This window comes from Maribacter ulvicola (genome assembly GCF_900155985.1).
Lineage (GTDB): Bacteria > Bacteroidota > Bacteroidia > Flavobacteriales > Flavobacteriaceae > Maribacter > Maribacter ulvicola.
On the sequence record NZ_FTMA01000010.1, the window covers coordinates 57,672 to 115,342 of the forward strand.

Consider the following 57,671-nt stretch of genomic DNA (forward strand, 5'->3'; position numbering starts at 1 on the left):
GGTAGTATTAATAAACAAACTTAAATTACTCACGCCTATTTTATTTAAAACATCCTTGGATAGGTCGTAAGAGACATTCAAGTTTTTCATTCTTAAAAAATCAGCATCATTTAAGAAAAACGTTGATTCTCGTTGTTGCCAACCACTATCACCACCAAATACAGGAAATGAAGCATTTTCATTTTCTGGTGTCCAGGAATCATTCCAGTGTGTCCATGAAGATTGCCCAATTCCACTTAAAGTAAACCTACCCGACTGAGGAATAAATCTTTGGTAATTTGCAAAACCCTGAGCAAATGCCTGAACACGAAAGTTTTTATATTTTATGCTAAAACGTATTCCGTAATTAATGGGCGCAGAAGAATGTGACCCCTTAATATATTCTAGATCATTACCATCCACTATGCCGTCTGGGGTATTTTGATTGGGATCTTCTGTCCTATTTCCTCTAACATCTCTCATTAGTAGTTCTCCTATTTTTGGAGCTCTACCAAATTGGGTAAACCCTGTTGCAATAAGTGCATCTAACTGCTCTTGATTTCTTATGATTCCATCAGAAACATAAGTTCTAATTCTATCTAATCTATTCCCTTTTCTAATAAAACGTGGTAGCGTAGATTCTGGATCATCTATCTCTGCATAGATAGCTTTTGAATATCCCATATTAAACCCTGCTTCAACATCAAAATCTTTATTTATTCTAGTATTATACGATGTCAACACTTCAAACCCAGAAATATCTATCCCTCCATAATTTTCAGGATTTAGTGACAGTCCTGACGATTCTGGAATAAATAATTGCCTAGAACCAAAAAGGTCTCGTTTTTTGTTTTTAAATATATCTATAGACGTTGCTAATTTATTTTTTAACGTTTTAAAGTCGAGTCCAAAATTATAGGAAGTTTGCTTCTCCCATGTAATAAATGGTTGAGGTTGAGCTCCAATATTCACGGAACTAGATGCAATATCCTCTCCAAAAACTGCACCTGTTCCTAAATTATATTTTTGTACATATGGGAAACCTACACCTACATTGTCATTACCCGTTTGACCAATGGAATACCTTATTTTAAAGAAATCTAAAAAACCTAAGTTATTTTTAAAAAAGTTTTCTTGAGATACTATCCACCCTAGTGAAACAGAGGGAAAAAAACCAAAACGACGCCCTTCTGCAAATCTTACAGAACCATCATACCTGAAGGTAGAAGAAAGCAAATACTTCTCTTTATAGCTATAATTTAATCCACCAATTACAGACTGCCTACCGTCTTCACCTTTACTCCCAAATGCCCTTTCATCATCTGAAGCAGTAGCATTTAATGTTGGTACCAGCTCTGTAGGCACTTGACGTCCTGTAGCGCCAAACCCTTTATATTTACTTTCAAACTGTTCATAAATAGCAAATAAACTTAAATCATGGTTGCCAAAAGTATTACTATAATTTAACTGTAAATTAAACTGATTACTGTCTACTTCATTTGTTGACTCATAAACACTATTAGAATCAGCACCAGAATCGTTACGTACTCTTGTTCCTACAATTTCATCCGTCAATAAAAACCTATTATTGGGATCTGTAGCAAAAGTATAATCTACTAAAGGTTTTCTAAAAAGAAAATCCTGATCACGCTTAATATTACTATTATAAGACATACCGGCGGACAACCCTTCTATGGCTGTAATGTTATAGTCTATTTTTAAACGCGTATTTAAGATTTTGTTATCTCTAGTTTGATACCCCGCCCCATTATTAATTAGATTTCCTGCGTTCCATCCATTGTAGTTAGCAACATATAAACCATTCTTTGTTGATGGTCCCCAATATCCTGATCTAGCCACAGTTCTATAAAAATCACCATAATCCTCGTCACCATAATTATAACTCCAATAAAAACCATAATCATCATTTCTAGACGTATTTATATTCATAGAGACATTTAAGTTATCTGTAACATCAACACCCACTTTGGCTCTAAAATTTGTGCGATCATACGTTAAATTATCAAATGCTGCTGATTCATCTATTTTAGACCCTGATAGGAAATAGCTTACGCGATCAGTACTTCCTGAAATAGATGCCGTGTAACGCTTTAATATTGGTGTTTTTTCAAAATCCTTTAGAAAACCTTCATTCGATGAAGCTTTTAAATAATCTAGTTCTGAAGTTGTAATATATCCTGCGTCTGACGGGTCTACTTTATTCCACCTTAAACCTGAATTGGTCAATAAGGCATGATTATAAGCTGAATTAAATTCTGGAACTTTAGTTGGTTCTGTGGTGCCTATAGTACTCGTGAAATTAATTTTAGGCTTTCCTTTTCCGGTTTTAGTCGTCACCAAAATTACACCGTTTGAGGCTCTGGCTCCGTAGGCAGAAGTAGAAGCTGCATCCTTCAATACAGATATTGATTGTACTTCATTCACATCTAAAGCATCAAACTGCTCTTTATTTAATACAATTCCATCTATAACATATAATGGGGCCGTACCGCCACCAAAAGCCCCTGTTGTGGCACCTCTAACATTTATGTTTGCCGACCTACCCGGTCTGCCCCCTGAGGAACTTATATTTACACCTGCTAAGCGACCTGCAATAGCTCCTCCTAATGTTGTTGCGGGAATTTCATTAAGTTCTTCTGTTTTTATTGTAGCTACAGAACCTGTTATTTTTTTCTTAATGATTGAATTATATCCAACAACGACTACCTCTTCTAAAGAATTTATGTCTTCTTGCAAGGTTACATTAATTATATTGACTATACCTACTTCTATATCTGAGGTTTTTAATCCTAAATAAGAAAATCGAAGTATATCCCCATTAGTTGCCGTTATGCTATAATTTCCATCAAAATCTGACTGAACACCTCTATTTGTACCTACGACCAGTACATTTACCCCTGGTAGCGGTGCACCTGCATCATCTGTTATTGTTCCGGTAATTGTTTGTTGCACTGTCTTCATGGTCCTATGATTAGTTGAGGTGGGGGTACCTCTCATGGAAAATGATGTAAATGCAAGAAGAACAAGGCTGAACACCTTTAAGCTAGCAATACAAACCGCATTGTGCCATTCTAAGTTTTTTAATTTCATTTTTTTGGTTTTGGTTGTTATTATATTCTATTAATAAAGGCATCTGTTTTTGTAAACCTTGAATCAATTATTCTGACTAAACCCTATACATTAAAAAAGTAGCCCTCAGTTTACTTTATAAGTAGTGTAGTTTTTTGGAATCGTTGATCAGACTAGAATACTATGTTTAGAATACCCACCGCTATGTTAACATAAAGTTAAGTTTGAATCGACCTATAGGGGTTAATGAGACAAACAACTCCTCAGAGAATAGTCTTAATGAGCATTAGGACATGGAATAACATCAATGAAATCAATACTATGGCGACTTTTGCAGTCCATTAGTAGCATACTAGGTTTTATGACCACAAGTTTTAGAAAGAAATGAAATATACTTAACAAAACTCTTTTTAAAATTAAAAAACAGGTCTAACCATACATCGTCAGACCTGCTTAAATTATACTTTCCCTAAACTCTAGAGCGGTTGATTAATGCTCTTTTTTTTGATATTGGCTAGGGGTCATTCCTGCTAAGTTTTTGAAAATTCTATTAAAAGCAGATTTGGAATTAAAACCACAGTCCCCACCTATAGAAGAAATGGTATGATTTTGATATCTTGGGTCTTTAAGTCTCCTTTTAACTTCTTCTACTCTAAAATGATTTATGTAATCATAGAAGTTCTTACCTATATAATCATTAAGCAACACAGATAAATGGTTAGTACTTACACCTATTTTCTTTGCCAAATGTCCCAGTCCTAATTCTGAATTTAAATAAATTTTGTCCTCTTCCATCAAAAGATTCAATTCTTTTATTTTTTCTTTATTTTCAGCCTCTACCTTAGGATCAACTTGTTTGTGCAACTTTTTTAACTTGGGAACATCTTTATACATTAAACGATTATTTCTAAATCTTTTAAAATATACAATCGCTAAAGCTAGGGTTATAAATAATAAAACACCGATAACTACTTTAATCTTATTGGTATTCATGAAATTGGTCCTTACGACTATATCTAAATAAATAGGATCCTCGTTCCAAATACCATCATTATTAGAAGCTTTCAAATAAAAGCGATAATTTCCTGGCTTTAAATTAGAATACCTTGTACTAGGATTTTTACCTGTAGCATACCTCCAGTCTTTATCAAAACCTATCAACTTAAAAGCATATTGATTTCGAAGTGGTGATGCAAAGGACAAAGAAGCAAATTCAATTTCAAATCTATTATCATCTTCTGGCAATGTTACTATAGAACCAGAATAAAGGGGTGCTTCTAAAATTGCAGTATCATCATACAAATGTCCAGCTTCAACAACCTTACCGTCAATCAATAAATCTAAAAAAATAGGTTTAGGTGGTATTTTATTTAGTGTAAAATCATCAGGATTAAAATAATTTACACCGGCCGTACCTCCAAAAAAAAGAGTACCGTCTTTAGTTTTCCATTTTGCATTCTTTCTAAACTTTCCTTTTAAAACCCCGTCATAGGTAGAATAATTGGTAAAGGTTTCTGTAGCAATATTAAATTCTGAAAAGCCAGTATTTGTAGCAATCCATAAATCTCCTTCATCATCTTCTAATATGGCATTTATTTCGTTATCGGACAAGCCATCTGTTTCAGTGTAATTCTGAAAATAATACCCCCCCTTAATATCTTTATTTCCGTCTTCTTTCAAAAGGTTTAACCCGGCAGCAGAGGTACCAAACCAAACACGTTGTTTAGCATCCTCATAGATAACAAAAACCTCGTCATTACTAATTGATCCAAAATCAGAAGGATCGTGTTTAAACCTAAGAAAACGCTTACTGGATCCATTTTCTTTCAATAATGCCAATCCTCCTTCATTTGTACCGATCCATATTCTATTCTTGCTGTCTTCAAACACTGATTGAATATCATTTGAAGGCAATGAGTTGGTATTTAATTTAGAGTAACTAAAATTTTCAAATGTATTTTCTTCATCATTTTGTTCATCCAATAACGACAATCCTCTTCCTGTACCAAACCACATTCTTCCCAAATGATCTTCTAATATACTACGTACCGATGAAGAGGCTATACTTGTTTCTTGGTTTTCTTCTTGTAGAAAATGAGTGAAAACCTTCTCTCCTTTTTTTATAACAAAAAGGCCATTGCTCATGGTCGCTATCCATAGCCTCTCTTTTGAATCTCGATACACGCTTGTGATATAATCTGAATTAAGGCTCTGAGAACCATTCTTACCCATATCTATATGGGTGATTTTTGGATCGGAGTATCCTTCTTCAAATTTAACATGATCAATACCCTCTCGGGTTCCAATCCAAAAGATATTATTAATATCCTGAAATAAGGTCTGTACAAAATTACTTCGCAAGCTGTTTTTATTACCAGGCAGGTGAATTAAACTTTTGAATCTATGCCGCGTAAAGTCATAAAAGTCCAATCCTTCTTGGGTACCTACCCAAACGATACCTTCATTATCTACATAAACATCATAAACATCATTACTACTTATAGACTGATGGCTCTCAGGGTTAGATTGATAAGACTTAAATTCACCTGTTGTTCTTGAGTACTTTAGCAGACCGTCACCATAGCTACCAAAGAAAATATCTCCGTCATTATTTTGAGACATGCTGTTTAATGATTTGGCACGATAAATTTCAATAAACCTATCTCTCTCTGATTGGTACCTATAAATTACCGATCCAATAGTAATCCACACTTCACCATAGGTATTGGTTAAAATTTCATCTAACCCATAAGAATCAAATGCACCTAAGCCATAAGTTTTTATAATAAGCGAATTTTCAAAATCATAAAGCAACAATCCTTTATCTGTTCCTATCCAATAAGTGTTGTCATAACCTTTTGCTATAGCGGCTATTTTATAATCTTCCAATACTTGGGTAATTTCTAAAGAAAGGTTATCAATTATAAAATTTTTCTTCTCCGTAGAGACCCAAACAAGATTTGAACCATCACAGTATAGCTGTTGTATACTATTAGTACCTATAAGCTCAAAAATATCTGGTGTCTGAACAACCTCAAGTGTAGCCGTATTAATTACGCTTAGCCCTGTGACAGTACCCACCCATAATTTATCTTTAGAAGTAGCAAGAGTGTATATTTTATCCCCAATAATAGACGTTTCATCGTCTGGTAAATTTTTAAATATTTTGAATCTATAACCATCATAACGGCTTAGTCCGTTCTGTGTTCCAAACCAGAGAAAACCTTTGTCATCTTTAACGATTTTCCTAACTTCATTATGTGAAAGCCCATCGACAGTGGTTAAATGCTGAAAATGGTATTCTTGAGACCAACAAATAGGTGGTGCCAATAAAACAATAATTAGGGAAACATAAATTTTTAGCATTTTCATATAAACAATTGTAAAAACAATATACAATTTGTATTACATTTTCAAAATAACAGATGCTTAAATATCATCTAATTAATTACTCCTAATTAAAATGGGCTCACCTTTAAAAACTATCAGCGATAACAAATTAGGTGGTCATAAATTCATTAAAAGTCTGCCCTTTTGATTCCTCGTTAAAATTGAGAAACCTACTCCTTGAACAAAATTACAGTTAGCTGTATTCTTAGAAATGAATTTAGACCAGGAACCATTGTAGTTATTAACCTGAACACCGTTCATAGTACAAACATATGGTTCTTTACTTTCACTACCAATAGTAAAATTAACACCAACGGTACCGCTTACCGCATGAAATATTCTCAAAACCTTACGATGATAAAAAGCCTGCCAGACAGGTGTTTTAAAGAGCAAAGGAAAGAGCATATACAGCCTATCTTGCGCATTTTGGATTAGTTCATAATACTCAGTAAAATAAATAAGAGAGGCTTAAAAGCTAGTAAGGTTATGCGCTTATTGATAATCATCTACAACCTGCCTGTATAAGTGACTAATAATTAATAAATAAGATAAAAAAAAAAAAAAAACTCTTACCCTTGTTGCATTTGTATAGAAAGTACTAATCAACATTTATTAGGTGCTTTGGTAAAACATCATATATTAATCGTCAACTTTTAAAGTGGTACGGAAAAACCCAGTATAAAGAGGATGTTATGTGTTCGTTAATTGAGCAATCAGTGGCTTCGGCAGTATTTATTGCTATTGTTCTTCCATTTTATTTAATTCAAAACTAAATTAACTCCAATTCATTTTTTGAAGTCTAATAGCATTTAATATAGCTAAAAATGCTACTCCTACATCAGCAAAAACAGCTTCCCACATTGTAGCGAGACCACCAGCACCTAAAATCAAGACAATTGCTTTTACGCCAAAGGCTAAGCCAATATTCTGCCAAACTATTTTTCTAGTAGAACGTCCTATTTTTATTGCTCTTACCACTTTAGAGGGTTGATCCGTTTGAATAATAATATCAGCAGTTTCAATTGCTACATCGCTTCCTAAACCACCCATGGCAATACCAATATCACTTGCAGCCAAAACTGGAGCATCATTAATACCATCACCTATAAAAGCTACTTTATTTTTAGGATTTTTCTTTAAAATTTCCACTTCATTCAACTTATCTTCCGGCAATAAACCACCTTTAGCATTTGCAATACCTAGTTCTTTAGCAACTTGTTGAGTAATGGAATCTTTATCACCAGAAAGCATCATAATATTTTTAACGCCTACTTTATGTAAATTTGTAATTGTTTCTTTTGCATCTTCCTTTAATTCATCTGCTATGACTACATAGCCTGCAAATTGATTATCTATTGCAACTAATACTATTGATTCTACAATAGATTCGGTTTCTGTTGGAACATCTATAGTATTCGCAGTCATCAAGGCTTTATTTCCTATTAAAACTGGTTTACCATTTACAGTACCTCTTAATCCTTTTCCTGCAATTTCAGAAACGTCTTGAGCTTCAAAATCTTCTCCTTCTGATTTATACTCTAAAATTGCTTTTGCAATTGGATGTGTTGATTGCTCTTCCATCGATATTACGTATTGCATAAACTCGGCTTCTTTCCACCCTATTGCTTTCACTTCTTTAATTTTAAATACACCTTTGGTAACGGTTCCTGTTTTGTCCATTACTAAAGTATTTATTTTGGTCATTGCATCTAAAAATGAAGCTCCTTTGAATAATATTCCGTTTTTTGAAGCTGCTCCCAATCCTCCGAAATATCCTAATGGAATTGATATCACTAACGCACAAGGGCAAGATATTACCAAGAAAATCAATGCTCTATACAACCAATCTCTAAACACATAATCCTCTACAAAAAAGTAAGGTAGGAAAGTAACTCCAATAGCTAAAAACACAACAATTGGGGTATATATCCGCGCAAACTGTCTAATAAATAATTCTGTTTTAGATTTACGCGCTGTTGCATTCTGAACCAAGTCTAATATTCTTGCAATAGAACTGTCTTCAAACCTACTGGTTACCTCTACTTGAATGACATTTTCTAAATTGATACTGCCTGCGTAAACCTTGGTTTCTTTTAGAATGTAATCTGGTTTACTCTCCCCTGTTAACGCTGCGGTATTCAAAGATGCTTTTTCGGATAACAAAATACCATCTAAAGGAATTTTTTCACCTACACGAATTTGAATCTTTTCACCAATGTTTACGTCTTCTGGTGTCACACTTTTATAATCACCCTCTCGAAATACATGAGCTTCTTTGGGTCTAACATCTAACAAGGCTTTTATATTGCCTTTTGCACGCTTAACAGCAGCATCTTGAAATAATTCACCTACTGCATAAAATAGCATTACTGCAACACCTTCAGGGTATTCGCCTATAACAAATGCTCCAATTGTTGCAATAGACATTAAAAAAAACTCTGTAAAAACATCTCCTGTTTTAATACTATGCCAACCCTCTTTTACCACAGGGATTCCTACAGGCAAATATGCAATGCTGTACCAAGTTATACGAATGCCATCTTTAAAGAATAAAACATCAAAAAAATCTAAACCTATACCTATAATGAGCATTACAAAACTGATTACTGCAGGTAGATATGTTTTAAATGCTGTTCCATTACCGTGATTGTGACCACCATTGTGCTTATGTTTTTCTTTAGATCCTGTATGTAATTCCCTTAAATTAACTTTCTTTTTTTTCATTTTATATCTAATGATTTTTCAACATTATTTGGAATGGGCATACCTATTAATGATAGCACACTTGCACCATCTGTATTACCAGGAGGAAAATAATTTATTATATACATCATACCTCCTATAAATCATCTAATGAATTGAATCAGCACTACTTTAGACTCTTTTGTATACATGTAATAATCCCCATTGACCAATGTAAATATTTAGATGCTATAGGTTAAAACCACCTTATTTTCGCCCCACGTTCTAAATGATACCACCCTATTTTATACAATAAACTAATTAGATCACAACTTATAGTCCTAGCTTGTTCCTATTGTTGTTTGTAAACTTAAAATGAATCTAAACTTCAACATAAAATTCTTATTTTCAACTATTTAAATTTTATATAATTTAATATTACGTGTAACGGAAGTACTTTTTTACCTATTACACTTATCGCAAACTCCCTTAACAACTAAGTTTACATTTTCGGAAACAAATCCATCCGGTACTTTCATTTGGGGAATTTTATGTTCTTTTAAACAAATGGTTTCGTTACAGTTATTACAATGAAAATGTAAATGCAAATCGTTATTTAAATCATAATTAGACCCCTTGTCACATAACGCATATTTTGTATTACCTGTACCATCATCTATTTGATGAACAATATCATTTTCCTCAAAAGTTTTTATTGTTCTATATAACGTAGTCCTATCCGCCTTTTCAAAGGCATTTTCAATATCACTTAAAGTTACGGCTACATTTCTTGCTGCAAGAAACTTATAAATTAATAAACGCATTGCAGTAACCCGAATTTTTTTGGACTCTAATACTTGTGCTATTATTTCCATAATTAATGTGCGTGCTCTGCTTCCCCTTTTTTCATTTCTGCGTTAAGGTAATACGCATTATTATATGCGAATTGTGTTTTATTATCAATGCTATCAGTAAATTGAACCGAGATCCATTGACTATCTTTAGAACCTAATAAAACTTCAATTGGCTTAAAACTCCAATCGTTATTTCCTTTTACTACAGAAAATACATAAAACCTATCGCCTTCTTTAATAATAGCACTTTCTGGTAATGCTTTTGCTTCATTATTTTCCACTTGTATTTTACCTTTTATATACATTCCTGGAATTAAGTTGCCTTTTTTATTCTCTATTTCTGCGTGAACGTGAACTGCTTTAGGGGTATCTTCAAAGGTTTTACCAACAGAATAGATTTCAGCGGTAAGTTCTGTATCTGGTATTGATTGTACTATAAAATTTACTTTTTGACCTTTCTGTACTTTATAAACATCTTTTTCAAAGACCATTAAATCTGCGTGTACGTGATGTGTGTTCACTATTTCAAATAATTCGGTTTGGGGTTCTACATATTGGCCTGTTTTAACTTCAACCTTTTGCACAAAGCCCTCTATTGGGCTGCGCAATGCAATACGTTGTGCTATGGTACCGTTACGAACTGAAACTGTATTAATATTCAATAATTGCAATTGTGCTTCTAAACCATTTACCATTGCTTTTGACACTTGATATTCTGCTTCTACCTTTTGAAAATTAGCACCGGAACCTACACCTGCTTCGTATAACTTTTGTTGTCGTTCATAATTCTTTTTCAAAAAATTACTATTGCTATAAGCGTTTAAGTAATTGGTTTGTGCTTGTATAATATTTGGATGCGATAGATAAGCGACTACCTGACCTTTATTGACTTTATCACCTTCAATAACTTCAATTGAAACAACATTAGCACCAATAACGGTAGTTATTGCCGCTTCGTTTTGTGGCGGCACTTCTAACGTTCCATTTGCTTCTACATAACCACTCATATTGCGCAATGTCAACGTATCTATTTTCATTTTTAACGCATCAAATTGTTGCTGAGAAAGCATTACCTCTTCACTTTCATTCTGTGTTTCATTAATTTCTGTTTTCTGTTCTTTATTATGAGAATGATTATCCTTGTTTCCGCAAGCTGATACAAAAGTGACCAACACCATTACGGTAAGAATTTTATATATATTATTTTTCATTGTTTTATTGATTAAAATATTGTAATTGAAATGTGCTTTCTAAATAATTTACTAATGCTGTTTGTGCATCCAATTGAGATTGAATGGCTTCTTTTATCAACTGCGTAAATGCAGTATAATCTATTTCACCTTCTTTGTATGCCAACAATGCGCCTGTTTTTTGTTCTTTTGTTAATGGTAAAACTTGTTCTTTGTAGAACTCCCAAGATGTTTTCCATTTCCTATAATTTTCTTTAGCCTGAACGAACCTTGATTGTACTTCCTGTCTTTTGAACGCTTTATTGGTTTCTGCTTTTTGTTTATCAATTCTGGCGCTTTTAATTTGTGCCTTGTTAGCACCTGATAAAAACGGAATGGAAACTCCTGCTTGATAGGTGTAAAACCCTGAATTGCCATTTACTTTTTGTAAACCACCTTGAAGATTAAACTTTGGCAAATTATCTGCTTTTGCAGCTTTGTATTTGAATTCAGCTTCATTTACCATATTCTGTGATATACTGTACAATGGGTGGACTTCAACATTAAACGTTTTCATATCTATATCTACGGTTGCATCAAATTCATTTGAAACCGTATAAATAGCATCAGAAACCAACCATAAATTGAATTGCTGTATGGCAATTAAGTAATCACTATAGGCTTGGGTCTTTTTATTCTGAATTTGAAAAGCTTGATTTTTAGCAGCCGAGTATTCTAACTTGGAAATAGCTTCTACTTCATAATTTATAGTTACCGCTTGTTCAAATTTGGAATAAATGGAATCTAGTTCTTTATATAAATCATAGTTCCTTTTCATTTGATAACACTTAGACCAAGCCTTTTTTACTTCCAATTCTAATTCTAATTCCGAAAGTTGAAACGCTTTCTGTGCCAATTGAATACGTTGTTCTTGTAACTTCTTTTTAGAACCTATACCAAATACATCAATATTAGATTGACTCATACCAATGGTGGTATAAATGCCACTACCATTATCAATTTCTTCACCACCTGTAAAAACCTGTGTTGTTCCAAAGTCATAGACAGTCGCTTTTAATTGTTCTTGTTTCGTAATTTCCAATTGCTGTTGTTTGAGTATAGGATAATTACTTTTTGAGAGTTTTATAGCTTCCTGTAATGAAATTTCGGGAATGGTATCGTTTATCTCTTGTGCATTACTTTGTGTTGTAAAACCGAATAGCAAAAGAAATACTACTGTTGCCGTAACCAACTTTTTATTCGGTTTAAAACTAAATGATTTGTTTTCTACCCAATGGTATAAAATAGGTAATACAAATAATGTTAGCAAAGTAGATGTTAACAGCCCCCCAATCACTACAGTTGCCAAAGGTCGTTGCACTTCTGCACCTGCTGATGATGAAATAGCCATTGGTAAAAAACCTAATACATCTGTAAAAGCGGTTAGCATAATAGGTCTAATTCTGCGTTTAGTGCCATCTATTATTCTATCTTTTAAATTGGTTACCCCTTCGTCTTTTAATTCATTTAGTCCGCTTATCATTACCAACCCATTAAGAACCGCTACACCAAACAACACAATAAAACCAACACCTGCCGAAATACTAAATGGCATATCACGCAACCACAAGGCCACTACACCCCCAATGGTTGCCATTGGGATAGCTATATAAATCATTAAGGTTTGTGGTAAAGATTTTAATGCAAAGTATATAAGAACAAATATGAGCAGCAATGCAATAGGCACAACAGTTTGTAGACGGTTGCTGGCACGCTCTAAATTCTCGAATGCACCGCCATAGCGAATAAAATAACCCGAAGGTAACTCCAGTTGTGCATCTAATTTTGATTTAATTTCTGCAACCAATGATTTTACATCACGCCCCCTAACATTGACACCTACATAGGTTCTTCTGTTGGTATTGTCTCTACTAATTTGCATAGGACCTGCTTTGTAGCTTACCTCTGCAATTTCACGTAAGGGAATTTGAGCACCTGAAGGTAAATTGATATATAGATTTTGAAGATCTGAAATATCCTTTCGGTTTTGGGCATTTAAACGCACTACAAGATCAAAGCGTTTCTCTCCTTCAAAAATGACCCCTGCCGTACCCCCTGCAAATGCAGCTTGTACGGTTCTGTTTAGCGCATTTATTTGAAGTCCATATTGTGACAGTTTATTTCTATTGTAATTAATGGTCATTTGTGGCAAACCTGTGGTGGCTTCTGCTTTCATATCGCCAATGCCTTCTGTACCTGCTATAATTTTAGATATTTCTTCAGCTTTTTGAGATAGAATGTCAATATCTTCACCATAGAGTTTTATGGCTATATCTTCACGTACACCTTCAAGCAACTCATTAAAACGCATTTCAATAGGCTGGGTAAATTCATAATTAACGCCAGGAACCATTTCAACCGCTTCTTTCATTGCCTCTATCAATTCATCTTTTGTCTCTGCCGTAGCCCATTCACTTTTAGGTTTAAGAATCACAAATACATCGGCTATATCCATTGGCATAGGGTCCGTTGGAATTTCGGCAACACCAATACGACTCACAATTTTATCGACCTCTGGAAATTTAGCTTTTACTATTTGCTCTATTTTAGTAGTAGTTTCAATAGTTTCTGTAAGTGAGCTACCCGGTTTTAAGATGGCATGAAATGCAATATCACCTTCATCTAATTGCGGAATGAACTCACCACCCATTCGTGAAAACATTAATACCGTTATCCCAAACAGCACAATTGCAATACCAATTACCCACTTTCCTTTTTGTAATGCGTTTACCAATAAGGGTTCATATCTTTCTTCACACCAATTCACCAATTTATCTCCATAGGATTTTTTATCGTTCTTTGGTGCCCTTAAGAATAAAGCTGACATCATTGGCACATAGGTTAAGCAAAGTACCATGGCACCAATCATGGCAAAAATAAAAGTCAAGGCCATTGGCTTAAACATCTTTCCTTCAATACCTTCTAAAGCCAAAATGGGTAGAAAAACGATAAGGATTATTAACTGACCAAAAAAAGCAGCGTTCATCATCTTTTTTGAAGCATTAGAAGTTACTTTATCCCTTTCCTTGGACGTAAGCTGTTTTCTTTTCAAAACTTGCGACATAATAAGAAAGACAGTGCTTTCTACAATAATTACAGCACCATCTACAATGATTCCGAAATCTATAGCGCCTAAACTCATTAAGTTAACCCATACATCAAAAACATTCATTAAAATAAAAGCGAATAATAAGGATAATGGAATAGTAGAAGCTACTATTAACCCTCCGCGCCAGTTGCCTAACAAAAAGACCAATACAAAGATGACGATCAATGCACCTTCAATAAGATTGGTGGTTACTGTAGAGGTCGTTTCCCCAATTAACTTGCTTCGATCTAATAATGGCTCAATAATAACACCTTCTGGTAATGACTTTTCAATTTGGGTCATTCGCTCTTTTACGTTTGCAATAACATCATTGGAATTTGCTCCTTTTAACATCATTACCAAACCACCTACAACTTCACCTTCTCCATCTTGAGTTAATGCACCATAACGAATTGCCGAACCGAATTGTACCGTAGCAATATCTCCAATAGTTACGGGAACGTTATTAAGATTTTTGACTGTGATTTTCTTAATATCCTCTAAACTTCGTGCCAAACCTTCACCACGAATAAAATTGGCTTGATGGTTTTTTTCAATATATGCGCCACCTGTATTCTGATTATTAGCCTCCAGTGCATTAAACACATCTGTAATGGTAAGGCCAATAGCGTTTAAATCGTTAGGATCAACAGCTACTTCATATTGTTTTATTTTACCGCCAATAGCATTCACTTCTACCACACCCGGAACCATTGCCATTTGGCGTTGTACAATCCAATCTTGCATTGTACGTAAATCTGCAATGCTATATATAGCTTTAAACTCTGGCGCTACTTTTAAGGTGTATTGGTATATCTCCCCTAAACCTGAAGAGATAGGTCCCATTGCAGGCTCGCCAAATCCACTTGGAATTTGCTCTTTTACCTCGTTTAGCTTTTCCGCTACTAATTGTCGAGGTAGATAGGTACCCATATCATCGTCAAATACTATAGTTACGACAGATAAACCAAAACGGGAAATTGATCTTATTTCCTTCACATTGGGAAGATTACTCATTGCTACCTCAATAGGATAGGTTATAATCTGCTCAATATCTTCAGTACCTAAATTGGGGGATTGTGTTATAACCTGTACTTGGTTATTGGTAATGTCCGGAACAGCATCTATTGGTACTTTGGTCATACTCCAAATACCTGCTCCAATTATGGTAAGCGTAAGCAAACCAATAATAAATTTGTTATTGATTGAAAAATCAATGATTTTATTAATCATATAAAATATATTAATTCAGTTAAAAAAAGTATATGCCTTACAAAAAGTAAAAGCATTCTAAAAAGGATATACCTATCCTATAAAACTGAATTAAACTTGTGGCGGTTGCCAAATGTTGGAATAAAAATCAAACCTATAAATCGACTGGTAGTTAGTCGTTAAAAATGTTGATATATTTGAGTGAAAATTGAATTCAAATGAGATTAGGGGTTCATAAGTGATTGAAATACCACAGCAACTACAAACACAAGTAATTGGACAAGAATCGTCATTATCCTCTTGATGATTATGGTCTACGCTTAATTCTTCCCATTGTTGATCTTCAAAATTTTGACCATCAGAGCATGGCTTTGCGGTCAAAGTCAACATCAGAACTGCCAGAATAAAGCTTAAAAAATTCATCTTTACAAAGATATCAAAAACTAAATGCAATGGCTGTGCAAACTTTTTGTCAATGAATTCTATAGTGCATAAATAATGCGTAACACGTTTTATATTTTAATGTTCCTAATAACGGACAGCTTTGCTATCTATCGTTTAAATGTTTGTATATACCTATACACTAAAGACTGTAGTTAAGCATAACATCTTTTAATAAAAATCATCAGCGTCATAGAACAAGTTTAAAATCATTAAAAATATAATCGTAGACTTCAAGTTTTAGTCTTCCTTATTGGTATTTAACTTGTTGCTTCCTATCAAATTACAATAATAATTAAATAGATAATTACAAACCTCATCTAAATAACTATTAAGAATTCTGAATATTTGACTTGTACATCTAACTCCATATTTATGACCCTATCCATCAGAAGTTGAAATTCTCATTTTAAACAAACATCTGTCCATGACTATTTAACATAATTCTAGCATAAGGTAATCTATATATTGTTCTTAACTCTAGAAAACAAATCTTAGAAGAGAATACTCAATGTTATGATGTCCTCAGAAGACATCTTTTAGCTGCCATTTATTTTATTTTCAAATGAAGGTCTGATCACATTTAAAAATACATGTATTAGATCAATACATGTAGCATCTCAACAAATTGGTCAATTTTTTACAGCTTTAAATTTATTGACCGATTTATTAGCGCTTTTATGGGGAATAAATGCTTCAATCAGCTATGTCTATATACAAAAAACACTGATAATCCGCAGATTATCAGTGTTTTCTAATTATTACCTATTTCTAGGTTCGTCGGGATGACAGGATTTGAACCTGCGACCACTCGACCCCCAGCCGAGTGCGCTACCGGACTGCGCTACATCCCGAAATTTCAATGGAAAAAAATCCCCATAAATACTCTATAGTTTTTCAATCGCTTAAGATTCACTGTAGTCCAATTTATCATGAGTGCAGTAGAAGGGCTATATCCCAAAAAATTTCGATTGCAAAAATAGAGAAGTTCAGCATATTAAAATCTTTTTTTTTGCTAAAAATTAAATAAGTTATCTCAAAGAGGCTATCCAGTCTATCATACGATCACCCCAATCTTTCAAATGCCCATCATGTAAACCCAATCCAAATCCGTGACCGCCTTTTGGATAAATGTGCATGGTTGCTGAAATACCCTTTTCCTTAACGGCCGTGTAGAACAACAAACTATTTTCTACCGGTACAACGGTGTCATCGGTAGCATGCATTAAAAACGTTGCGGGTGTTAACTCGGTAACTTGCTTATCATTTGAAAAATAATCGACCAAGTCCTCTGAAGGATTCTCCCCTATCAAATTTTCCTTTGTTCCTTGGTGCGTTATTTCCCCGAAAGAAATTACAGGATAACCCAATGCCATAAAATCTGGTCTTGCGCTCACCGCATCATAACTATCAATTGGTTCATAGACTTTTTCATTAAAGTGGGTCCCTAAAGTAGCTGCTAAATGACCTCCCGCAGAGAAACCAATCACCCCAATTTTATCTGGCCTTACATTAAAATGTTCCGCATTGCTACGAACTAGTCTAACCGCTCTTTGAGCATCTATAAGTGGCACGAACTTTTTATTGGTCTGCGAAACATCTGACGGTAAACGATATTTCACCACCATTGCTGCAATCCCCTTAGTGTTAAAGAATTTTGCTATATCCGTACCTTCCCAATCATAGGCTAATATGCGATAGCCACCTCCGGGAAAAATTAGAACCGCCTCTCCGGTTGCATTTAATTTTGATGGTAAATACACCTCAATAGTTGGCTTTTGAACCTTACTAATTCGTAAAATTTCATTTTGTTCATGTAATTCCTTTTCTACACTATTTAAATGATTAGGAATATTATCCTTAGGCCACAAAGGCATAATGGTATCTTGACCAGCTATTTTAACAGATACGAGGAACATAAATAATAGTATATTTTTCATCTCACTTATTTCTTAATCACAATCCCATTTAAAATTCGCTATGGGGTCATGCGATGCCCCTTGTAAATTATAATGCCACCACTCTGTTCTAGTTGACCAGAAGCCATATTTTTCCATGGTCTCTTTCAATAGTTTTCTATTATCCAGTATTTCCTGTGGTAGATCGAAATTATCATGATAGGCCAGTTTACCAAAGAAATCAAAATCTGATGGCATTTTTACTTCATTGCCATCCAAAGTAACCAAAGTAATGTCTACTGCCCCACCTTTGTTGTGAATAGAACCCTTTACAGGGTTTGCTACGTACTGCGGGTTAGGTACTATTTTCCACATTTTATACTGTACAGAATTAGGTCTGTAACAATCATAGAATTTTATCTTTACCCCGTGCTTTTTAAATTCTTCATTTGCCTTTAGTAAAGCCTTTACCGTTTTTGCCCTGGTATAGCATTCCCCGCACTCATACACCTTTTCTTTTAAAAAATTATTTTTAGTAGCATATCTTAGATCATACGCAAAGCCATCACTATAGTCTGCCAAACGAACAAATGTGGTATCCGCAACATTTTCCAAACTTTTAAAAACAGGTTTTTCTACCTTGGGTTCCATGATAGAATCTAAGACTACCTCCTGTAAAGATGGGTTTTCTTTAGGTATTTCTTTTTTTGAAGTTTCTGTTTTACAACTTAATACGACCATTAAACTGCAAAATAAAATGGGCAATATAACTACATAGTAAAGTATTTTTTTCATTTATATTTGATTAAGACTTGGGTCTTTAAACTTAAAATAAACCATTAGCATTCTAAACATTTATAGCAATATAATAATAAAACACTTTAATTATTATATCATTGAATAGCATAAAAAACCTCCTACTTACTTATAAATAGGAGGTTATATACCAAAAATAATATTTGGTTTTACTTCAAATTCTTTAAGTATTCCAAGCTCTTAGGGACTTGGGTAACTACGTTTTTAGATTCATCTTCTATAAACATATATTCTATACCTAATTTTTTAGCCTCAGCGACTACACCGGCAATATCTATTTGTCCCGTTCCTAATACAACATTAGTATCATCTTCTTCATGACCTGTATTATTACCTTCAACATCTTTATCCATATCCTTAAGATGTAAAAGTGTAATTTTCTTTGGATATTTTTTCAATAATGCCAAGGGATCGGCACCACCATGTTGTGCCCAGAAAACATCTAATTCAAAGGTAAAATCTGTTGCATTTTCAGCCATATAATCAAATAAAGTACCATTTTTATAAGGTCTGAATTCATATCCATGAGGGTGATATGCTAAAACGAGTCCGTTTTTACTTAAAATCTTACCTGCTTTATTAAAAACTTCCGTGGCGTATTTAGTTTCCTCCAGAGCCCATTTGTTATTATCATGAGGTACCCATGCACACATTACATATGTAGCTCCAAAATCTTTCGCATTTTTAATAACTTTTTCCACATCATTTTCCAAATCAGCAAATTCAGCACCTACACTGACCACTTCTAAGTCATAGTTAGCTAATAAACCCTTAAATTCTTTCAGTGGCATATCATAGGTTTCCCCACCTTCAATTTTGGTTATTCCCCATTCATTAATCAATCCTAGGGTGTTAGATACATCCATTTTAAACTGATTCCTTAGGCTGTACAATTGTAAGCCAATCTCTTGGGCCTGAACTAAAAAACCACTACCCAAAAGGGTAGCGGCAACTATTACTTTTTTTATCATTATGATGTAATTTACGTGAGTAAATTTCCTTCGTCATCCCATTCTGCTATAACATTACGTTGGCTTTGATCTACACATTTTGCTATCCATTCTGGATCATAGGCAACACCATGTTGGTCCAATACATCTTGCGGCACACCGTCCCAAACATTTGGTGAATTTCCTTTATAACCCAAATCAGCAATACCTACTTTTGAGGTATAGTAACCAGTTACGGTCAAGCCACGCATGGTATAGAAAAATTGAATTTCCAAGGGTTGTTCACTTAAAGGCTTCTCTGTATCATGCCAGCAAATTTCATCGCAAATTTGTTTTTTCTGTGCTAAGGTAGCCGACTTAAATTCTGTGCCAAATTCAGTATTACTTTTATGATCAAGCCACATTAGACCACCTAATAAGGTAGGGGCCATATCTGGAATATCCTTGCCCATAAACTCTACAAGCTCTGGTACTTCTGCCTCTATAGGGCCACCATGTGGTTCCTTTGGAGGTAAAATAACAACGCTTAAAGCCGCAATTGTTTCCATTTCATGCTCGTTAAACAATTGCTCGGCATTCAATTTTTCTATGCGGTCCAACTCTGCCGGTGTTCTTCCAAAATATTTTTCACTAGTCGTTGCAATGGCTTCATCTACTGTTTCGCCATTTTCTGTCTTACAGGAATTGAAGACTAGCCCAGAGGTTGCCGCAGCACCACCAAGTATTAAAGTTTGTAAACTCTTTCTTCTATCCATCATCTAAATATTTTGTGCCTTTAATTGTTCAATGATATAGTCCGATGCCCTCCATGAAAGCGCCATAATCGTCCAAGTACAGTTCTTATCTGCCTGAGATACAAATACCCCTGCATCTACAATAAATACATTATCCGCATCATGCAACTGCTGAAACTTATTCGTTACTGACGTTTTTGGATCATCTCCCATTCTTGTAGTACCCACTTCATGAATAATCTCACCTGGTTTGTGCAGACCGTAATCTTGCTCTTTCCCTGGTTTTTCTCCTAAATAGTGACCGCCCATGTTATGAATAATCTCTTCGAAAGTATCATGCATATGCTTTGCTTGATTTTTTTCATACTGAGACCATTTGTAGTTGAACTTCAATACCGGAATACCATATTCATCTACCGTAGTAGGATCTATTTCGCAATAATTATCCTTAACTGCCAAACCTTCTCCACGACCACCAAAACCTATTACTGACCCATAATATTTTTTAACATCGTCACGTAGGCTTTCACCATATCCTCCAGATTTTAATCCGAAGTATTTATTCATGGCATTTGGATCCCAGCCAAAACCGTAGTTTGGTTGGCTCATACCACCCCAAACCTCAATATGATATCCTCTTGGGAAATCTAGTTTTGAATTATCGCCCCACCATGGTGAATATACATGCATTCCTCCTACACCATCTTCATTATAAGAGGTTTTTCTATTCATTAAACCAGGGATAACCCCTGCAGCACTTGCTCCAGTAGAATCATGCAAATAACGACCAACAAGATCACTACTGTTCCCCAGTCCGTTAGGATGCTGCTTACTCTTAGAATTTAAAAGGATACGGGCAGAACTACAAGCAGATGCAGCCAATACTACCACTTTACCTCTAAGTGTATATTCTTTTCTATCTTCTTTGTTGATATATGATACGCCCGTTGCTTTACCTTCTTCGTTGGTAAGAACTTCACGTACCATTGAATTCACGAACAATTTCACCTGACCACCACTCTTTTGAGCTGGAAAAATTAAACAACTACCTGCTGAAAAATCGGCATATATTTGACATGATCGCCCACATTGTCCGCAATAGAAACAAACTCCACGGTCTTCATTAATTCTTTTGGTCAACATGGAAAGCCTACCCGGTATAACCGGTATGTTAGCCTTCTTAGCACCATTGATATAAAATAGTTCGTGCAATCTTGGTTTCGGGGGAGGAAGAAAGAATCCATCAGGATCATTTTCTCTACCTTCATTGGTACCAAAAACACCAATTAATTTGTCTAATTTATCGTAATATGGTTTAACATCCTCATACCCTATTGGCCAGTCGTCTCCATGACCATCACGAGTTTTTCCTTTAAAATCCTTAGGACCAAAACGTAAAGAAATACGACCCCAGTGATTAGTACGACCACCAAGCATTCTTGCACGCCACCATCTAAATTCAGTTCCTTCTGCATGTGTATATGGTTCTCCATCTACTTCCCAATCTCCCCATGACATATCCCACTCACCAAATGCTCGTGTAGTTCCTGCTCCCCTTCTTGGAGAATCGTATGGTTGCTTTAATTGCGTCATGGTCTTTGGATCAGCTGGATCAAAAAACGGACCCGCTTCTACAACAGCTACATTTAAACCTGCATCTGCCAATTGTTTGGTAGCCATACCACCACCAGCTCCTGAACCTACGATGATAACATCAAAGATTTCTGAAGATTCTTTTATCTGCATAATTCGAAATTAGTTATTGCCTACAATTTAACTATTTAATAAAACAAGAACCCGTGTTTTTAGCTGAATAACATTGGCTACTGGATGGACGGATATTTTTTACGCACATTTGTCCGTTCTTTACAACTTTAGTACTAACCCATAAACGCAGAAGTTGGTAGCACCAATTTACAGAATAAAATACCAAGGTCTATTCTCTTCCCCCAACGTCTAAACACTTTCAATTTTCTTACTTCTTTTGAGCTTTATGTTCTTACTTCAAACTTGCTTTAATAGAAAAACAAGGCTTTTTTTTATTTAAAAAATAGTACATTAAACCCTTAAAATAGTATCAAATACATAATTATTAGATGTTTTCTTAAATTATTCTTTGTATTAACTTCAATATTAATGATAGTTACAATCTTTTTAAACTCTATTGATCATGCCTAACCAACCACAAGCTTTAAAACGAAGAACTTTTATTAAAGGAACATCGGCAACGTTACTATTTACTACTTTACCCTCTTATGCTTTTCAATTTTTCGCAGATGAGCAACCTAAAAAAGTAGCGCTCATTGGCACGGGATGGTATGGCACGGGCGATCTATTACGGCTCATACAAATTGCAAATATTGAAGTAGTTTCGCTTTGCGATGTGGATAAAAACCAATTGAATACTGCTGCCCAATTAGTAGCTGAACGACAGAAAAATGGCAAAAAACCGCAACTATACACTGATTATAGAACCATGCTGCAAAAGCATAGGCTAGATATTGTTCTTATAGGCACTCCTGATCATTGGCACGCATTAACTTGCATTGCCGCTATAAAATCTGGTGCTCATGTGTATGTTCAAAAACCTAGTAGTGTTGATGTTATGGAAGGCGAAGCCATGGTTGCCGCAGCTAAAAAATATAACAAAGTGGTACAAGTGGGTACCCAACGTAAAAGTACCCCGCATTTAATTGAAGCTAAAAAACAGATTGTTGATAAGGGATTATTGGGCACTATTGGCCACGTAGATATGTGCTGTTATTACCACATGCGCGCCAATGGAAATCCGCCTGAACAAAAAGTACCGGATTTTTTTGATTATGAAATGTGGACTGGACCCGCTCCTATGAGACCATACGATGGTTTACCGCACAAAAGATGGTGGAGAACTTTCCGGGAATATGGAAATGGAATTACAGGAGATATGTGCGTACACATGCTGGATACCGTTCGCTGGATACCGTTCGCTGGATGCTTGGCTTGGGATGGCCCAAACGTATTAGTTCCGAAGGGGGAATTTATGTTCAGAAAGGTGGGAAATCTAATATATCCGATACGCAATCTGCAGTGTTTGAATATGATGAAATCAACTGTAATTGGCAACATAGAACTTGGGGAAACCCTGATGATCCAGAATACCCATGGGCATTTAAAATCTATGGAGAAAAAGGTGTTCTAAAAGGCGACGTGATGAAAGCAGAATTTGTTCCTGTAGATGGTAGTGAAACCATTCGTTTTAATGTGTTGTACGAGAAAGAAAAATATCCTGAAGATAGTACTGAAAAAGATATTGAATTGCATGCTGCACCTGCTACACGCAGACATATGATTAATTTTTTAAATGCAATAAAAAATAATACCAAACCTATTGCCGATATTGAACAAGGTCATATTTCTTCAGCCAGTTGTATCTTGGCAAATCTTTCTATGGACTTAAAAAGACCTTTAATCTACGACCCAAAAACTAGAACGGTTCTGAACGATCCTGAAGCCACTGCCCTGTTACAACGAGAATATCGGGGGCAATGGAATCATCCGCACCCAGATACCGTATAAATTTATTGTAGTTTTTTAGTAGAATCCCTAACCAACAAACTAGTTTTCACCATTTTAGTCTCATAAGGCAACCCGGGATTCTTAATTCTATTGATCAACAATTTGGCAGTTTGCTCTCCAATATATTTTCCATGCTGACTAACCATGGTCAATGAAGGAGTAACATATTTAGACAGTTGCCCATTTGTAAAACCAATTATAGAAATATCATTGGGAACATTATAACCTCTTGCCTTTACCACTTCTAAAACTTGAACAGCAATCAGTTCATCAATCCCAATAATACCTTCAATGGTTTTATAGTTCAAAAGAAACGACATCAATAAATCTAAGTCATCTTTTACGGTAAAATTGATGATCAATTTAGGATCGAACGGAATCTCAAATTCCTCTAATGCTTTTTTGTATCCTAGCAATCTTAATTTACCTACACTTGAGCTAGAAATAGGATTTACCACCGCAATATTTTTACAACCGATATTAATTAAGTATTTAGTGATTTTATAACCTGCCTCAAAATCATCTACCACCACTTTATCGCATTGCACGTTCTCCGAAACCCTATCAAAAAGTACTACGGGTATATCATTATTAATAACATCTATTAATGCATCATGCTGATCTTCATTCTGGCTTTCTTCTGCCAAGGACATAATAACGCCATCAACCGTACCGGCATCAAAAAACTCTAGCGTCTTTGTTTCTTTTGCCTTAGACTCGTTACTAATGCAACTAATAATATTATAACCACTCTCGTTAGCCACCTTCTCAATACCATATAAAACCTGAACAAAAAAGTAGTTGAGAATATTAGGTACAACTACGCCTATAGTTTTAGTGCTTTTGTTCAATAAATTAAGCGCCAATCTATTAGGTTTGTAATGCTTTTCTTTTGCGTACGCCTGAATCTTTAACTTTAGGTCATTGCTAATCTCGTAACTATCATTTATCGCTTTAGAAACGGTAGAGATAGAAACACCAAAATGCCCGGCAATATCCTTTAAGGTTACTTTTTTCATAATTTATACTGCAAAAGAACATATTTAAATTGACATTTAATTTATACTTAAAAATCAAAATGTCCCTAAGGTAAAAACCTAGGGACATTTTGACTCCTATTTTATAAGTATTAGTCCCTAAAAAGCCATGATACTTTTAGGACTAAAAGATTTAGATGTATTGATTAATGATGTTCTCAAACAATTCTTGCTTACCACTCTGTAATTCTAACTCACCATTTTCTTTAGCGATGTTATAAAGATCAGTCATATCTAACTTACCATTTTCAAAATCTTTTCCTTTGCCAGCATCAAAAGAACTGTATCTGTTTTCACGTAACTTATTGTAAGATGATGACGCAATAATTTTGTCTGCAGTAATCAATGCTCTTGCAAAAGTATCCGCACCACCAATATGCGCATGGAATACATCTTCTAAGTCCGTACTATTTCTTCTTATTTTGGCGTCAAAGTTCACTCCGCCACCTTGCAATCCGCCTGCTGCCAAGAATACCAACATAGCTTCTGTAGTTTCTTGAATGTTGTTAGGGAATTGATCGGTATCCCAACCGTTTTGGTAATCTCCCCGGTTGGCATCCATACTACCCAACATACCTGCTTTTGCAGCAACGGCAATTTCATGTTGAAATGTATGTTGTGCCAATGTAGCGTGGTTCACCTCTATATTCATTTTAAAATCTTTCTCTAAACCGTATTCTTTCAAGAACCCAATTGCGGTAGCACAATCAAAATCATACTGATGCTTCATTGGTTCCATTGGTTTTGGCTCAATAAAGAAATTTCCTTTAAACCCTTGACTACGCGCATAATCTCTTGCCATAGTCAAAAACTGCCCCATGTGATCAACTTCGCGACCTAAATCTGTATTCAATAAAGACATATATCCTTCTCTACCTCCCCAGAAAACGTAGTTCTCACCACCTAAAGCGATGGTGGCATCTAAAGCCAATTTAATTTGCCCACCTGCTCTTGCCAATACGTTAAAATCCGGATTGGTAGCCGCACCGTTCATATATCTTGGGTTCGAGAAACAATTAGCCGTACCCCAAAGTAATTTCTTACCAGATTCTTTTTGCTTCTCTTTTAAGTAATCTGTAATCGTTGCCAATCTCTTTTCAGATGCTGCAAAAGTTGGTGCTTCTTGAATTAAATCGAAATCATGAAAACAGTAATAATCAAATCCTATTTTGTCAAAAAATTCAAACGCAGCATCTGCTTTATCCTTAGCTGCTTGTACGGCATCAGAAGATTTATCCCACTCAAAATTCTGTGTTCCGGGACCAAATGGATCAGAACCTTGACCACAGAAAGTATGCCAGTACGCTGTTGAAAACTTAAAGTGTTCACGCATGGTTTTACCCGCTATTACTTGATCCGGGTTGTAGTATTTAAAGGCTAACGGATTATCAGATTCCTTTCCTTCAAACTTAATTTTGTCAATTCCTTTAAAATATTCCTTGTTTGCCATTATGGTAATTTTATAAGTTGTTCAATATTAATTCTAATTCTTTTTTCCAAGTGGCATAGGCTTCTTGGTAGGTTATTTTATCTTTTTTTGGACTAAATGTCATTACGTAATCATTATCCAAAATTGCCTTTCCAAATGCTTCAAAATCACCCTTATGAAGATTTGCCGCTCTTGCCGCACCAATTGCTCCCGTAGTATCATAGATTTCAATATCGTACCCTATTAATGTAGATACTGTATTGGAGAAAATTTCTGAACGGAACAGGTTGTCATTACCTGCACGCATCACATTTACTTCTATTCCGTCAGATTCCATGATTTCCATTCCGTACACAAATGAAAAAGCAATGCCTTCTAGCGCTGCACGACATAAATGCCCTTTACCATGATTATTTAAATTTAGGTTGAGAATTCTTGTTCCCACTTCTTTGCTTAGCAACATTCTTTCTGCTCCGTTACCAAACGGAATCATAGCTACACCGTCTGACCCAACAGGTATCTCATTTGCCAATCTATTCATTTCCTCATACGATGTTACACCAAGGTTATTCAATAACCACCGGTATTGAATTCCAGCTCCATTGATACAAAGTAATTTTCCTATTCTAGTGAGTTTTCCCGGGGAATAATTTACATGTGCAAAGTTGTTTACACGAGAACTTTCCTTTACAGAAAGATGCTCTGTTACAGCATAAACGACCCCAGATGTGCCCCCAGTCGCAGCAACTTCACCAGGGTTAAACACATTCAACGTCAACGCGTTATTTGGCTGATCTCCTGCTCTATATAATATTGGTGTATCTATGGAAAGTCCGCTTTCGGTTGCTCCTTTTTCATTAACTGTGGACTGAACGGAGAACGTATCTACAATATCTGGAATCATGTCTTTTTCCAAACCGTAATGTTCTAATATCAAATTGGCTATATTGTCTTTTTGGAAATCCCATAAAATACCTTCTGACAAACCTGATACCGTTGTGTTCACTACTCCAGATAACTTATATGCGATATAATCACCCGGAAGCATCATTTTATAAATCTTCGCGTAAATTTCAGGTTCATTTTCTTTCACCCATTTTAGCTTAGATGCCGTAAAGTTTGATGGTGAATTCAGTAGTTGGGTATCACAAGTTTGTGCTCCAATTTCTTTATAGGCCGCTTGACCAATGCCCACTGCCCTGCTATCACACCAAATGATAGATTTTCTTAAAGGATTCCCTTCTTTATCAATAAGCACTAGACCGTGCATCTGATATGAAATTCCAATACCTGTAATATCAGATTTACTAATATTTTCTTGTACACATAATTTTGCTATGCCAATACAAACATAGTTCCACCAATCTTCTGGACTTTGCTCTGCCCAACCATTTTTAACTGCTTCCATAGACATTTCTGTCTCAGGCTCAGTAACCACCCCAACACTCTTTCCTGTTAAAGCATTTACCAAAGCAACCTTAATAGATGAACTGCCGATGTCTAATCCTAAATGGTACATAAATAGTATATATTGGTTTACTGTAATAAGTTAAACCAAAAATAGTTACTATACCGACCATTAAATATGCACACCAAGAAATAGATATACCACAAAATCTATGCGTATAATACAAAAAATACAAACACACTGACAATCAATTGATTACATACTTTTTTTTATCTAATATATTTCCGAAAGGGTTTTCGTATTACCCTTACATTCCATACACATGAATTTGCTTTTAATACTGCTCTAGCTGATTCTGTAATTGTTCTATTTTAGAAAGTGCCTCTGATTTTGAGTTTACATCTAACTTCAAATAAATATTCTGAATATGAAAATTTACGGCACTAGGTGTCACAAATAACTTTTTAGCAATCATTTTATAAGTCGCTCCTTGACATAGAAAGTCCACAATCTGATTCTCTCTTTCCGAGAAAAAGGCAAATGTCTTTCTATGAAAATTGCTAATGATTTTCTTTACAATATCATTGCTCATAGCGGCACCTTCTGTTTCTATACTCCGCAATGCATGTTCCAATTTATCCAAGGTCAAAGGTTTTGTCAAATAACCGTTCGCTCCTTTTTTAAAAGCATTTTTTATAATGTCAAAATCATTGATTTCACTGAACATTATAATTTTTACTTCCCAATCTTTTTTCTTGAAAAGCTTAATGGCGTCTACCCCGTTCATATCATCTAAATCAATTTCAGACAGTACAATTTGTGGTCTGGTAAACTTGTAATCTTTAATGGCATCTTTGGCAGATGTGTAGCTGCCTACCACTTCATAACCATCAATATCTTCGAAGTGATTTTTATACACAGAATGTAATGAACTATCTTTTTCTAATACTATTATTCTAATACTTGAATTTTTCATAATCTCCATAGTTTTTTTTGAAGCTATCATTCTGAAAAACAGAATAATAACTAACGTTAGTTTTGAGTAACTTCAAGTGCCTTTTGCAAGACTGAAATAACTAAACAATAGCTATGTTTTAGGAACGAATAGTCTATACCATACGTTCTTTTTACATTAAAAATTGGCAAATATTGCCCCAGAAGAACAGCCTAAATTTAGACCGTACTTCGCTATTGTTCAATTAAAAATTAAATCAAAAACGGATAACCGTTAATGGATCAATTCGTAAAACTGAGGCGTTTGCCTAACTTTGGATTAATGAGATTTCGAAATTCTAAAAAGATAGAAATCTTGTGTAGAAAAAAATGAGTTTTGAAACTGGAATTTAGTAGGTAAAATTCATTCATAATGTGGGGGGGGATTTGGGGTTATACAATTGGGTTTGAATCTATTTCATGATCGAAATATATATATTTATGTAATATACCCGTTGAAAACATCAGAATTTTCGTTCAAATACCTCCTTTTATAAAAAAATAAGGTAATTCATCGATAGTCAACATAAAGTTAAAACCGAGAATCACCACCAGTGTAAACAATAAAATAAAGGAGGGGCCCCAGTTATCCCCCCGGATAACACCCCTCCTTTTATTGACAATTCAAATCAACCATAAAACCGATTAATAGTTTTTAATCCATTACTCGATACTTATATAATCATCCTCAAAAGTATTAGATGCAGTTGCCGTAGCTTCGTTTACTTGCATGATCCATTTCTCTTGATCGTATTTTCCGTTCAAATCTGTACTTGCCGCCATTTGGGCTTCATTTTTATAATCGTAATCTGCCAAGTATACATAGTACAAACCATTTTCTTTATTGTAAAATTGTTTTGGATCTAAACCTTTCTCCCTAAGATCCTTCATAAAAGCATTCATATACTTTGTTTGGCTGTATACATTTGCAATTACATAATACCCAGAGTTCATATCTATAACATCAGAATCTACCAACATCTTTACTGGCATCTTTTTAAAGTTATCTTTTGTAGCTGGAAATTCTTTGAAATTTGCTCTTCTTGAAGAAGAAGTTGTTGCTGTCTTTGACGCTGACGATGTTGCTGTTGCTGATGCCGTTGCAAATGCATCTGCAGGTTCCGTAACAAAATCCATTGCATCATCTTTTAAATCATTAGCTGCATATGATGTGTTTTCCTGTACACTAAAGTCTTGTAAAGAGCTTTTTATCGTTGTATCAATATCATTACGTAGCATTCTTACAATCAGCTCAAATCGTTCTTCAAATGCAGCGATTCTTTCTATTTCTATAGAGTCTTGACGCAGAATCAATTCATCTAAAATAATTTTGTTCTCATATGCTAAACTACTTTCTGATACAGGTGCAGTAGCATTTATGGATGCTTCTTGTTTTTTACGCCCAGATTTTCTTGCATTATCCCGTTCTTCAATTAAGTGGGCAATCTGCTCTTCATAATTACGTACAATGTTATCTATTTGATTGTCTGATGAATTATCTGCTACAGAGATAGCCAAATCATCATCTTTGAACTTGTAAGCTAATGTAATCTCATGATTCCATCCAAGGTTTGCATCTTCACTAGATAAATCTTTCTCCATTAAATAACCTAATGACATTTTTTCACTTAGGTTAAATCCTACACCGGCCGCTACTCCATACTCTTCATCTACCGTAGTTTGTAACCAACCATATTTAGGCATGTCTAATAATAAAGACCCAAAGTAGTATAAGCTACCATCATAATTCTGACCTACTTGTGCCATTGGCATTAAACGAGCATTTTCAAAAAGACCTCTAGAATGCTCAAAAGCGTGCGTATACTGTACCGATGCCTTTACACTCTTGGTAGACAATTCGGTCAAAAATTCATTTGTTGTTTGATTGTATTTTAAAAGATCCTCTGCATACAGACCAAAATCGAAGCTACCTAACGATAGGTTGATACCTGGTTGAACGGCAATTTTACTTTCTTTTCTTGCATCTGCCAATTGTGGATCGTCTTCTGCAGCAACAATTCTATTTTTGTCCAAACCTTGATTAAAGTATGTTACATTAGTACCAAACGTTAATACAGATTTCTCTCCTAAACGTACTGCAGATGCGTAGTTGGCATTGAATCCAAATTCTTGAACTACACCAGACCATTGACTATAAACACCTATTCCTACTGCGGTGTGGTCATTTAACTTGTTACTAAAACCCAGAAAATAATTTTGACTATTATCATCAAAGGTCGCATATTGATTTCTATGTAGAATGTTTAAATAAGACTTGTTTTCCCGTACCAATGAAAACGTGGGGTTTATAAAAAACCTGTTGAAGAATAATTGATTGTGGTAGGTACTACTAGATCCTAAGTTTGCATTGGTTTCTTGACCTTTTGCTGTTTGGACAAGAGCCAATAAGAATAAAGCAATAAGTAAACTATTGATTTTATACGGACTTTCCATAACGATTGATTTTAACGATTAAATTTGAATTTGTCTATGAATTGGGGGAAATGAATAATGGGTGGTTATTCATCTTCAAATACAGAACTGGAATACTGCGTCTGTCTTTCTGAGTTGAATGCTTCTAAGAAGCGATCATCTCTATCTTTATCATTTATAGGCTTATCGTTTAAGTTAAAAGCTACATTCTGTGTATGCTTCCCTTTTGCCATTCTATTTGATACTACGTAACCAGAACCATCGCCCTGCAATAGGTTCACGGAATATTCATCATAGGAACTATTTATTGTGTTGCCCATGTTTACCGTAAGACCAACACTACGTTGACCAACTTCTACCATATACACATCTAAACCTCCGTAACCTTCTCTACCGTCTGAAGCAAAAACCAAGCTACCGTTAGAAATTGGATTTGGGTGCACATCATTCTTTGCCGTATTTACTTTTGAGCCCAAGTTCTTAGCTTGACCTAACATTCCGTTTTTTTGAATAGTAGCTACGTAAATATCATATTCTCCGTAGGTGCCTGGCATGTTAGATGCAAAAAATAAACGACTACCATCTGGCGAAACTGCAGGGTGCTTGGCAGAATAATCTCCGGGGCATACGGCCACTTCCGTAATCTTTTTCCACTGACCACCTACTCTATCGGCTTTATAAATTTTGTGTATTTCTTTTTTTTTAGAGAACATACCGGTAACCGGCTTGCGGTACGTAGTCTTACTATAGTATGCCGTGTTACCACCATTGGTCAATGCAACCGGAGCGGCATACTCACCCGTAGTTTTTAACGGACTAGCATGGTTAGATGCCAACTCTTTTTGACTACCTTGATCGTTCCACGGTAAAAAATTTCTTCCATGATTAGATGTTAAACGAGACGGCATAGTACTTGTCATCTTATAATCATCTTTCACTAATTCTGTCCAATTTTCATCTGCAATTTCATTCTGGACTTCTTTGCCTAATTGAGATACCGCATGATCAAATCTTTTCTGATAGCTTCTTTTTAAAGTACCATCTTCAGAGATCTCCATAAGTCTACCATACCAGTATAACGCATTCGCATATTTTTTCGTTAGAAAATTAGCATTACCTAAATCTTCAAAGATTTCTTTATCAGAAAAACCAAGTGTCTTTAGTTTGTTATAATTCTCTGTACGATTGACTACTTCAGTAACCTTTCTTTGTTGAAAACTGGTACCGTTGTCATTGTAGGCCAAATCTTGGCAATAACCCATGGTTGCCATACAAGCAAATAAAATGCTCATTTTAATTGAATTGTTCATATTACTAGATTTTGGGGATTAATACTTCAAAGGTCTAGTAATCCATTCAATTAGTTATTAATAAAAATTCATAGGTTTTATAATAATCTGTAAATCAACCTGTTTAATTAACTTATGTTAAGTACTGTAAATCAATAAGTTAACGCTAATAAACTAATTATTTTGATACCTGTTTGTTTTTTTTCTTTTCTGAATAATAGGTATAGCCCAAATAAGCCAGTTGCAACCCTACAGCTGCCATTTTCAATTTTTTACTTCTTACTAACATTTTTACTACTCCAAATAATGGTGATAAACTCATAATCTTTTTTTTTAGTCCACTCTAAAATAACAGGAACTTACTTTAAGGGTTGACTCTATCCGCTGAAAATGTTGGCCAATTACTTTCCCTAAGGCTACTATTCATTAGGTATTTTGGTTTGTTGAATACAGCAAAACTACTATGGTATATAGTCAAGGTAACTTACCTAATACAAGTACCTTGGAAACAACATAGAATTTTTTAATCATAGGTATAACAGCCTAATAACACATAATTATATGAATACCGATATAAAGAAAATTGAAGATAGCCTTAAGGACTTGGTCAGTAAAAATGAGGATGCCATTAAGGGTTTTGAAAAAGCAGCTGAAAATGCCAAACAAGTAGGTATTAAAAGTTACTTTGAAAAAAAAGTTGTGGATCGCATGCAGTTCTTAAGAGAATTAAGGGCATCTGTACCAGAATTAGATTTGGGAAGAGTTGAAATTGAAGGTAGCGCTGCCGGTACTTTGCATAGAACATGGATGGATGTTAAGGCATTCTTTGCAGAAGATAATGACGAGGCAATGTTAGAAGAAGCTGTAAGAGGTGATAAAGCGGCAATTAATGACTATGGTAATGCTTTAGCAGAAACTATGATGCCTCCTCGTTTAAAAGAAGTCATCAGAGCACAGAAGGAAAGTTTACAAAATGACCTGGAAACTTCTGAGATACTAGAAAATCATAAATAAAAATTATTACCAAAACTTAAAGCCCTTGTAAACTACAAGGGCTTTTTTTATTCAAATTTAACCTATATCTTATTTCTTTGGGCAAATCTTGACTGTTTAGCCCGCTTTTGCTTCAACCAATTCGTATAGAATTTTTTACCAAAATAAAGTATCAATGCTTTTTTCATAATTGTGTATTAATAGGCTGTCATCTTATCTTTTCTCTTTTTCAGTTGCCTTTCCAATTCACTGACCGATTCAATAACCGACTCTTCAAAATTTTCATTACTTGCTTCAGCGAAAATTCTTGGACCTGGTAGACTTAAACGAATGTTACAAATCATACCTGTTTCATCAGACGAGGTGTTTTCTTGTTTTAAAAATACATCTGCTCTAATAATGTCATTGAACTTCTGGTGAAGTCTATTCAACTTCTCTTCTGCAAAACTTTCTAATCTTTGACTAGCGGTAACGCCGTCATATTCATATATAATGTCCATATTTTTTGTTTTAATTTAAAATAGAGGCACAACTCCAGTAAGTTTTGCCTCGCTATTTTAATATACTATATCTAGAAGTTTTAATTACTCCATAAAGAGTAATCTACTTATCTACATTTACCATCCATCCTATTCCAAAACGGTCTGTACATCTACCAAAATGTCCCCATTCACGTTCTCTAAATTCGTGATGTACTTGACCGCCACTAGACAAATCGCTAAACAATTGCTTTCCTTCATTCAAGTCATCCAAATCAACGCTCATGTTAATTTGGTTACCACTGTTCAATGGCGTATCTGGCGCAGCATCATAGGCCATAAAATGTACTCCACTACCTTTTAATTCTGCGTGTTGCAATTTTTGGCGAAAAGACGAAGGAACATCAATTTTCTTATCCTCATAGGTTTGTTTGTTTTTGATGTCTGCGTTAAACAATTTTGCGTAGAAGTTCAAAGCTTCTTGACAATTGCCGTTAAAGGCTAAATATGCTTGTATTTTCATGATATTTTGTTTTTTTACAATGTACCCAATACCTCATATTTGCCTTGTCTTAAAAGACTTAGTTATTAATGCATTTCAAAATACTATTCTAGCACAATCTTCTGATCATCTATAAATTGAAAAAACGATAATTTTTCATTTGAACCTGTAAATATTAAATTGGTAGATAGCTCAAAAAGATGTGCTTCGGTTTCAAAAAAGTGCATCATATAACCCGCGGTATTTACAAAAGCTACATACTCCCCAATTGCCGGTAATCTTGGCAGAGTCATTTTTCGTTTTAACAATACATCTCTTTCCAAACAATAAGCTCCTGTAAAAAATACATCTACATTTTCGTTTTCTTCAACTTCAGAATTGTACAGCATAAATGGGTCTAATAGAAAATCTGCGCTAGAGCTCATCATTTGGCTCATGTTCATTTCTAACCCAACCAGCCACTGCCCTTTGGCATCTTTTTTTCTGTGGATGACCTTCGCAACCGTCATACCTACTTGATCCAAAAGTGATCTACCGGGTTCAATACGGATTTCAATATCATTTTCCCTTAATAATGATGCAACCGATAACCCAGATGCATCATCCATATAATCTAGCACCTCTTTTATAAATGAACCTTTGTTTATTTTATTGAAAAACGGGTAGGTATTCAGCTTACCTCTCAACTTGCCTTCTTCTAGTCTAAAACCTAGACCATTATCGTTGAATGTAATATTATTGCTCTGCTCTACAACTGCCTTCTTTAAATTTTCATTGAAGGCCAACCACTCTTTTTCTTCTTCTAGATAATTCATCAAAATTCCTCCGCCTATATCTATGAACGAGACAGGATATCCTTTTTCTTTCAAAGTTGAAATAATGTTTATACTTGCTATTAAACTTACACTTCGCTGCTGCGTAGAATACCCATCTAAATGAAAATGTAATCCTGTTACCGCTAACATATCAAAGGTTTTATGTTCACCAACATATGAGGATACAAAATCGATTACATCATCCACATCAAAACCAAAACGACTGTACAGTTTTTCTTCGTCAACCTCAAAGCCACTAATTCTAAAACCTACATTTGCCTTCTTACCCATTCTTTTGGCAACTGCCTGTGTTAACACACATTCATCTTCGTTGTCCAAAATAATGGGCACTCCTTTTTCTATGGCCAATTCTATTTGAGGTGTTGTTTTTATCGCTGCCGTCAATACCAAATTCTTAGCATTTCCGCCCAATGCTAAAGACTGTTCCAATTCTTTTAAACTAGCAGTATCTACACCTATACTAGATGCAAATGCTTGTTTTACCAAGCCTTTAGATTTGTTAGCCTTTCTGGCGTAAAAGATTCTGTATTTTAATCCGTAAGATTCAAAAACCTGTTTGTAGTTTTCGCAATTCTGATTGAATGATGGTAAATGATGTATGTTTATGGGCGAACCATAGCGCTCAACCAGACCTTTAACAACAGCTTGATCATTAAATAGTTCATGCATCCAACCAGAGGTCTTTGGAGTCAGTTGATATTTAGGCTTTCCTTTACAATACATTTTCTTCTCTTTCATAGTTTTCAGTGCTTCCGTCTTTCTTATTAATTGCCTCACAGGTAGCTTTTGCCCAAACAGTTGCAAAATCGTTTCGGGTTCTTGACAACGTATCATTGTCACAAGTGATGCCTTCTGTAGGGGTTCCATAAAAAGAAATAGTAGTGTTTATAGTACCGTCTTCATTTATGGCATTCCCATCTTTATTAATTGCTACACAGCCAGGTTTATAACCTGCCTTTAATTTATTTTCAAATTCACGGATAAGTCCGTTCTTTAATAAATTCTGATATAACTCATTTTCAAATTCGCCTTCCTTTGCTCTTGAAATAGTTGCGTTTATACTATAATTTATATCGGTTTCTTTTCCGTTTTCTAAGTATAGACTAAAATTGTTTTTAGATTCGTTTCTAGTAATACTTGCAGATTTAACATAGGTAAAATCTAAAATACCTGCTTTACACAGAGCCAATATTTTTTGCATGTTCTTAACTGGCGGACCGTATGATAGGCGATTGAACAAGCCAAAATAATACGAATCAAACTTCTTATGCGAAACCGCATCCAAGCCTCCAAAACTATAGAGTTCATTAAAAATAGGACTTATTTTACGCCATGTAGCTACGGCTGCCATGAACGGACTTTTATCTTCACCTGCTTTAGCTTCATCAATTAAGAATTGGATGTAAACTTGTATTACAACTGTTGATAATACGGACTCATCCCTAAACGGATTGATTATAGTCTCCCAATTAAAAACCGGACATTCAGGATAATCTTCATGAAAATATTGCACCTGATTTTCCATAACCGTAAAATCATCATCAAAATAAAATTGATGACCATAATTCTTAAACAATACACTGTAGTACGTAAAATAAAATTCTTTCTTAATCAAAGGCAATATCGTACAACTAAAACTAATAGGTCTATTTTGTTTTAATTCTGCTATAACCGCTTCGGTAAAAAAATACAATTGGGCATCTGATGTAGGTGAGCCGTTTCTTGGAACCATGGGCAAACCTGTTCTTGAAAACGGATAAATTTTGTAAGGCTCTTCTCCCGATGAAAAATATTTTAAAACGCCCTTATCATTCTTCTTAAATTTACCTCCCTTGCCCTCTGTCAACGCTAAAATTGCATCTATAGCTGTTAGCCCAAAACCTTTTATAGCAACCAAAGATGCTGCTGATACAGATTTTAATTTTTCATTGGTAGGATATATAAAATCAATCCTATTACCAAAAGTTTCACTAATAGGTTTTTGAGCTTTAAAGGAATGGTGACCCGTTGTAAAAAGAATATTATTACAGGCAACAATATCTTGTTCCCCGGTTTTCCTATCCGTATAAAACACGTGGTAATCTTCGTTTTGCTGTATCATATTGGTCACCCTACCAATGTGGGCAACTACCACTACATTCTTTGGTAATTGTTCTAACACCATTTGATAACAATCTGATAAATAACCACCTACAAGAGACCTAGGTGCATATTTTCCCGGAGCCGCATTGGCATGACCTTTTGCCGTCAACCACGTTACAAAATCCGGTGTTGCACTAGCCATTGAAAAAGGCTCTTGTACTACCCAACTATTGATATTACGGTTGGCATAATTCATTATTAGATACGCTGGCTGGTCTGTTCTATATACATCGCCAGATGCCAAAAATGCCGTAGTATTGAATATATGAATTTGTATCGTACTTGAAACTTTAGCTTCATTTAAATACGCTACCAATCTTTCAAAACCGTAAAATCCCTTAGGTCCAAAACCTATAATACCAACCTTATATGTATTATTGTCATTCATATATTATGCTACCTGCCAACCTCCTAACGGCGTAAAAGCGTTTCTACTTTCCGGTAATTCCTTTAGCAACCAGTCTTGATCGTAAATAGTATCTAAATAGCGTTCACCCCGATCACATAAGAACAAAGCACAATTACTCCCCGCTTCTATTTTTTTGCTGTACTTATTAACGGCACTGATCATACCGCCAGAAGAACCTCCACATAAAATAGATTCATTTTCCAACAACGACCAACAGCCTCTTGCACAATCCACATCATCAACATATACATGATCGTGAATCTTGTTAATGTTTAAAAATTGAGAAGGTACACCTGCCCCATGACCCGGAATTAATCGCTTTAAAGGCGGACCACCAAAAAGCACACTACCCACCGCATCTACAGCTATAATTTTAGTATTTAGATTATGTTCAACGATATAATCTGCACAGCCCATTAATGTACCGCACGTGCTTGTAGCAACAAATAGGTAATCTAATTTACCATGTAGTGCATCCATAATTTCCGTCATGGTTTGATGATGCGTTAACGGATTATCTTGATTGCCATATTGATTGGACCAAAAGCTATTGGGAATTGTATCTAGCAAATGTTGTACTTTTTCTAAACGTGCACCTAAATAACCTCCATCGTCTTTTGGTTTGGTTACCTTTTCTATACGTACACCGTAAGTTCTAAGAATCTTTTCTGTATGTGAATTCAATTTTGGATCTACCACCACAATTAAATGAAGTCCAAAATGCAGACAAACTTGTGCTAAACCTACGGCCATATTGCCAGAGCTAGACTCTACAACCGTATCTCCCTTTTTTATTTTACCTTCATCTAAAGCTTTTTGGATCATAAATAAGGAAGTCCTGTCCTTTATACTTCCGGCAGGGTTTGCGGCTTCTAACTTACCAAAGAGCTTATAATTGCTGTTCTTATTGATATTAGAAAGTTTTATTAAAGGTGTTTTACCAACGGTATCTATAATTGATTTAGAAATTGAGGTGGCTATATTTTGGGTAATCATATGTTTTATTTTCATCCAAATGCCGTCAAAAACAATTGGTTATTTACTATAGATAAAAATATATTGATGAACACTCTTACAATATCACGATAGATAAATTAAATAACTCTTTCCGTTTATAAGTTAAAAAGCAGCAGTGATAAGGGTCAAAACCTATCTAAATTGAATTGTATTTATCAATTATTTAGAAAATGGATAAATTCTTTAGACATTGATCCAATAGCGCTATTTTAGATGTCAAAGTTTAGCAACGTAAACTTTAAGAGTATTTGTTGCCAAATCAATCAAATAAATCTAAAAAAATCCCTAATTTCAAGCAACTCAATCAAATAGCAAAAACGAATGGCAAATTTCAGTGTAAAAGTTAATGGAGAAATTAAAGATATAGATGTAGACCCCTCTACACCAATGCTTTGGGTATTACGAGATCATTTAAAATTAGTAGGCACAAAATTTGGCTGCGGTATTGCACAATGTGGCGCATGTACGGTTCACTTAGGTGATAATGCAGTACGTTCATGCCAGCTGCCGATCTCTGCCGTTGGTGAGCAATCTATTACTACCATTGAAGGACTTTCAGAAAACGGAGATCACCCAGTACAAAAGGCGTGGTTAGAAGAAGATGTGTACCAGTGTGGGTATTGCCAAGCCGGACAAATAATGAACGCCAGTGCATTTTTAAAACGAAATCCTAATCCTACGGACACTGAAATTGAAGATGCTATGAACGGTAATATCTGTCGTTGTGGCACGTATACGCGAATAAAGAAAGCAATTAAAAATGCTTCAAGTATTTCTAACGCGTAATTATAACCCCAAAATTTGGGGATTTTAACCTTCAAAAAAGATACAAATGACACTCATTAAAACAACATATAATAGACGTTCTTTTTTAAAAAGTAGTACACTTGCAGGTGGCGGTATGATTTTAGGATTCAGCTGGTTGGCTTCTTGCAAACCCAGCCCTGAACAAGTTAGCAACATACCAAAAGAATGGTTTGACATCAATGCTTTTCTAAAAATTGGTGATAATGGTACGGTAACGATCATGTCTCCAAACCCAGAAATTGGACAGAATGTAAAAACGTCTATGCCCATGATCGTTGCCGATGAACTTGGTGTAGATTGGAAAAATGTAATTGTAGAACAGGCTCCTTTAAATACAGATATTTTTCAAAGACAATTAGCAGGTGGTAGCCAATCTATCCGTGCTGGTTGGTCAGGACTAAGAATGGCCGGTGCTACTGCCAGACATATGTTAGTGGCTGCAGCTGCCGATACTTGGCAGGTTAATGCTTCTGAAATTACCGTGGACAACGGAGTTATTAGTCACGCAACATCTAACAATTCTGCCGGTTTCGGTGACATGGCTTCAAAAGCTGCAACAATGTCTATTCCCGAAGAGGTTCAACTGAAAGAAACCGCTGATTTTAGTATTATAGGGACAGATAAAAGAAACGTGGACGGACCAAATATTGTTACCGGTAAACCTTTGTTCGGTATAGATATTCAAGAGGAAGGAATGATGATCGCCATGATCGTGCATCCGCCTGCTTTTGGATTGACCTATAAATCTATGAATGCCAATGCTATAAAATCTATGCCCGGTATTAAAGATGTTTTTCCTATTGATGTTTATAAAGACGATACAGAAAGGCAATGGTCAGATGCTGGTTCTATTGACAAATTAGTTGCCATTGTTGGCGAAAGTACTTGGCAATGTATGCAAGCTAAAAAGGCTTTAAACGTGGAATGGGAAGAAACATCCGCTTTAGAAAGTACCAAAGGGCATGATGAAGCGTTGACAAAATTAATGAATACATCTTCTAAAGAACCTGCGCGTAAAGATGGTAATGTGGCCAGTGCATTTAAAAAAGCCAATCAAATAATAGAACGTACGTATAGTGCTCCATTTTTGGCACACAATACCATGGAACCTATGAACTTTTATGCAGATGTAACCGCTGAAAGAGCTTTGTTCAACGGACCTATACAGACTCCGGAGTTTTTAGAAAAAACCTTGGCATCCAGATTAGGTATGCCAGTGGAGAAAATTGATATAAAAATGAGCCGTATGGGTGGCGGATTTGGTCGTCGTCTCTATGGTACTTTTGGCGTAGAAGCTGCGGTGATTTCGCAACATATGCAAGCTCCCATAAAGTTGGTGTACACTCGTGAAGATGACATGACCCAAGGCACCTACCGCCCTACCTATAAAGTAAAGTATAAGGCGGGGCTAGATAAAGAAGGAAACTTAATTGCCTGGCATGTAAAAGGTGCAGGATCCAATGATGATCTACTTTTTGAAAATAGATTTCCGGCAGGAGCAGTAGATAATTATTTGGCAGAAAAATTTAGTTTAGAAACCAATGTTACTACAGGGGCATGGCGCGCGCCACGTTCTAACTTTGTTGCTGGTGCCGAACAAGCATTTTTAGATGAAGTTGCCGAAGCAGCAGGGAAAGACCCAATTGAATTTAGATTGGAATTGTTTGATAGGGCGATAAAAAACCCGGTTGGCAATCCTGAAAAAAATGACTATGATCCAGTGCGGTATGCGGGCGTTTTAAAATTAGTAAGAGATAAAGCAGATTGGGACGGCAGTCAGAAAAACGGAACTGCAAGAGGAGTTTCTGCATACTACTGCCATAACTCTTATGTGGCACAAGTTCTGGACCTGAACAATGATTCAAAATCACCTAAGGTAGATAAGGTATGGTGTGCCGTAGATTGCGGAATAGTCATTAACCCTATGGCTGCAAAAAATCAAATTGAAGGCGGTATCATTGACGGTATAGGTCACGCTACTTACAGTGAAATGACATTTAAAGACGGGCAGCCACAACACAAAAATTTTGATACCTATCGCTTAATAAGACATAAAGAAGCACCTAAGAAAATAGAAACTTATTTTGTAGATAACGGTATTGACCCAACCGGATTAGGAGAACCATCTTTACCACCAATAATCGGTGCCCTTGCAAATGCCCTCTATAAATCTACAGGTCAAAGACATTATAAACAACCGTTCATTACAGAAAAACCTGTAATAGGTTAAGGTCCTTATGCTATTGTAGAATGGAAACGCCGTAATTTAAGATTGCGGCGTTTTTAATATATAGCCTTAATTATATTTTAAACCTTAATACTGCCCTAAAATAACTTCTAGAATCATTGTCTATAGTAAGCAAGGTGTTATTTCTACCATCTTTTAATTTATTATTTAGATTAAAATTATATGCGGCGCGTAAATCTAATTGTAAGTGATCGGTAAAATGAAACTCATATTGCAAACCACCGTTGACCAAAGACATGTTTATTAGTTCAGCGTATTCATTACCGTTCACCAAAGCGCCATTTTGAATATTTGAAGTAAAACCATCTAATTGTGCGTATAATTTAAAACGATGCCTATCTGATAGATGATATTGTAAATTAGTCTTAGGAATACCAATATTAAATGACCAATCTGGTCTAAATTTCTCATAATAGCTAATGAATGGTAGCGGAAATACGTACCCCCTATTTTGAGAATAAGATAAACCAAGTATTAAACGAGAAGGTTTATCTGTATAGTTTTCAAATTTCTTAATAAAAACCACATCTCCTGAAAACACCAAATCATTCGCATTTAAAGTTTTAGCAGCATTATTAGTACTTATACCCGGTTGAAATCTCACTCCTAATCTCCATCCTTTTTTTAAGGGTTTTGTAAATCCAATAGTGAAATCTAAAAGTTTAAAATCATTTAATAACTCCCTATCAAAAGGCAACATATCATCTTTAAACCTCAGGTGAACATTACTATAATCTACCCCTAAAAACAAATACTGTCCTTCTTTGTTGAGTTTTAAAGGATAATTGAAGAGAAAACGTGACCTCGTATATTCCACATCTGATCCTTTATTGGGTATATATGTAAAATCTAGGCGCGCTAAATCACTTAATTGCGCATGTGAGGCAATGCTATATGTGATGAAAAAAAATAAAAATAATCTAACTCGCATCTTTTGTTTATGGTTTGTGTACTGAAAAAAGGGTAATGCAAGTACTGTATTTTTATTGTACTGATTTAGTGATAATAAGCATAAAATTGACTTAAATAAAATGGCGCGATTATAATTCAAGAATTCTGGTAACTCTTTTAAGCTCTGTATCAAACATATTTTTAGTGATCTTTTTCTTATAAAAAGGAACCATTTTATTCAATTGTGTTTTCCCTGTTTTTGATGTTATTAATTCAGGATATATTTTATCAAGCACATCTAACATTATTCTTACAGAAGTGGATGCCCCTGGTGACGCACCTAATAGACAGGTAATTCTACCATCTTCACTACTTACTACCTGTGTACCAAACTCTAACGACCCTCCTTCAAAATCATCTTTCTTAATGGTCTGAACCCGCTGGCCTGCAACTACTATCTCCCAATCTTCGTTCTTGGCATCTTTAACGAATTCTCGGAGCGATTTCATTCGATCATCAAAACTCATGGCCACTTGTTCTATCAAATATTTTGTCAATGGTAGATTATGCCAAAATACACCCCACATAGCTGGTATATTATTGAAGTTGATAGACTTGAACAAATCTAAATATGAACCTTCTTTTAAAAACTTAGGACTAAATCCTGCAAACGGTCCAAACAACAATTCTCTTTTTCCGTTAATATAACGTGTATCTAAATGCGGTACCGACATTGGTGGATCACCCATACCCGCTTTACTATACACCTTTGCATTATGCTGATCAATTATATCTTTATTTTTACATACCAACCACTCACCGCTTACAGGAAAGCCACCATAACCATCTTTTTCTTCTATTTCTACTTTTTGCAATAGCAATAAGCTACCACCACCAGCGCCTATAAAAACGTGCTCTGCATCTACAGTACTTTTCTTTCCCGTTTTAAGATTTTCCATTTTCACCAACCACTCTTCATCCTGATCAGGGTCAACATCTTCTACTTCAGTATTGAATAGTACTTTGGTATCATACTCTTTTTCTAGGATATCAAATAATTGCGCTGTTAGCGAGCCATAATTCATTTCTGTTCCTCTATCTATTCTAGAAGCTGCCATAACCTCATCTTCCGTTCTACCGTGCATCATTAACGGAAACCACTCTTTCATCTTTGCAATTTCTGTGGTAAACTCAATAGAATCGAACATAAAATGTTCTTTGAAAGCTTTATACCTATTTTGAAGATAATTGGCATTATCTTTCCCTTTTACCCAACTATGATGCGGCACGGGAGTAATGAATGATCTAGGATCTTTAATTAAACCTTCTTCCACCAAATAAGACCAGTATTGCTTAGAAGTTTCAAATTGGGTACAAATGTCAATTGCCTTTTTTATTTCTATTGTCCCATCTTCATTTTCTGGTGCGTAATTTAATTCACATAAAGCAGAGTGTCCAGTGCCGGCATTGTTCCATGCAGCAGAACTTTCCTGTGCCACCTTATCTAATCGTTCAACAATCAGCACTTTAAGATCTGGTTTTAATTGTTTTACCAATAATGCCAAAGTTGCGCTCATGATACCTGCGCCAACACAAATAAGGTCATATTCTTTTTTTAATTCCATCACTGTAAAAAATTATCATTAAAATAGACTTAAAAGTTAGCTATTTGAATTGGCTCATATAGAACCATTTTTAGTCTTAAACATAAAAAATGGTTCAAAGACTCCTATTTTTTAAGTGTATTACAAACTAGTCCATTACAAACTTAAACCCAGCAGTGATGATGCCGGAACTAAAAGTAGTGTTCCTATCATATTTATAGTATTTCAGATCAATACTTTTTAGACCAAATTTCCACATATGCATTTTTGTGAAAATATCTGTGTACGATACTCCCATTCCAAATTGATTTGCCGAATATTTAGATAGGTCATAATCAGAAGTATAAAAATTTTCCGTAGACAATGCTTCTTCAAACTTGTAAAAATAATCTGCTTTGCTTTGCATATAATATCTGTAAGATGGGTAAACCGTAAACCTATTGGATAATTTAATAGGCAGTTCTACACTTGCGGTGTGGGAGTTTATTCCCCAATCATCAAAATAATATCGGTAGTACGTACGCAAAACAAAAGTCTCGTTTACATACCAATTTAATCTGCCGCCTGCAGCTACCTTAAAACGGGTATTGGGTAATTGCTCTATAGCATCTGCTAATTGAAAATTCTGAACAAACGAGTCCGCAACATCTGCAAAATATATCCTCTGAAATGGTGTGCTCAGCAACCCTTCTTGCTGCACAAAATCCAAAGCCAAAGACCCCTGAAGGTTCTTACTAAGAATTTGAGAAAACCCCAACCCTACCGAATATGAATTTCTTGTTTCATCTGTAAACTTCTCAAAAGTAGGAGTATAGTCGCTATTACCTGTTATGGTTTTGTTGGAAAAAAATCCGTTCTCCAGACCATTTGCACCACTTGCAAAAGGGCGTAATTCGGTAGGATAAATAGCTGTCCAAGTGTCTAAAAACATATTTGCATTTATACGAAGTTCTGTATTCTTTTCATTGAACAATTTTGTTAATCCACCGCCAAAACCAAAAGAAAAATAATCATATTCCGATGATAGCGATAATTTACCTGAGACAATGGTATTTCTATCTTCTGAACTATGACTATATGAGCCTGTCAAATTTGTCCATACATCTGATCGAGATGCCCCTGAGCTTGCTACAAAAGGATCCGCTGGTTCATCACCATCAAATGGATCAACATTACTAGAGGATGCAGAAGTATACGCAGAAACCCCGGCATCTATAGTTAGAACATCGTCATCGCTCAGCGGTACAGACACCACGATAGTACCCGTTACATCAGTTAACTCTTCACTACCCAAACCTCCACTTACCGCCGCATTATCTCCATCCTGTGCATAATAACTGCTCAAAATATCTATCTCCGTGTTTTCTAGCACCCTTTTCTTATATGAGGTAGATGCATCTTGGTTTTGCTGAGCATAACCTATACTACAAAGGAAAAGCGCCGCAATTAATAGCCGTGATTTATAACTGTTCATTTGTTTCATCTTTTTCATTAATTACAACCGCAACCACCACCTGTTCTACCACCATTAGCGCCAACTGCCGCCTCTCTATAAGAATGCATGGTACTAACGTTTCTATCGCATTGTTTATCCTGCAATGTCATATCCGGGTCGTTAATATTCATTTTATCATACTCCTTCAACACTGTACAGCTACTACCAAAAGTTGCCAATAAAGCCACTATTAAAACTTTCTTTATCATGATTTTGATATTTCAATATTTTTTGATGTAAAGATGTTGCCTTTATCGTCTATGATAATACACGCTATATTCGGCAACTGTTCTATTCGGTTCAGTCCAACTTCTTTTCCCATGACAAATACCGATGTTGCCAAGGCATCTGCCAATTCTGCTTTGGGAGCAAAAACGGTAACGCTAATAATACCTGTTACAGGGTAACCACTACGAGGATCAATGATATGGGAAAACCTTGTATCCTTGAAGGTAACGTACTTTTCATAGTTTCCTGAAGTAACCACTGCCCCATTGGTTATTGGTAACAAAGCAAAGACCTTATTCTTATCCATAGGGTTGGTAATGGCCACCTGCCACTCTTTACCATTAGGTTGTTTTCCCCAGGTATTCATGTCACCAGATGCATTTATGATGCCCGCTACTACGCCTTTAGATTTTAACAACTCTTTTGCCCTATCTGCTGCATAGCCCTTGCCAATGGCTCCAAAACCAATTTTCATACCTACTAACTTCAGGAAGACCGTACGGTTTTCTTTATCTAATATGATATTTTGATAACCTACTTTAGAAACAGATGTTTTTATCGTAGCTTCTGTTGGCATTGCAGTCATACTACCATCAAACTTCCAGATTTTATCCATAGATGCATAACTGATATCAAAAGCACCGTCTGTTAGCTTAGAAATGCCAATTCCCCTTTGTATCAAATTGAACAATTCTGCATTAACTTTTACAGGTTTCACTCCTGCATTTCTATTAATTTCCGATGTCTGTGAATTTAAATCCCAAGAAGAAATCAACTTCTCTATTCTTGCTATTTCATTGATAGCCAAACTAATATACGAATTTCCTTCAACAGGATCTTTAGCTACGACAGTAATATCAAAACGGCTACCCATTAATTTAATGGTGCGCTTATATGGTTGTTGGGCAAATAGTTGCCCAACAACACATAGCATTAGTATGAGAAGTAGTTTCTTCAAGCTATTTTATGAAAGCATTTAATTCAGCAATGTATTCTTTTGGTGAACGTTTTTTATAACTGGTTGCTCCATATACTTTTCCATCCGCATTCATCACTACAACAAATGGGAATATACCTTGCCTATTGTACTTTTCTGCCAAGGCTTTATTTTTATTCAATTGCTCTTTTGGTAACGCATTCCTCTTTCTTCTTGGAAAATCTGCTTGCAGCATTACGTAATGCTTTTCAGCATATTCTTTAAACTCATTGGTAGACCACACGGCTCTATCTAACTTAATACATGGCGCACACCAATCTGATCCTTGAAACACTATTATTAATGGCTTATTTTCTGAAGTAGCAATAGAACTGGCTTCCGTAAAATCTGTATGCCATTCTTGGGCCGTTGCAGAACCCAAGCCTAGCACAGAAAGCAACATAAACACTATAAATTTCTTCATCCTTTTTTTATTTGACCGACCTATAATGATTTAATACATATACTTACGCTCTAATTCTATACTCTCTTTTAAACTACTCTCCTATCAGGCTAAACGCACCTTTGGTTAAAAATTGTGTTTCTTGTTTAAAAGTCGATGAATTACTGACCCAACTCTTATTTTCATAACTACCCAAGATGTTGACAGGTATTTGCTTAAAATAATAAATGTCTCCTTTTCTCTCCTCTAATAGGAGCACAAACGACTCATTATTTACCTCTACAATAGCATCTGAAGGTAACGAAATCTGTGTTGATTTTTCTATAATGATATTTGCTTCAACAAACATACCGGTAAGAAAATTAGCCTGTTCTTCATTCTCTATATGTGCATGGACCTTTATCGTCCTATTTTGACCTATTGATGTACCTACCAAATAGACCTCTGCCCTATAGGTTTCTTTAGAAGCTTCTGGAATTCTAAATTCCACTACCTGTCCTTTTTCTATTTTCATGATATCTTTTTCAAAAACCGAAAGTTCTAGGTGTATATGATCATTATTAATAATCTCCATGATTGAGGTAGCGGGAGAAACATACGTACCTTTTGAAATATTTACACTTGTTATACTACCGCCAATTGGGGCATAAATAGTGGCTACTGAATTTATATTACCCTTTTCTACTTGATCGGGTGATATGTGTAGCATTCTCAATTGTTTTTTGAGTCCGTTATATCTTGCTATCCCAGTATTGTAATCGCTCTCTGCTTTTAAAAAGCTTTTCTGAGAACTAATGTTTTCCGCTACCATTGTTTGCTGACGCTCGTATTCTGCTTTTAAATAACTTAACTGCCCATTAACCTCCATATACTGTTGTTGTAAGGTTACAAACTCCGGATTTTCTATTGTTACCAATAATTGCCCTTTACGGACCTTATCACCGACCAATAAAGGGGTAGTCTTAATATAACCGCCCATGGTAGCACTCACTACCGCCCTATTTTCCGGTGGCACATCTATCATGCCCGCTGTTGTTACTATTACCGGAAAATCACTTTCTGCCATTTTACCCAAACTCATTTTACTTTGGTTGAATTGTTGTTGAGTAATTTTAATACGGTCATCTGTATTAGCTTCTAATGCGGTGCTATCATTCGTTTTGTTTTCCTGATTTCCACAACTTAAAATAATTGCGAAAATGAAAATCGTTGTTATGTTGTATATATATTTTTGCATGATGCCCTATTTATAATGTTATGAAATTAATGTCTGCAGCAGTTTCGTTATACGCTTTTAGCTGATCTAGATATCCCAATTTTATATCATATGCGCTTTCTAAACTTTGTAGGTATTGATAGAAATCTATCTCCCCATTTTTAAAGCTAATGTTGGCGGTCTTCAATATTTCGTCTGCCAGTTCTGCGCCTTCGTTCTCATAATAATTTAATGAGTTTTGAATTTGTACAATTTGTTGTGTTAAAATATATTGTTTGGACTTTATTTGAATTTTATATGCGACCGACTCCGTTACCGCTCTTTCTTTTGCAATTTTAGATGCCTTAATCCTAGAAGTATTTCCACTGAAGAATAGCGGAATCTTGAGTCCTAATTGATAACCAAAAAGAGTGTTGTTCAATTCTGAGTTTGATCCCTGAAAATAGGCTAAACTTATATCTGGTAGCAGCTGCTGTTTTTCTAAGTTGCTTTCTGCAGCCAGCAATTGCCTGTTATTTTCATAATAGACCAACTCAGGACTAGCGTCTAAGTTTACATCTTGTATGACAATTTTCAAGTTCATTTCTTCGGCAAGAACCAAACTATCTTCTACCTGAATTAATTGCACCAAATTAGCATATATAGTTGCTACATGTTGCATGGCTTGCTGATAGTCTAAACTGATTTGTCGTTGTTTAGAGGCCGCCGTAATTTTCTCTAAGTAATTGGTTTCTCCTAATTCAAATTTTCTAGCTGCTACCTTAGAAAAATTGGCATATAAACTATCTAACCGTTTATATACCCTAACCTTCTCTCTTGCAATTTGATATTCATAATACCTCCTTGTTACTTCTTTGGTTAACGCCTTACGCTGAATATCATATTCACTTTGTGCCAAACCAGCCTGTAGGTTGTTCACCTTTTTTTCAGAAAAATAAGTTGTTGGAAAACGAAAATCTTGTTGAACCCCAAATACCTTTAATGGCACATTGTTGATGGCAAGATTATTTTCATCGTATTCATAATACACATGCGTTTTATCAAAACTAAAAGCATTAGAAATTAGTGCTTTAGATTCATTAACTTTCAACTGACCGGCTTTTAAACCCATATTATTTTCAATGGCCAAGGAAATTAATACATCAAGATTTTGACTTTTTGATTCTTGTGCCGAAGTCCCAATAGATATAAGCAATGCTATAAAAACAATACCATTTTGTAACGTTGTTTTTGGTATTGGCTTTCTTGAATTGTCATGACTTGCAAACATAGAATATAGCACTGGTAAAACTACCAAAGTCAATATAGTTGCCGTAAAGAGACCACCTATAACCACCGTTGCCAAAGGTCGCTGCACTTCTGCACCGGCATTGGTTGATATTGCCATGGGCAAGAAACCAAGTGCTGCGGCAGATGCTGTTAACAACACTGCCCGCAACCGATCTTTTGCACCTTGTTTTATTAAGTCATCTAAACTATGAAAAGAATTCTTTTTCAACTCCTTAAAATGTTCTATCAGAACAATACCATTTAATACAGCTATACCAAAAAGTGCTATAAAACCTACTCCCGCAGAAATACTGAACGGTAAGTCCCGTACCCATAAAAGAAAAACTCCCCCAACAGCCGCTAACGGAATAGCGGAATAGATCATAAGAGCTTCTTTTACCGATTTAAATGCAAAATATAGCAACACAAAAATGAGCGCTAATGCTATAGGTACCGCTATCAATAGTCGGTCTCGGGCACTTTGTAGATTTTCAAACTGACCGCCATAGGTGATGGTATATCCTGCTGGTAATTTTACCTTTTCATTGATTAATCCCTGAATATCGTCTACAACTGATTGCAAATCGCGATTACGGACATTTACGCCTACTACCGTTCTTCTTTGGGTATCATCTCTAGAGATTTTTGCCGCACCTTTTTTATACGTAATATCTGCCAATTCACTTAACGGGATTTTTCCTCCGTTGGGCAAATCAACATACAGGTTTTTAAGATCATCAATATCTTGTCGTTTTGCTTTATCTAAACGCACCACTACATCAAATCGCTTTTCACCTTCAAAAACATTACCGGCAGTTTTACCGGCAAAACCCATAGAAACCATATCATTTAGATCCTGAATATTTAAACCGAAGCGGGCAATTTTTGCACGATCATAATCAACACTCATTTCGGGCAAACCGGCTATTTTTTCTACACTAATATCTGCAGCTCCTTCAACATCTTTTATCAACGCCCCAATCTCATTGCCTTTTTTAGCCAATACATCTAAATCCGGACCAAAAATCTTTATAGCTATATCTGCTCTAACGCCTGTAATTAATTCATTAAAACGCATTTCTATGGGTTGTGTAAATTCTACCTCCATCCCCGGAATAATGGCTAGTGCCTCTTTAAATTTATCGGCTAACTCGTCTTTAGATTTTGCACTTGTCCACTCCCCTTTGGGTGCCAATTTAATAATGACATCACTTTCTTCCATTGACATGGGATCCGTGGGCACTTCGGCAGCACCTATTCTAGTGACCACTTGCTGAACCTCTGGAAAATTATGGAGTAAAATTTTCTCGATCTCGGTAGTAATCTCAACAGTTTTACTTAATGAAGTTCCTGTTTTTAAAACGGGCTGTATTACAAAATCGCCTTCATCTAACGTTGGTACAAACTCACTACCCATAGCTGCGTATAAAAATATTGCCAACATCAGTAGCATAGATGCAACCCCTAAAACTATTTTTTTACTTTGCAATGCCCAATTTATAATAGGCTCATATTTCTTGACCAACCATTTCATTAAACGAACAGCTATATTTTTGTCCAATTCCTTTGATGGTTTTAGAAAAACTGATGCCGCTACGGGAACATAGGTAAAACATAAAATCATGGCCCCAACTAACGCAAAACTGAAGGTCAATGCCATAGGCTTGAACATTTTACCTTCTACACCACTTAATGAAAGAATAGGAATAAAAACAATTAATATGATCAACTGCCCAAAAATGGCAGAATTCATCATTTTAGATGCACCGTTAAACGTAATCTTATCTTTTAAATGTTGTTGTTCTACTTTGGGCAAACCATTTATTTCGTGCTGTTTTCGCGTAATTTCAAAAGCTATAAACTCTACAATAATGACGGCGCCGTCTATGATAATACCAAAATCAATAGCTCCCAAACTCATTAAATTGGCATCTACGCCAAATATGTACATAAGTGACAAGGCAAAAAGAAGACACAAGGGTATTACAGATCCCACTACCAAACCTGACCTAAAATTACCTAACAACAATACCACTACAAAAATGACAATTAGGCATCCTAAAATTAAGTTCTCACTTACCGTAAAGGTGGTTTTTGCAATAAGTTCGCTACGTTCTAAAAACGGATTAATATAAACACCCTTGGGCAACGAAGTGGAAATTTCGGCAATACGTTCTTTAACCGCTTCTATTACTTTTTTAGAGTTTGCATCTTTCAACATCATCACTTGCCCTAAGACTTTCTCGCCTTCACCATTACCTGTAATAGCACCAAAACGGACAGCACTACCAAAGTCAACAGTTGCTATATCTTTAATATAAATGGGTAGGCCGTCTTTATTAGAAATAACAATATTCTTGATATCCTCAAGAGAAGAGACCAACCCATCTCCACGAATAAAAAAAGCTTGGTTTACCTTTTCTATATACCCACCTCCCGATACACTGTTATTAGTTTCCAAAGCCTTAAAAACATCACTTGTAGTGATATTCATAGCATTTAGCTTTTGGGTATTTATGGCCACTTCGTATTGTTTTAGAAATCCGCCCCAAGTGTTCACCTCAACTACACCTGGTATACCGGACAATTGTCTTTTTACGATCCAATCTTGTATGGTTCTCAATTCCGTAGTGGAATACTCATTTTTATATGCTGGTTTCACCTCCAATATGTATTGATAGATTTCTCCTAGTCCGGTGGTAATAGGTCCCATTTGTGGAGTACCAAAACCTGCGGGTATCTTCTCTGATGCAGAAGCTATTTTCTCGGCAATAAGTTGCCTTGGCAAATAGGTGCCTAAATCATCATCAAAAACGATAGTAACCACAGACAAACCAAACTTAGATACCGAACGTATTTCTTTGACACCGGGTAAATTCGCCATTTCTAACTCTACCGGATATGTGATAAATTGCTCCATATCTAGGGTTGATAAATTACGTGATGTAGTAATTACCTGAACCTGGTTATTGGTTACATCTGGCACAGCACCAATAGGTATTTGTGAAAGTGCAAATAAACCGTACCCAATAATAAATACGGTAAATAGAAGAACAATAAGCTTATTCTTTAAGCTGAAATTAATGATATTTGATAGCATTTTTTCATATAAATCAATGTGAATCGCTCCTACTCAATGACATGAGTATGAACTAAAAAAATTTAAAAAATTGATTGTATTATGAAACGCGCGGCGGCTGTAAAATGCCTTGTGAGTGTAAGGATGAAGAAGGTGCTTGGTAATAAAAATTACCGTCTGAATTCTCTAAAATTTGTACTTCGTTTAATTCTGATTTGTAAGTATTCAAGAATACATCGGCAATAGAAATATGTGATGCACCGCTATGATTAAAAGGGAGTTTTTCGTGATCTTTCTTTTCCTCTTGATGATCGCGTTGATGATCTGCTTTCAATTCACCATAATGTTTAGAAAGAAAAACTATTACATTATCACCATATTGCATATTATGAAATTGGGCGTGCTCGATCAATTCATCTAACTGAACAATATCATCATAATGCACACCTAAGCTTTGTAGCATGATGATCGATGATAACAGTATGGAAAACAGTTTGTTCACGATAGTAAAATTAATAAAATTATTAGTTCATATTATTTAAATTCACTTTAAACTAAATTGGGTTCAGCATTAAGAAACATTTATTTTATGGATTATGGGTTAAGTGATACACATCTCTAAACACTGAAACAACCTTTCCTTCATCATACGTTTCTAAATCATATCTAATTCTAAGTTTTGTTCCTAATGGTGCATAATAATAAACTACCCAGGCGTCTGCTTCTCCCAACCCAATGCATCCATTTGAATAGGCCCTTCCTAATGTTTTTGGATTTGTAGTAGGATGAATCATCTGTCCATTTCTAATAGAATTGATTTCTGTTTCTATCCAAGGTATTTGTGGCATCATGGTTGTTTTACCATCGTCTCGTTTAGTAACATAAAAACGTTTTCCATTTACGGGATTATAAAAATCTGGATGCTTTGCGTGCCTTACTATTGTTCCCTTTCCTGTTTTTGTCCTTAAATCTGTTACGCGATCTCCAAACTTTAGATAGCGTTCCCTATATTGTCCTACCCTGACCGGAAACGTATGCAACAAAACAGAATCTTGATAGATACGTAGTTTATATTCTGGTATGTTCACATCAATTTCAGTAGTTGCAAATTCTTCTAAAATTTTACATGCAATTAATGAATCAGGTATTATTAGCTCACTCCCTTTTGGCAATACTATCATCTGCTTTTGGTCATAAACAAAAGAATCTCTTGCTATCATTCTATAGTAATCTGTATTTGCCAAAGTATCCAATATCCAAGGATTATTTCGTACCAATACATGTTCAGATAATGAATAAGGCACTAGCGTATCATATCTTTTAACCACAGAATCCATAAATTGAAAATACCGTTCTACCTTAATATTTTTCAAAATTTCTATGTGTTTCATCTTCTTCACCTCTGTTTTACTTGGTAATAACATACTAGTATTACCAGTTTTAAGAGATCCCATATCATTCTCCTTCTTAAATTGACAAGAACTTAAGAGCACAGCTGTCAAAACAAAAAAGATTACTTTTATACTATTAATTTTTAACATGTTACATTACTTTTTTAACCAAAAGTTTAGGAACCCTTGTTATGCTTACATAGACCTAACTTGCTTTTTTTCACCAAACCACCACTTGGTTCGCATTGGTTTTTTAATGAGTTTAAATCTTTTGACCGCATGTTCCTTAAGATGTTCTTTCATTTCTTCAACTGAATCGGTTAGAAACATTAATTCCATATCCTTTTTAGAAATACTTTCATTTTCTGCCATCGTCTGTACGTGATGGTATAATTCTTTATGATATTCTTTTCCAAAAATGACTACAGGAAAGTCTTGTATCATTTTAGTCTGTATTAAAGTAACTGCCTCAAAAAGTTCGTCTAAGGTACCAATGCCACCAGGCAATACTACAAAGGCAAAAGAGTACTTGAGCAATAAGAATTTTCTAATGAAGAAATAAGGAATATTAATCCATTTATGTAAATATGGGTTGGGCTTTTGTTCATGAGGCAGTATAATATTACAACCAATTGAATAGCCATTATTAAGGTAAGCCCCTTTATTGGCAGCCTCCATAATTCCTGGTCCCCCACCTGTCATTACTGCAAAGCCCATTTCAGATAATGCTTTACCTACTTCTACAGCTTGTTTATAATACAGATTGTCCTCTTTAAAACGGGCAGATCCAAATACCGTAACGCAAGGACCTATAAAATGTAATTTCCTAAATGCCCTAATAAACTGATATTGTACCTTAAACGTAAACCATAGTTCTTTAACTCTGCTGCGTGGACCATCTAAAAAGGCACGCTCCTCACTTAAAAAGAAAGAGTTCGTATCTGTATTTGTTTGGTTCTGCATTTGCTGTTCTTAAGTAATAACAGAATCAAATGTAGTTCTTGCCACTAACGCTGAAAATGATATATGTCATTTTTAAACCTTCCTACCATGTCTATTTTTGCACTTTATATACAAACCAAAGGTTTTACTTGTATCTTTAAGAACAACTGGCATTCACACTTTAAAAAAATATTAAGGAGAAATATATGGGCATAAACCACTTTTACAACCTAATACTTATCAACTTCAAACTACAGTGTCAGCTTTTCATATAGCAAAAGTGAATCCTTCAAGAACCCTATAAATTTGTTAATCACTAATTCCTTATACACGTGAGTAAAGCCATATATATTGTTACAACAGAACCCAATAGCGGAAAATCGATAATTTCACTAGGTCTAATGCAACTTCTATTAGGCAGGACTGCCAAAGTTGGCTATTTCAGACCTATTATTGACGATGTCCCCAAAGGTAAAACTGACAACCATATTGACACTGTTTTAAGCTACTTCAACGTAGATATGAAACCAGAAGAAGCCTTTGCATATACGCGTAGCCAGGTGGTACAATTAAAAAACCAAGATAAGGACGATGAAATTGTAGGTCACATTATACACAAGTATAAAACTATTGAAAACAAGTTTGATTTTGTGTTGGTCGAAGGAACCGATTTTTCTGGAGAGGGCGCAATAATTGAATGGGATATTAACGTTCTTATCGCAAAAAACTTAGGAATACCCGCCGTAATTTTAGCAAGTGGAAAAAATAAGACTTTAGATGAATTGATAGGAAATCTTTATATGGCCTATGATTCTTTTAAAGAAAAAGGTGTAGATGTGTTATTAATAGTAGCCAATAAAGTACAACCGGAAAATATAACTATTGTATCTAACGGATTAAAAGAAAAACTACCTAATGATGTTTTAGTAGGCACCATTCCATTAAATCCTATTTTAGGTAGTCCAACATTAAAAGAGATTGCACAAGAATTAGATGCTAAAGTGCTTTTTGGTGAAGATTACATCAACAACCAAGTAGGCAGTTTTAGTGTAGGTGCCATGCAATTGCGTAATTACATAACACATTTAAAAGATAATAGTCTTGTGATTACACCTGGTGACCGTGCCGATATTATTTTAGGGGCATTACAGGCTAATATATCAACAAACTACCCTAGCCTTTCCGGTATTGTTTTAACTGGAGGTCTATTACCGGAAGAGTCTATTATAAAACTGATAGAAGGTCTTTCAGATATTATTCCTATTCTATCGGTTGCAAGAGGTACATTTAACGTTACCAACAAAATAGGTATCATAAGACCACGTATATATGCCGAAAACACAGAAAAAATACAGACCTCTATACAAGAGTTTGAAAAACATATCCCTACTAAAGAGTTGGCTGAACGCTTAATCACTTTTAAAGCCAAGGGCATAACCCCTAGAATGTTTCAATATAACCTTCTGCAGAAAGCTACTTCTTCCAAAAAGCATATTGTTCTTCCCGAAGGTTCAGATGAACGTATTTTAATGGCGACCAAAATGCTGATCGATACCAATGCTGTTACCATTACTCTTTTGGGGAACAAAGAACAGATTACCTCTAAAATTACAGAACTAGATATTGATCTAGATAGTAATACTATAAACATTATAGACCCTAAAACATCTGATCAGTTTTTAGATTACGCCAATACTTTATTTGAATTGCGAAAACATAAAAATGTAAACTTGGCAATGGCCAAAGATTTAATGGAAGATGTATCTTATTATGGTACCATGATGGTGTACAAAGGGCATGCCGATGGTATGGTATCTGGCGCGGCGCATACTACCCAACACACCATTAGACCGGCGCTCCAGTTCATTAAAACAAAACCAGGGGTATCTATAGTATCTTCTATATTTTTCATGTGCCTGCCCAATAGGGTTACTGTTTTTGGAGATTGCGCCATTAATCCTAATCCTAATTCTGAACAATTATCTGAAATAGCAATTTCTTCTGCCGCTACAAGTGCCGCATTTGGTATTGAACCAAAAATAGCCATGCTTTCATACTCTTCTGGAGCTTCTGGTATTGGTGAAGATGTTGATAGGGTTAGAAAAGCTACAGAAATTATAAAAGTAAAAAGACCAGATCTTAAAGTTGAAGGTCCTATACAATATGATGCAGCGGTAGATGCTAAAGTAGGACTAAGTAAATTACCAGATTCTGAGGTAGCCGGGCAAGCTAGC

Annotated in this window: 42 protein-coding genes and 1 tRNA gene (2 of these 43 cut by a window edge); 7 read left to right on the forward strand and 36 right to left on the reverse strand. The window is 35.3% G+C overall.

What is annotated here, in order from left to right; all coding sequences use genetic code 11:
* Both BW936_RS17760 and BW936_RS17765 read right to left on the reverse strand, forming a co-directional pair.
* Nucleotides 1-3,090 carry the 5' portion of a SusC/RagA family TonB-linked outer membrane protein gene (locus tag BW936_RS17760; protein ID WP_076550884.1) on the reverse strand. The gene continues 108 nt to the left of window position 1, outside the view, so only the first 3,090 of its 3,198 coding nucleotides appear in the window; it begins with the start codon at nt 3,088-3,090; its stop codon lies off the left edge, out of view.
* A gap of 468 nt (nt 3,091-3,558) precedes the next feature.
* Complete coding sequence (locus tag BW936_RS17765; RefSeq protein ID WP_076550886.1) at nt 3,559-6,441, reverse strand: two-component regulator propeller domain-containing protein; 2,883 nt, start codon at nt 6,439-6,441, stop codon at nt 3,559-3,561.
* A 195-nt stretch (nt 6,442-6,636) separates the two neighbouring features.
* Between BW936_RS17765 and BW936_RS19535 the strand changes: the two genes are divergently transcribed.
* Nucleotides 6,637-6,894 (forward strand): hypothetical protein, encoded by a 258-nt coding sequence (locus BW936_RS19535; protein WP_143744216.1) that lies wholly within the window; start codon nt 6,637-6,639, stop codon nt 6,892-6,894.
* A 339-nt stretch (nt 6,895-7,233) separates the two neighbouring features.
* Here the strand turns inward: BW936_RS19535 and BW936_RS17775 are convergent, their stop codons facing one another.
* From BW936_RS17775 to BW936_RS17825, 11 genes are all read right to left on the reverse strand, one after another.
* The gene (locus BW936_RS17775; RefSeq protein WP_076550888.1) at nt 7,234-9,183 is read right to left on the reverse strand and encodes a heavy metal translocating P-type ATPase; all 1,950 of its coding nucleotides are present in this window, start codon (nt 9,181-9,183) and stop codon (nt 7,234-7,236) included.
* Between the two features lie 419 nt (nt 9,184-9,602).
* Complete coding sequence (locus BW936_RS17780) at nt 9,603-10,016, reverse strand: Fur family transcriptional regulator (RefSeq protein WP_076550889.1); 414 nt, start codon at nt 10,014-10,016, stop codon at nt 9,603-9,605.
* 2 nt (nt 10,017-10,018) lie between these two features.
* A complete protein-coding gene (locus BW936_RS17785) occupies nt 10,019-11,206 on the reverse strand; it encodes an efflux RND transporter periplasmic adaptor subunit (RefSeq protein WP_076550890.1) in 1,188 nt (395 codons plus the stop codon).
* Nucleotides 11,207-11,210: 4 nt separating this feature from the next.
* Entirely contained in the window at nt 11,211-15,545 is a 4,335-nt protein-coding gene (locus BW936_RS17790; protein WP_076550892.1) for a CusA/CzcA family heavy metal efflux RND transporter, read from the reverse strand.
* 90 nt (nt 15,546-15,635) lie between these two features.
* Nucleotides 15,636-15,947 carry a DUF6660 family protein gene (locus tag BW936_RS20140; RefSeq protein WP_076550895.1) on the reverse strand — a complete coding sequence of 104 codons (312 nt, stop codon included), beginning with the start codon at nt 15,945-15,947 and terminating at the stop codon, nt 15,636-15,638.
* Between the two features lie 798 nt (nt 15,948-16,745).
* Nucleotides 16,746-16,819, reverse strand: a tRNA-Pro gene (locus tag BW936_RS17800).
* A 177-nt stretch (nt 16,820-16,996) separates the two neighbouring features.
* Nucleotides 16,997-17,905 (reverse strand): alpha/beta hydrolase, encoded by a 909-nt coding sequence (locus BW936_RS17805; RefSeq protein WP_076550898.1) that lies wholly within the window; start codon nt 17,903-17,905, stop codon nt 16,997-16,999.
* Between the two features lie 12 nt (nt 17,906-17,917).
* Nucleotides 17,918-18,658, reverse strand: a complete 741-nt coding sequence (locus BW936_RS17810; RefSeq protein ID WP_076550901.1) for a M15 family metallopeptidase — start codon at nt 18,656-18,658, stop codon at nt 17,918-17,920.
* A gap of 170 nt (nt 18,659-18,828) precedes the next feature.
* Entirely contained in the window at nt 18,829-19,650 is an 822-nt protein-coding gene (locus BW936_RS17815) for a sugar phosphate isomerase/epimerase family protein (RefSeq protein WP_076550904.1), read from the reverse strand.
* A gap of 11 nt (nt 19,651-19,661) precedes the next feature.
* Nucleotides 19,662-20,384, reverse strand: coding sequence for a gluconate 2-dehydrogenase subunit 3 family protein (locus BW936_RS17820; RefSeq protein ID WP_076551008.1), 723 nt, complete (start codon nt 20,382-20,384; stop codon nt 19,662-19,664).
* Nucleotides 20,385-20,387: 3 nt separating this feature from the next.
* Complete coding sequence (locus tag BW936_RS17825; protein WP_076550907.1) at nt 20,388-22,109, reverse strand: GMC family oxidoreductase; 1,722 nt, start codon at nt 22,107-22,109, stop codon at nt 20,388-20,390.
* 424 nt (nt 22,110-22,533) lie between these two features.
* On the opposite strand from BW936_RS17825, the gene BW936_RS17830 reads away from it, so the two are divergent.
* Both BW936_RS17830 and BW936_RS20000 read left to right on the forward strand, forming a co-directional pair.
* Complete coding sequence (locus BW936_RS17830; RefSeq protein WP_244156266.1) at nt 22,534-23,544, forward strand: Gfo/Idh/MocA family protein; 1,011 nt, start codon at nt 22,534-22,536, stop codon at nt 23,542-23,544.
* 11 nt (nt 23,545-23,555) lie between these two features.
* Nucleotides 23,556-23,921 carry a hypothetical protein gene (locus tag BW936_RS20000; protein ID WP_244156267.1) on the forward strand — a complete coding sequence of 122 codons (366 nt, stop codon included), beginning with the start codon at nt 23,556-23,558 and terminating at the stop codon, nt 23,919-23,921.
* A 2-nt stretch (nt 23,922-23,923) separates the two neighbouring features.
* On the opposite strand, the gene BW936_RS17835 is transcribed toward BW936_RS20000, so the two are convergent.
* The 7 genes from BW936_RS17835 to BW936_RS19680 form a co-directional block, all read right to left on the reverse strand.
* On the reverse strand, nt 23,924-24,940 hold the full coding sequence (locus BW936_RS17835) for a LacI family DNA-binding transcriptional regulator (RefSeq protein ID WP_076550910.1): 1,017 nt from the start codon (nt 24,938-24,940) through the stop codon (nt 23,924-23,926).
* A gap of 151 nt (nt 24,941-25,091) precedes the next feature.
* Nucleotides 25,092-26,408, reverse strand: coding sequence for a xylose isomerase (gene xylA, locus BW936_RS17840; protein WP_394333598.1), 1,317 nt, complete (start codon nt 26,406-26,408; stop codon nt 25,092-25,094).
* Between the two features lie 10 nt (nt 26,409-26,418).
* Nucleotides 26,419-27,906 (reverse strand): xylulokinase, encoded by a 1,488-nt coding sequence (locus BW936_RS17845; protein WP_076550913.1) that lies wholly within the window; start codon nt 27,904-27,906, stop codon nt 26,419-26,421.
* Nucleotides 27,907-28,129: 223 nt separating this feature from the next.
* Nucleotides 28,130-28,771 carry a response regulator transcription factor gene (locus tag BW936_RS17850; protein ID WP_076551010.1) on the reverse strand — a complete coding sequence of 214 codons (642 nt, stop codon included), beginning with the start codon at nt 28,769-28,771 and terminating at the stop codon, nt 28,130-28,132.
* A gap of 680 nt (nt 28,772-29,451) precedes the next feature.
* The gene (locus BW936_RS17855) at nt 29,452-31,242 is read right to left on the reverse strand and encodes a PorP/SprF family type IX secretion system membrane protein (protein WP_076550915.1); all 1,791 of its coding nucleotides are present in this window, start codon (nt 31,240-31,242) and stop codon (nt 29,452-29,454) included.
* 65 nt (nt 31,243-31,307) lie between these two features.
* The gene (locus BW936_RS17860) at nt 31,308-32,531 is read right to left on the reverse strand and encodes a TolB family protein (RefSeq protein WP_076550917.1); all 1,224 of its coding nucleotides are present in this window, start codon (nt 32,529-32,531) and stop codon (nt 31,308-31,310) included.
* A gap of 157 nt (nt 32,532-32,688) precedes the next feature.
* Nucleotides 32,689-32,832, reverse strand: coding sequence for a hypothetical protein (locus BW936_RS19680; RefSeq protein ID WP_159439037.1), 144 nt, complete (start codon nt 32,830-32,832; stop codon nt 32,689-32,691).
* Between the two features lie 239 nt (nt 32,833-33,071).
* Between BW936_RS19680 and BW936_RS17865 the strand changes: the two genes are divergently transcribed.
* Nucleotides 33,072-33,524, forward strand: coding sequence for a ferritin-like domain-containing protein (locus tag BW936_RS17865; RefSeq protein ID WP_076550919.1), 453 nt, complete (start codon nt 33,072-33,074; stop codon nt 33,522-33,524).
* 176 nt (nt 33,525-33,700) lie between these two features.
* Here the strand turns inward: BW936_RS17865 and hpf are convergent, their stop codons facing one another.
* The 5 genes from hpf to sbnA form a co-directional block, all read right to left on the reverse strand.
* On the reverse strand, nt 33,701-34,003 hold the full coding sequence (gene hpf, locus BW936_RS17870; RefSeq protein ID WP_076550921.1) for a ribosome hibernation-promoting factor, HPF/YfiA family: 303 nt from the start codon (nt 34,001-34,003) through the stop codon (nt 33,701-33,703).
* 103 nt (nt 34,004-34,106) lie between these two features.
* On the reverse strand, nt 34,107-34,505 hold the full coding sequence (locus tag BW936_RS17875) for a VOC family protein (protein ID WP_076550923.1): 399 nt from the start codon (nt 34,503-34,505) through the stop codon (nt 34,107-34,109).
* Between the two features lie 83 nt (nt 34,506-34,588).
* Entirely contained in the window at nt 34,589-36,058 is a 1,470-nt protein-coding gene (locus BW936_RS17880; RefSeq protein WP_084182134.1) for a type III PLP-dependent enzyme domain-containing protein, read from the reverse strand.
* Nucleotides 36,033-37,850: an FAD/NAD(P)-binding protein gene (locus BW936_RS17885; protein ID WP_076550925.1), complete on the reverse strand. Its 1,818-nt coding sequence runs from the start codon at nt 37,848-37,850 to the stop codon at nt 36,033-36,035. Before BW936_RS17885 ends, BW936_RS17880 begins: the two co-directional genes overlap by 26 nt.
* A gap of 3 nt (nt 37,851-37,853) precedes the next feature.
* On the reverse strand, nt 37,854-38,867 hold the full coding sequence (gene sbnA / locus BW936_RS17890) for a 2,3-diaminopropionate biosynthesis protein SbnA (protein ID WP_076550927.1): 1,014 nt from the start codon (nt 38,865-38,867) through the stop codon (nt 37,854-37,856).
* A 342-nt stretch (nt 38,868-39,209) separates the two neighbouring features.
* Between sbnA and BW936_RS17895 the strand changes: the two genes are divergently transcribed.
* Together BW936_RS17895 and BW936_RS17900 are read left to right on the forward strand one after the other, a co-directional pair.
* Entirely contained in the window at nt 39,210-39,674 is a 465-nt protein-coding gene (locus BW936_RS17895) for a (2Fe-2S)-binding protein (protein ID WP_076550928.1), read from the forward strand.
* Between the two features lie 46 nt (nt 39,675-39,720).
* On the forward strand, nt 39,721-41,925 hold the full coding sequence (locus tag BW936_RS17900; protein WP_076550930.1) for a xanthine dehydrogenase family protein molybdopterin-binding subunit: 2,205 nt from the start codon (nt 39,721-39,723) through the stop codon (nt 41,923-41,925).
* A 70-nt stretch (nt 41,926-41,995) separates the two neighbouring features.
* On the opposite strand, the gene BW936_RS17905 is transcribed toward BW936_RS17900, so the two are convergent.
* From BW936_RS17905 to BW936_RS17955, 11 genes are all read right to left on the reverse strand, one after another.
* On the reverse strand, nt 41,996-42,874 hold the full coding sequence (locus tag BW936_RS17905) for a DUF6268 family outer membrane beta-barrel protein (protein ID WP_143744218.1): 879 nt from the start codon (nt 42,872-42,874) through the stop codon (nt 41,996-41,998).
* A gap of 109 nt (nt 42,875-42,983) precedes the next feature.
* Nucleotides 42,984-44,459, reverse strand: coding sequence for a malate dehydrogenase (quinone) (gene mqo, locus BW936_RS17910; RefSeq protein WP_076550934.1), 1,476 nt, complete (start codon nt 44,457-44,459; stop codon nt 42,984-42,986).
* A gap of 127 nt (nt 44,460-44,586) precedes the next feature.
* Nucleotides 44,587-45,912 carry a DUF3570 domain-containing protein gene (locus tag BW936_RS17915; protein ID WP_244156268.1) on the reverse strand — a complete coding sequence of 442 codons (1,326 nt, stop codon included), beginning with the start codon at nt 45,910-45,912 and terminating at the stop codon, nt 44,587-44,589.
* Nucleotides 45,913-45,929: 17 nt separating this feature from the next.
* A complete protein-coding gene (locus tag BW936_RS17920; protein ID WP_076550938.1) occupies nt 45,930-46,142 on the reverse strand; it encodes a DUF4266 domain-containing protein in 213 nt (70 codons plus the stop codon).
* Nucleotides 46,139-47,095, reverse strand: a complete 957-nt coding sequence (locus tag BW936_RS17925; RefSeq protein WP_084182135.1) for an FAD:protein FMN transferase — start codon at nt 47,093-47,095, stop codon at nt 46,139-46,141. The genes BW936_RS17920 and BW936_RS17925 overlap by 4 nt, the downstream gene beginning before the upstream one ends.
* Before the next feature lie 25 nt (nt 47,096-47,120).
* On the reverse strand, nt 47,121-47,561 hold the full coding sequence (locus tag BW936_RS17930) for a thioredoxin family protein (RefSeq protein ID WP_076550942.1): 441 nt from the start codon (nt 47,559-47,561) through the stop codon (nt 47,121-47,123).
* 73 nt (nt 47,562-47,634) lie between these two features.
* Nucleotides 47,635-48,777: an efflux RND transporter periplasmic adaptor subunit gene (locus BW936_RS17935; RefSeq protein ID WP_076550944.1), complete on the reverse strand. Its 1,143-nt coding sequence runs from the start codon at nt 48,775-48,777 to the stop codon at nt 47,635-47,637.
* A 10-nt stretch (nt 48,778-48,787) separates the two neighbouring features.
* Nucleotides 48,788-53,125 carry a CusA/CzcA family heavy metal efflux RND transporter gene (locus BW936_RS17940; RefSeq protein WP_076550946.1) on the reverse strand — a complete coding sequence of 1,446 codons (4,338 nt, stop codon included), beginning with the start codon at nt 53,123-53,125 and terminating at the stop codon, nt 48,788-48,790.
* A 79-nt stretch (nt 53,126-53,204) separates the two neighbouring features.
* The gene (locus BW936_RS17945; RefSeq protein WP_076550948.1) at nt 53,205-53,606 is read right to left on the reverse strand and encodes a hypothetical protein; all 402 of its coding nucleotides are present in this window, start codon (nt 53,604-53,606) and stop codon (nt 53,205-53,207) included.
* Between the two features lie 85 nt (nt 53,607-53,691).
* Complete coding sequence (locus BW936_RS17950; protein ID WP_076550950.1) at nt 53,692-54,645, reverse strand: L,D-transpeptidase; 954 nt, start codon at nt 54,643-54,645, stop codon at nt 53,692-53,694.
* Nucleotides 54,646-54,690: 45 nt separating this feature from the next.
* The gene (locus tag BW936_RS17955; protein ID WP_076550952.1) at nt 54,691-55,458 is read right to left on the reverse strand and encodes an LOG family protein; all 768 of its coding nucleotides are present in this window, start codon (nt 55,456-55,458) and stop codon (nt 54,691-54,693) included.
* A 311-nt stretch (nt 55,459-55,769) separates the two neighbouring features.
* Here BW936_RS17955 and pta point away from each other — a divergent pair, with 311 nt between their 5' ends.
* Nucleotides 55,770-57,671, forward strand: partial view of a phosphate acetyltransferase gene (gene pta / locus BW936_RS17960; RefSeq protein WP_076550955.1) — the 5' portion only. The gene runs 192 nt beyond the window's last position; 1,902 of the gene's 2,094 nt are visible here — the first part of the coding sequence; the start codon lies at nt 55,770-55,772; the stop codon falls past the right edge of the window.

Excerpts from the sequence above, each read along its gene's own strand:
- BW936_RS17765 (WP_076550886.1), bottom strand. The coding sequence starts at position 6,441 with ATGAAAATGCTAAAAATTTATGTTTCCCTAATTATTGTTTTATTGGCA.
- BW936_RS17775 (WP_076550888.1), bottom strand. The coding sequence starts at position 9,183 with ATGAAAAAAAAGAAAGTTAATTTAAGGGAATTACATACAGGATCTAAA.
- BW936_RS17780 (WP_076550889.1), bottom strand. The coding sequence starts at position 10,016 with ATGGAAATAATAGCACAAGTATTAGAGTCCAAAAAAATTCGGGTTACT.
- BW936_RS17785 (WP_076550890.1), bottom strand. The coding sequence starts at position 11,206 with ATGAAAAATAATATATATAAAATTCTTACCGTAATGGTGTTGGTCACT.
- BW936_RS17790 (WP_076550892.1), bottom strand. The coding sequence starts at position 15,545 with ATGATTAATAAAATCATTGATTTTTCAATCAATAACAAATTTATTATT.
- BW936_RS20140 (WP_076550895.1), bottom strand. The coding sequence starts at position 15,947 with ATGAATTTTTTAAGCTTTATTCTGGCAGTTCTGATGTTGACTTTGACC.
- BW936_RS17805 (WP_076550898.1), bottom strand. The coding sequence starts at position 17,905 with ATGAAAAATATACTATTATTTATGTTCCTCGTATCTGTTAAAATAGCT.
- BW936_RS17810 (WP_076550901.1), bottom strand. The coding sequence starts at position 18,658 with ATGAAAAAAATACTTTACTATGTAGTTATATTGCCCATTTTATTTTGC.
- BW936_RS17815 (WP_076550904.1), bottom strand. The coding sequence starts at position 19,650 with ATGATAAAAAAAGTAATAGTTGCCGCTACCCTTTTGGGTAGTGGTTTT.
- BW936_RS17820 (WP_076551008.1), bottom strand. The coding sequence starts at position 20,384 with ATGGATAGAAGAAAGAGTTTACAAACTTTAATACTTGGTGGTGCTGCG.
- BW936_RS17825 (WP_076550907.1), bottom strand. The coding sequence starts at position 22,109 with ATGCAGATAAAAGAATCTTCAGAAATCTTTGATGTTATCATCGTAGGT.
- BW936_RS17830 (WP_244156266.1), top strand. The coding sequence starts at position 22,534 with ATGCCTAACCAACCACAAGCTTTAAAACGAAGAACTTTTATTAAAGGA.
- BW936_RS20000 (WP_244156267.1), top strand. The coding sequence starts at position 23,556 with ATGAAAGCAGAATTTGTTCCTGTAGATGGTAGTGAAACCATTCGTTTT.
- BW936_RS17835 (WP_076550910.1), bottom strand. The coding sequence starts at position 24,940 with ATGAAAAAAGTAACCTTAAAGGATATTGCCGGGCATTTTGGTGTTTCT.
- xylA (WP_394333598.1), bottom strand. The coding sequence starts at position 26,408 with ATGGCAAACAAGGAATATTTTAAAGGAATTGACAAAATTAAGTTTGAA.
- BW936_RS17845 (WP_076550913.1), bottom strand. The coding sequence starts at position 27,906 with ATGTACCATTTAGGATTAGACATCGGCAGTTCATCTATTAAGGTTGCT.
- BW936_RS17850 (WP_076551010.1), bottom strand. The coding sequence starts at position 28,771 with ATGAAAAATTCAAGTATTAGAATAATAGTATTAGAAAAAGATAGTTCA.
- BW936_RS17855 (WP_076550915.1), bottom strand. The coding sequence starts at position 31,242 with ATGGAAAGTCCGTATAAAATCAATAGTTTACTTATTGCTTTATTCTTA.
- BW936_RS17860 (WP_076550917.1), bottom strand. The coding sequence starts at position 32,531 with ATGAACAATTCAATTAAAATGAGCATTTTATTTGCTTGTATGGCAACC.
- BW936_RS19680 (WP_159439037.1), bottom strand. The coding sequence starts at position 32,832 with ATGAGTTTATCACCATTATTTGGAGTAGTAAAAATGTTAGTAAGAAGT.
- BW936_RS17865 (WP_076550919.1), top strand. The coding sequence starts at position 33,072 with ATGAATACCGATATAAAGAAAATTGAAGATAGCCTTAAGGACTTGGTC.
- hpf (WP_076550921.1), bottom strand. The coding sequence starts at position 34,003 with ATGGACATTATATATGAATATGACGGCGTTACCGCTAGTCAAAGATTA.
- BW936_RS17875 (WP_076550923.1), bottom strand. The coding sequence starts at position 34,505 with ATGAAAATACAAGCATATTTAGCCTTTAACGGCAATTGTCAAGAAGCT.
- BW936_RS17880 (WP_084182134.1), bottom strand. The coding sequence starts at position 36,058 with ATGAAAGAGAAGAAAATGTATTGTAAAGGAAAGCCTAAATATCAACTG.
- BW936_RS17885 (WP_076550925.1), bottom strand. The coding sequence starts at position 37,850 with ATGAATGACAATAATACATATAAGGTTGGTATTATAGGTTTTGGACCT.
- sbnA (WP_076550927.1), bottom strand. The coding sequence starts at position 38,867 with ATGATTACCCAAAATATAGCCACCTCAATTTCTAAATCAATTATAGAT.
- BW936_RS17895 (WP_076550928.1), top strand. The coding sequence starts at position 39,210 with ATGGCAAATTTCAGTGTAAAAGTTAATGGAGAAATTAAAGATATAGAT.
- BW936_RS17900 (WP_076550930.1), top strand. The coding sequence starts at position 39,721 with ATGACACTCATTAAAACAACATATAATAGACGTTCTTTTTTAAAAAGT.
- BW936_RS17905 (WP_143744218.1), bottom strand. The coding sequence starts at position 42,874 with ATGCGAGTTAGATTATTTTTATTTTTTTTCATCACATATAGCATTGCC.
- mqo (WP_076550934.1), bottom strand. The coding sequence starts at position 44,459 with ATGGAATTAAAAAAAGAATATGACCTTATTTGTGTTGGCGCAGGTATC.
- BW936_RS17915 (WP_244156268.1), bottom strand. The coding sequence starts at position 45,912 with ATGAACAGTTATAAATCACGGCTATTAATTGCGGCGCTTTTCCTTTGT.
- BW936_RS17920 (WP_076550938.1), bottom strand. The coding sequence starts at position 46,142 with ATGATAAAGAAAGTTTTAATAGTGGCTTTATTGGCAACTTTTGGTAGT.
- BW936_RS17925 (WP_084182135.1), bottom strand. The coding sequence starts at position 47,095 with ATGCTATGTGTTGTTGGGCAACTATTTGCCCAACAACCATATAAGCGC.
- BW936_RS17930 (WP_076550942.1), bottom strand. The coding sequence starts at position 47,561 with ATGAAGAAATTTATAGTGTTTATGTTGCTTTCTGTGCTAGGCTTGGGT.
- BW936_RS17935 (WP_076550944.1), bottom strand. The coding sequence starts at position 48,777 with ATGCAAAAATATATATACAACATAACAACGATTTTCATTTTCGCAATT.
- BW936_RS17940 (WP_076550946.1), bottom strand. The coding sequence starts at position 53,125 with ATGCTATCAAATATCATTAATTTCAGCTTAAAGAATAAGCTTATTGTT.
- BW936_RS17950 (WP_076550950.1), bottom strand. The coding sequence starts at position 54,645 with ATGTTAAAAATTAATAGTATAAAAGTAATCTTTTTTGTTTTGACAGCT.
- BW936_RS17955 (WP_076550952.1), bottom strand. The coding sequence starts at position 55,458 with ATGCAGAACCAAACAAATACAGATACGAACTCTTTCTTTTTAAGTGAG.